This is a genomic window from Luteimonas galliterrae (assembly GCF_023374055.1).
GTDB lineage: Bacteria > Pseudomonadota > Gammaproteobacteria > Xanthomonadales > Xanthomonadaceae > Luteimonas_C > Luteimonas_C galliterrae.
In genome coordinates this window covers 2,097,338-2,155,008 of the sequence record NZ_JAMBEP010000001.1, presented here as the reverse complement: position 1 = coordinate 2,155,008, position 57,671 = coordinate 2,097,338, and the positions used below count along the sequence as shown (strand labels likewise).

The 57,671-nt window shown below is 63.3% G+C and carries 36 protein-coding genes (2 of these 36 running past the window's edge); 33 read left to right on the top strand and 3 right to left on the bottom strand.

Features of this window, described 5'->3' with window-relative positions:
- The 14 genes from M2650_RS09880 to gltS form a co-directional block, all read left to right on the top strand.
- A protein-coding gene (locus tag M2650_RS09880) for a TonB-dependent receptor (protein WP_249473791.1) crosses the window boundary here: on the top strand, positions 1-3,134 show its 3' portion. It extends 91 nt beyond the left edge of the window; the window shows 3,134 of its 3,225 coding nt (coding positions 92-3,225); its start codon lies beyond the left edge, outside the window; it ends in the stop codon at positions 3,132-3,134.
- A 194-nt stretch (positions 3,135-3,328) separates the two neighbouring features.
- Entirely contained in the window at positions 3,329-5,674 is a 2,346-nt protein-coding gene (locus M2650_RS09875; protein ID WP_249473790.1) for a zinc-dependent metalloprotease, read from the top strand.
- 347 nt (positions 5,675-6,021) lie between these two features.
- Complete coding sequence (locus M2650_RS09870) at positions 6,022-6,528, top strand: GNAT family N-acetyltransferase (RefSeq protein ID WP_249473789.1); 507 nt, start codon at positions 6,022-6,024, stop codon at positions 6,526-6,528.
- Positions 6,529-6,761: 233 nt separating this feature from the next.
- The gene (locus tag M2650_RS09865; RefSeq protein WP_249473787.1) at positions 6,762-8,189 is read left to right on the top strand and encodes a M16 family metallopeptidase; all 1,428 of its coding nucleotides are present in this window, start codon (positions 6,762-6,764) and stop codon (positions 8,187-8,189) included.
- Positions 8,186-9,676 (top strand): M16 family metallopeptidase, encoded by a 1,491-nt coding sequence (locus tag M2650_RS09860; protein ID WP_249473785.1) that lies wholly within the window; start codon positions 8,186-8,188, stop codon positions 9,674-9,676. Before M2650_RS09865 ends, M2650_RS09860 begins: the two co-directional genes overlap by 4 nt.
- A 48-nt stretch (positions 9,677-9,724) precedes the next feature.
- Positions 9,725-10,927, top strand: coding sequence for a serine hydrolase domain-containing protein (locus M2650_RS09855; RefSeq protein WP_249473783.1), 1,203 nt, complete (start codon positions 9,725-9,727; stop codon positions 10,925-10,927).
- A 29-nt stretch (positions 10,928-10,956) separates the two neighbouring features.
- Positions 10,957-11,910 carry a D-cysteine desulfhydrase family protein gene (locus M2650_RS09850; protein WP_249473781.1) on the top strand — a complete coding sequence of 318 codons (954 nt, stop codon included), beginning with the start codon at positions 10,957-10,959 and terminating at the stop codon, positions 11,908-11,910.
- 363 nt (positions 11,911-12,273) lie between these two features.
- A complete protein-coding gene (locus M2650_RS09845; RefSeq protein WP_249473780.1) occupies positions 12,274-13,176 on the top strand; it encodes a LysR family transcriptional regulator in 903 nt (300 codons plus the stop codon).
- 335 nt (positions 13,177-13,511) lie between these two features.
- Positions 13,512-15,179, top strand: coding sequence for a gamma-glutamyltransferase (gene ggt, locus M2650_RS09840; protein WP_249473778.1), 1,668 nt, complete (start codon positions 13,512-13,514; stop codon positions 15,177-15,179).
- Positions 15,176-17,128, top strand: a complete 1,953-nt coding sequence (locus M2650_RS09835; RefSeq protein WP_249473776.1) for a CocE/NonD family hydrolase — start codon at positions 15,176-15,178, stop codon at positions 17,126-17,128. Before ggt ends, M2650_RS09835 begins: the two co-directional genes overlap by 4 nt.
- Before the next feature lie 114 nt (positions 17,129-17,242).
- Entirely contained in the window at positions 17,243-20,248 is a 3,006-nt protein-coding gene (locus tag M2650_RS09830) for a TonB-dependent receptor plug domain-containing protein (protein ID WP_249473774.1), read from the top strand.
- A gap of 97 nt (positions 20,249-20,345) precedes the next feature.
- Positions 20,346-21,389, top strand: coding sequence for an N-acetyltransferase DgcN (dgcN, locus tag M2650_RS09825; protein WP_249473771.1), 1,044 nt, complete (start codon positions 20,346-20,348; stop codon positions 21,387-21,389).
- A complete protein-coding gene (gene dgcA / locus M2650_RS09820) occupies positions 21,374-22,372 on the top strand; it encodes an N-acetyl-D-Glu racemase DgcA (protein ID WP_249473769.1) in 999 nt (332 codons plus the stop codon). Before dgcN ends, dgcA begins: the two co-directional genes overlap by 16 nt.
- A 100-nt stretch (positions 22,373-22,472) precedes the next feature.
- Positions 22,473-23,684, top strand: coding sequence for a sodium/glutamate symporter (gltS, locus tag M2650_RS09815; protein ID WP_249473768.1), 1,212 nt, complete (start codon positions 22,473-22,475; stop codon positions 23,682-23,684).
- Between the two features lie 37 nt (positions 23,685-23,721).
- Here gltS and M2650_RS09810 read toward each other — a convergent pair whose 3' ends face one another.
- Positions 23,722-24,123: a nuclear transport factor 2 family protein gene (locus M2650_RS09810; protein WP_249473767.1), complete on the bottom strand. Its 402-nt coding sequence runs from the start codon at positions 24,121-24,123 to the stop codon at positions 23,722-23,724.
- Positions 24,124-24,352: 229 nt separating this feature from the next.
- Here M2650_RS09810 and M2650_RS09805 point away from each other — a divergent pair, with 229 nt between their 5' ends.
- The 10 genes from M2650_RS09805 (at position 24,353) to paoC (ending at position 37,821) form a co-directional block, all read left to right on the top strand.
- Positions 24,353-25,378: a hypothetical protein gene (locus M2650_RS09805; RefSeq protein WP_249473765.1), complete on the top strand. Its 1,026-nt coding sequence runs from the start codon at positions 24,353-24,355 to the stop codon at positions 25,376-25,378.
- A 54-nt stretch (positions 25,379-25,432) separates the two neighbouring features.
- The gene (locus M2650_RS09800) at positions 25,433-26,203 is read left to right on the top strand and encodes a hypothetical protein (RefSeq protein ID WP_249473763.1); all 771 of its coding nucleotides are present in this window, start codon (positions 25,433-25,435) and stop codon (positions 26,201-26,203) included.
- Positions 26,204-26,310: 107 nt separating this feature from the next.
- A complete protein-coding gene (locus M2650_RS09795) occupies positions 26,311-28,767 on the top strand; it encodes a glycosyltransferase family 2 protein (protein ID WP_249473761.1) in 2,457 nt (818 codons plus the stop codon).
- Positions 28,768-29,244, top strand: a complete 477-nt coding sequence (locus tag M2650_RS16610; RefSeq protein WP_425602518.1) for a toxin-activating lysine-acyltransferase — start codon at positions 28,768-28,770, stop codon at positions 29,242-29,244.
- Positions 29,222-30,697, top strand: coding sequence for a protein adenylyltransferase SelO family protein (locus M2650_RS09790; protein ID WP_249473759.1), 1,476 nt, complete (start codon positions 29,222-29,224; stop codon positions 30,695-30,697). Before M2650_RS16610 ends, M2650_RS09790 begins: the two co-directional genes overlap by 23 nt.
- Positions 30,694-31,578 (top strand): beta-barrel domain-containing protein, encoded by an 885-nt coding sequence (locus M2650_RS09785; RefSeq protein ID WP_249473758.1) that lies wholly within the window; start codon positions 30,694-30,696, stop codon positions 31,576-31,578. Before M2650_RS09790 ends, M2650_RS09785 begins: the two co-directional genes overlap by 4 nt.
- On the top strand, positions 31,568-33,736 hold the full coding sequence (locus tag M2650_RS09780; RefSeq protein WP_249473757.1) for a peptidase domain-containing ABC transporter: 2,169 nt from the start codon (positions 31,568-31,570) through the stop codon (positions 33,734-33,736). Before M2650_RS09785 ends, M2650_RS09780 begins: the two co-directional genes overlap by 11 nt.
- Before the next feature lie 286 nt (positions 33,737-34,022).
- A complete protein-coding gene (paoA, locus tag M2650_RS09775) occupies positions 34,023-34,676 on the top strand; it encodes an aldehyde dehydrogenase iron-sulfur subunit PaoA (protein WP_249473756.1) in 654 nt (217 codons plus the stop codon).
- A complete protein-coding gene (locus M2650_RS09770; RefSeq protein WP_249473754.1) occupies positions 34,673-35,629 on the top strand; it encodes an FAD binding domain-containing protein in 957 nt (318 codons plus the stop codon). The genes paoA and M2650_RS09770 overlap by 4 nt, the downstream gene beginning before the upstream one ends.
- Complete coding sequence (gene paoC, locus M2650_RS09765; protein WP_249473753.1) at positions 35,626-37,821, top strand: aldehyde oxidoreductase molybdenum-binding subunit PaoC; 2,196 nt, start codon at positions 35,626-35,628, stop codon at positions 37,819-37,821. Before M2650_RS09770 ends, paoC begins: the two co-directional genes overlap by 4 nt.
- Positions 37,822-37,885: 64 nt before the next feature.
- On the opposite strand, the gene M2650_RS09760 is transcribed toward paoC, so the two are convergent.
- Positions 37,886-39,931 carry a glucosidase family protein gene (locus tag M2650_RS09760; protein WP_249473751.1) on the bottom strand — a complete coding sequence of 682 codons (2,046 nt, stop codon included), beginning with the start codon at positions 39,929-39,931 and terminating at the stop codon, positions 37,886-37,888.
- Between the two features lie 25 nt (positions 39,932-39,956).
- Entirely contained in the window at positions 39,957-42,545 is a 2,589-nt protein-coding gene (locus M2650_RS09755) for a TonB-dependent receptor (RefSeq protein ID WP_249473750.1), read from the bottom strand.
- A 461-nt stretch (positions 42,546-43,006) separates the two neighbouring features.
- On the opposite strand from M2650_RS09755, the gene treF reads away from it, so the two are divergent.
- The 9 genes from treF to M2650_RS09710 all read left to right on the top strand — a co-directional run.
- A complete protein-coding gene (gene treF / locus M2650_RS09750) occupies positions 43,007-44,659 on the top strand; it encodes an alpha,alpha-trehalase TreF (RefSeq protein ID WP_249473748.1) in 1,653 nt (550 codons plus the stop codon).
- Between the two features lie 55 nt (positions 44,660-44,714).
- Positions 44,715-46,142, top strand: a complete 1,428-nt coding sequence (locus M2650_RS09745; RefSeq protein ID WP_249473747.1) for a sugar porter family MFS transporter — start codon at positions 44,715-44,717, stop codon at positions 46,140-46,142.
- A gap of 48 nt (positions 46,143-46,190) precedes the next feature.
- Complete coding sequence (locus tag M2650_RS09740; protein WP_345779849.1) at positions 46,191-47,108, top strand: alpha/beta hydrolase family protein; 918 nt, start codon at positions 46,191-46,193, stop codon at positions 47,106-47,108.
- Between the two features lie 377 nt (positions 47,109-47,485).
- Positions 47,486-49,594, top strand: coding sequence for a YadA family autotransporter adhesin (locus tag M2650_RS09735; protein WP_249473745.1), 2,109 nt, complete (start codon positions 47,486-47,488; stop codon positions 49,592-49,594).
- Between the two features lie 226 nt (positions 49,595-49,820).
- Positions 49,821-51,344, top strand: a complete 1,524-nt coding sequence (locus M2650_RS09730) for an OpgD/OpgG family glucan biosynthesis protein (protein ID WP_249473743.1) — start codon at positions 49,821-49,823, stop codon at positions 51,342-51,344.
- Complete coding sequence (gene mdoH, locus M2650_RS09725) at positions 51,332-53,257, top strand: glucans biosynthesis glucosyltransferase MdoH (RefSeq protein ID WP_249473741.1); 1,926 nt, start codon at positions 51,332-51,334, stop codon at positions 53,255-53,257. Before M2650_RS09730 ends, mdoH begins: the two co-directional genes overlap by 13 nt.
- 997 nt (positions 53,258-54,254) lie before the next feature.
- Positions 54,255-56,594 (top strand): GH92 family glycosyl hydrolase, encoded by a 2,340-nt coding sequence (locus M2650_RS09720; RefSeq protein WP_283254646.1) that lies wholly within the window; start codon positions 54,255-54,257, stop codon positions 56,592-56,594.
- A gap of 230 nt (positions 56,595-56,824) precedes the next feature.
- The gene (locus M2650_RS09715) at positions 56,825-57,496 is read left to right on the top strand and encodes an alpha/beta hydrolase (protein ID WP_249473740.1); all 672 of its coding nucleotides are present in this window, start codon (positions 56,825-56,827) and stop codon (positions 57,494-57,496) included.
- A 3-nt stretch (positions 57,497-57,499) separates the two neighbouring features.
- On the top strand, positions 57,500-57,671 hold the 5' portion of the coding sequence (locus M2650_RS09710) for a sensor histidine kinase (RefSeq protein ID WP_249473739.1). It continues 884 nt past the right edge of the window; only the first 172 of its 1,056 coding nucleotides appear in the window; the start codon lies at positions 57,500-57,502; its stop codon lies beyond the right edge, outside the window.

Sequence of the window (57,671 nt, the reverse complement as noted above, 5' to 3'; positions counted from 1 at the left end):
CGCTGGCAACCGCATTGGTGGGAGTGGGCGCGATCGTAACAACGCCGCCCGCTCTGGCGCAGCAATCGGTTGCGCAGGGCAAACAATATTCAATTCCTGCAGGTAGCCTGCGGGAAGCGCTTGATACCTTGGCCTCGCAAGGTGACCTATCTATCGTCTACCCGCCAGAACTGGTCGCGGGAAAAACCACGCTTGGATTGTCGGGGCATTTCGCATCCATCGAGGCGTTGCGAAGGTTGCTCGAAGGGTCCGGGCTAACGTGGGAATCGATCAACGCATCTACTGTTGTGCTGAAAAAGGCTTCGAATCCATCGCCAAAACGGGCTCCCGCGGCGAAGTCTGCCAGCTCCAGCCAGAAACAGAATCCAGACGAAATGACGACCTTGCCGGAGGTGCTGGTTAGCGGCGAGCGCGGGTTTTCGCTGAACGCGGATATCCCGCGGACGCGCGACGACGTGCTGCCGTATGTGGTGTTCGACAGGGATCGTATCGAGCAGTCCGGAGCAGCAAACCTCGATGATTTCCTCAAGCAACGGCTGACGATGAACGCGCAGCAGGGGTCATTTAGCCAGGGCGTAGATTTTGGCAATCGAAGCCGCGTCAACCTGCGCGGGTTAGGCGCCAACCAGACACTGATACTGATCGATGGTCGCCGGACATCGAACTCGGATCTTGGGGGAACGCTGCTGCAACAGGATCTGAATGGCATACCCCTGGATGCGGTGGAGAGAATCGAGATTCTGCCGGCAACGGCTGGCGGCATCTATGGCGGTGACGCGACAGGAGGCGTGGTAAACGTCATTCTGCGACGTGATTACCAAGGCGTTGAACTGCGGGCGGGTTACGACAGTTCGTTCAGCGCGAGCGATGCAAAGCGGAAGCTAGATCTCCGCGCGGGATTCAATCTGGAGAGCGGCAAGACCAAGGTGTTGATCGCCGGCACGTTATCGGACGCCGAGCCGCTCCTTTTGGAGGACAGGCAGTTCGTCCGGCGATACCGCGATGAAGCGTTCGCCAACAGACCGGATCTATGGCTGCCGCCGACGGCGCCTCCTCTGGGCGCTACGACCAACATCTGCAGCGCCACCGTGTATTTTCCGGGCTATGCAGAATGCAATGCAACGCCTCTCGTCCTTGACGACGGAACGCCGCTGAATTCACCTATTACCCATGTTCCCAGTGGATACCCGGGAACGGGAGCAGGCACCGGCGCATTGGTGGCTAATGCGGGTAGCTACAACTTCGACCTAGCCAACTCCTCGCAAACCGGAGGCGGGAGAACGGCCTTGCTCAATAATCCAACCCTTCAATCGCTCAATCTCACCATCCATCGGGAATTCGGTCCGAAGGTACGAGCCTTTTTTGAGGGCATGGCCTCCAACAACATAGGGCACTTTACTTCGAGCTTCGTCAGCAGCGCGTACTCGCTGGCGGCCGACGCTCCCAATAACCCGTTTCAACAGCCGATCCAGGTCAGCGTGCCTTTGCCCATGCAGGATTCCCAGTGGCGGGTGGAAACCACCGATCGCCGGCTGGTTGCCGGCGTGATCGCGGAGCTGCCGAAGGATTGGCGCGCCGAGATGGATTACATCTGGAGCCGGACGCGCAACACGCAGACGATAAATGGCGCTATTCGTTCTTCCGCACAAGACTTTATTTTTCCAGCGCTGGAGAACGATCCTGCCTTCAATCCCATTCGGGATACCAATCTCTATGCGATCGACCTGTCGCCGTACATGACGACCATGTATGAAGGTCCGTTTGAAACCACCACCAAGGACGTTACGCTTCTGCTAGGCGGTCCCATAGGGTCCCTGCCGGCGGGCAGACCCACCCTCAGTGTCCGACTGGAGCACAGGGACGAGTCGTTCGGCGGCGGCACCAGCAAGGATCTGGCCAACGACTTCGGAATTGAGTATCCGGGTAAGTCCCAGTCGGTGACCAGCATGTACGGCGAGGTCAGGGTGCCATTGGTCTCGGCAAAGAACCGTCTCAAGTTCACCGAAGAATTGGAGCTCCAGTTGTCGGTTCGGCGCGACGACTACACCGTCCATGGGGCGCCCAACTACCGCATCAATTTCCCGGGCATAGAACAACCCGCGCCGGTCGATAACAAGCTGCATTCGATCAATCCGACGGTAGGGTTTCGCTGGCAACCTATCGAGGACGTGGCATTTCGCGCAAGCTACGGCACAGGCTTTCTCCCGCCTAATGTGACTCAGCTGGTGCCGGAAGCGTTTCGTGGGACCATCCCATCGACTTTGCTTGACCCACGTCGCGGCAATCTGCCGATCAACGTGGATATTCAAAATGCCGTCCTGTACGGCGGCAATCCGAACTTGCAGCCCGAAGAGTCGAAGACTCGATCGATGGGCCTCATCCTGACCCCGCGTTTTCTGCCTGCTTTGCGCCTTTCACTGGACTACATCCGCATCCAGAAAGAGGGAAACATCGCAAATCATCCCCAGGACATCCAAGGCCTGGTGAACGACGAGCAGCTCTTTCCAGGGCGGGTCGTGCGCGGTCCGAAACTGCCGGGTGATCCTGAAGGATGGGCGGGGCCGATCACGTTCATCGATCAGACGTTGCTCAACATCGCGCTGGCAGAAGTCGAGGCATACGACATGCAACTCGACTATCGCTATGAGACGGACCGAATGGGGACGTTCGATTTCGCAGCACTGGTGACTTGGCAGCCGCACTTGCAAACTCAAACGAAAGCGGGCCAGCCCATCGTTGACAACGTGGGGTTCCGCGGCGGGGTGCTCGAATACAAGGCCAATGCTGGCCTGGTATGGAATCGCCGAGGATGGACAATGGGGTGGAACAGCCGATATTTCGATTCATACAGGATATACGGACCGACCTCCTCGGCAACCACGATCGCCAACAACATCGCCACGCAAGGCGCCTGGCGTGTACCCAGCCAGATATACCACGACGCGTTCGCTACTTACCGGTTCGGCGGCACCGGTTCTGCCTCATTGGGGGCAAGATTGTTCAATGGCAGCGAGATCACCCTCGGCATTCGGAATGTCTTCAACAAGCAGCCGCCCAGAGATCTGCAGTCCTACAGCACCTATGGCGACCCGAGACTGGCGAGCTACTACTTGAGCTTCAAGCAAAGTTTCTAGCGTGCCAGTCATCAAGCAGCCATCACCATGCCCGACCGGTCCGGCTTCGGGCCAAGGATCGACTCCACCGTAGCGGGCCACATTTTTTGTGGGGAAGACGAATGGGTTTTCGTTCAGCGGCCGCGCACTGGTGCATCGCGGCTCTTGTAGCACTTTATGCTGACGAAGCTTCGAGCTCGCCTGGCGTAGATAAGGTGATCGATCCTAAGGCGTATGAAAAGATTCTCTCGGAGGCCGAGTCTGATGATGGAGTTTTCACCGTACATCGGGTGGCAGACCAGATCTTTTACGAGATTCCAGAGCGGGAGCTAGGCCGTGATTTCCTATGGGTTAGCCGGATCGCGAAGGTTCCCCTGGATGTCGATGATGGATATGGCGGCCGCCTATCAGGCACGAGGGTTGTGCGATGGGAGCGACACGGTAACCGCCTGCTGCTGCGCGAGACAATCCATGGCATAACCGCTGACCCAGCGCTGCCCGTAGCCGATGCCGTCGAGGCGGCAAATTTCTCGCCGATCATCATGTCCTTCAATATAGAAACGATCGGGAAAAAGAATGCGCCGGTCGCGAACGTGACACGACTGTTTGTTACCGAGGTGCCAGAGTTCAGCGTGCGCTCGAAGGTGGGTCGGGCTCAAGACATGGACCCGGAGCGTTCGTTCGTGGAAAGCGTCAAGTCGTTCCCAGAGAATGTCGAGGTTGAGGCGGTCAACACTTATTCGGTCCCGCCGGACCCATCTGTAGCGGTGTCGCCTGCGCCTCCACGGATGCCGCCGATCAGCGGAAGCGTGCTGATGCATCACAGCATGGTGAAGCTGCCGGAAACGCCCATGAAGCCGCGCTTGTTCGACGATCGGGTGGGCTTCGATTCCGTCGGGACGATCGACTACGGCATGGAAGATCACCGCGTTACCAGACGGAAGTTCATAACACGCTTTCGTCTGGAGAAGAAGGATCCCGGTAGCGCGCTGTCCGATCCGGTGAAGCCGATCGTGTACTGGATCGATCGAGCAACGCCCAGAAAATGGGTGCCATACGTGAAGCAGGGCGTGGAAGAATGGCGGCCAGCCTTGGAGGCCGCCGGCTTTACCAACGCCATTTTTGCAGAGGAGGCGCCTAGCGCCGAGGAGAACCCCGATTGGAGTGCGAACGACGCACGACACTCAATGATCCATTGGGCACCGACTTTGGGTGGAGACATACTCGGCTTGCACGTCAATGACCCGCGTACGGGCGAAACCATCTCAGCCGATATCCAAATACACCAGCACGTCCTGGGTTGGCTGCAGAACATGTACTTCGTGCAGGCGGCTCCTCTTGATTCGCGTGCGCGCAAGTTGCCGTTGTCGGACGAGTTGGTAGGCAGCCTGCTCCGTTACATCGTGGCGCACGAGGTCGGCCACTCGCTGGGCTTGGAGCACAACATGAAAGCGAGCGCGTTATATCCGGCCGCCAAGGTGCGCGATCCAAAATGGGTGGCCGCCATGGGCCACGTCGCTAGCGTGATGGACTATTCGCGGATGAACTATGTCGCCCAACCTGAGGATGGCATCCCGGTGGAGGACCTGATTCCCAGGGTCGGTCCGTACGACAGATGGGCAGTGAGGTGGGGCTATGCTGAGATTCCCGATGCTCCGACACCGGATGACGAGAGAGCGACCCTCGATACCTGGGCGCGCGAACAGGACCAGGTACCGTGGTACAGGTTCTCTAACGTCAGCTCCTTTGGAGAGGTGGAAGAGCAAAGCGAAGCGGTCGGCGACGCCGACGCCGTCGAAAGTACCAGGCTGGGCTTGAAAAACCTTGAGCGCGTGGCCGGATACTTGCTTCCAGCGGTGGAAGGACGCGCAGGAGAATCCTACGATGAACTAAAAGGGTTGTATGACACGATGATGGGGCAGTGGAAGGTCGAAATGGGACATGTGGTGAATATCGTCGGCGGGTTCCATTCTCAGCAGAAGCATATAGGGCAGGAGGGCGTTCGATTCACACCGGTGTCGCGCGAGCGGCAGGCCGAAGCCGTAGCGTTTCTGAACGAACATGCGTTCATGGTCCCCGGGTTCGCGATTCGCCCCCAGATCCTTCGTCGAATCGGGCCGGACGACGCGCTAGCGCGCATCCGCTCCCATCAACGCGATGTGCTGAGAATGCTCCTTGACGCATCGAGGTTGAATCGAATGATGGAACAGGAGGCGATGGGCGGCGGCCAAGCCTATCAACTCACTGATTTCCTCGGCGATGTTCGTCGAGGTATCTGGAAAGAGCTGGCGGAGTCCCGGGTGCATATCGATGCTTATCGCCGCAACCTGCAGCGCGCCTACCTGGAGCTGTTGTGCGAGCGGATGAGCTCGTCGGAAGTGGCGGACGACTCGCGTGCGCTCCTGCGCGGTGAACTGGTAGCGCTAGACGTGCAGATCGTGAAAGCCCTCCCCAAATCCGCCGACACGAGAACACGCCTTCACCTGCTCGACATGCGGGTGCAGATAGCTCAGGCCACACACCAGCGCCACGAACGAACACGTCCACGCACCTCGAACTAGCTCGAGCATCGTAATTGGTTGATTTCTCGGATAAGAAATCTTCAACCGTATGTATCCGGTGCCTACGCACTGTCAGCTGTTCGTTCGTGCAGGTAGGGAATCCGCCTTCTAACCCGTTTAGGAAATTACCAGTGGTCGCCCACCCCCGGCGACACTTGGTGAAGCCAAAGGACGTGCCCTCGATGCCCCTCTTCCCCGGCTTGGCCGGGGGATTTTTTTGCCTCGTTCGGTGCGACGCAGGTTCTGCATAGTGCTGGTCGCGGCCGGAGCTTACTGCCGCGGCCGGATCGGCATGCGATAGGGGCGCTTGTCGCGCCGAGCCGTTCGTATCGAGCTGGAGCTGCGCGATGGAAGCCAGGGTGCTTACGGAGTTCGAGGCGGGCGCCTATCGCCTGATGAGGCTGCGGTCGGTGAAAGAACTGCCTAGCCTGGCCAGCCCTGAGATTCTGCGTGAACTGACGGTGTTCGCAGAACGCACGGCGGGTCTGTTATCCACGTACGCTTCGCAAGGCACGCGGGTGTGGGGCGTCTTTGACGATGTCTCGCTGGCGGGCGTGGTTGCGGTCACGCGCCAGTTGGCTCAGGAAAAGCCAAAATGGCTGTCATTGTGGGGCCTCTATGTACGGCCTGGATACCGTGGTACGCCAGCATCGCGAGTCATGATGGAAGCAGTTATCGCGTGGTGCGGCCGGCAGCCAGGTGAGCCGAAATTGTGCACACGGTTTCCACGCGACAATGTCCGCGCGCATCAGTTATTCGATCGCTATGGATTCGTAGAAATTCAGGAGCAGATGAGCCGGGCGCCGACTACCGGCCAGATTCAGACGATGGTGATCATGAGCCGTGGGCTCTGAAGGCACGCCCGCGCGCGGTTTCTAGATCTCCAGGATGAGCTTCTGGTTCTCAGAGCAGGAACGGCACGCTTTGGGGTGGGCCCAGTTGGAAATGAGGTAGGCGAAACGCCCCTCATCCCGTCTTATTGCAGACCACACCCGGGATCAGGCTGCGCCCAGCATCGCGTGCAACCGGGAACCGTTGATGCCCTTGCAAACCTGACGCAAGCGGCGAAGGCTAGCAAGGAGTACCGATGGCAGACGTGTCCCGGAGAGAGAACCAAAGTCAGATGTCGTTTCGGATCAGAGCTGCGTGGCCGCTGATGGTTCTGGCGCTGGTGGGCTCGTCTCCAGGCTGCTCCCCGGCAACAGCAAAAGCCGGCGTATCGCAAGATTTCCATAAGGTGCGCTCCGTCGGAGACATTGAAGAGTACCGCCTGCAAACCAATGGGTTGACGATACTGTTGGCTCGCGATGCGTCCGCTCCCGTAGTCAGCTTCAACATCACCTATCGGGTAGGTTCGCGCAATGAGGTTACCGGTACCACTGGCGCGGCCCATCTGCTTGAACATCTGATGTTCAAGGGCAGCAATCAGCACAACAAACCCGATGGTACAAGCCTAGACCAATATTTGGAGCGCGTCGGTGCAGGCTACAACGCAAGCACCTCGCCGGATCGAACCAATTACTACGCTACTCTCGGGCACGATCATCTGGATGGCTATATAGCCATTGAAGCCGACCGCATGCGCCATCTGTGGTTGCGCGAGGAAGACCGCAGCGCCGAGATGGCCGTGGTGCGCAACGAGTTCGAACGCGGCAAGAACGATCCTGGCACGTTGTTGTGGGAAGAGGTCATGGCCGCTACCTATCAGGCCTCGCCATACCATCATCCGACCATTGGATGGAGGAGCGATATAGAGCAGATACCGATAGAGAAAATCCGCGCCTTCTACGATACCTATTACTGGCCCAACAATGCGACCGTGATCGTGGTCGGCGATTTCGAGACTGAGGACGTGTTGTACACGATCGGAAAGCACTATGGCGCTTACCCAAGATCGCCGCAACCTATCCCGAAGATCTATACCGAGGAGCCGGAACAGAGCGGTGCACGTCGAGTGACCGTCAAGCGACCGGGCCAATTGGGCAGCCTAATGATCGTCCACAAGGTGCCCGATGCCAGGAACGACGACCACGCCGCGTTGACCGTGCTCGACGGCATTCTTGGTGCCGGGAAGAGCGCGCGCTTGTATCGTGCGCTCGTCGATACAGGGCTCGCGCTGAACGTCTGGTCGGACACCTTCGGCCTGCATGACTCATCGGTGCATATCCTCGGTGCCGAATTGGCGCCTGGTGCGACCCACGAACAAGTTGAACGGATACTTTTGGCGGAGGTAGAGAAGATCAAGCGTGACGGCGTAACCGCCGCCGAAGTAGACAGGGTTAAACAGCAGACCTTGGCCAAGGAAGCCTACCGTCGTGACGGTACCGCAGGTGTTGCTGCCGTGCTGAGCGAATACACGGCAGTCGGCGACTGGACGCTTTATCGGCGGTTGCCTTCGCAAATCGCCAAGGTGACGTCCGCCGACGTACAGCGCATGGCGAAGAACTGGCTCGATGAAGACCGGGGCACCACAGGCTGGTATGTGCCGAAGCCGAATAAAGAGATCGGCTCGTGACCACCATCTTCTGCGCGTCTGCTGGCATGGAAGGTTTCTGGCGAAAACGGAGAGGCGGAAGCTATCGGATTCCCATTCCAGCGCAGGTTTTTATGAGATATGAAACCAGCAAGCAGAAAGCCAGCTCGTTTCTGCGCAATACAATCGCCGATCCAGCCGCCAAGGTATTCGTCCTGATTGCGTTGTCCTTCGCCTCGCCGGCGCAGGCGGTTATCGCCGATCAGGTAGAACGCATGTCGGTGGCAGGCGTCGATTTGATCGTTTATCCGACCGCGGTAAAGCAGGTCGTGACCATCCGCGGGGCGCTGCCGGCGGGCGACGCATTCGCGGGGCAAGGGAACTTGGCTGTGCCCACATTGACGGGAATGATGCTGGACCACGGGACGATGAAGCGAGACAAGTACGCCATCGCCGAGCTGTTGGAGGATGTGGGCGCCAGCGTAACGTTCAATGTCGATGGGCAGACGCTCGGGATCCAGGCGAAATCCCTGAAGAAAGATCTACCCGTGGTGATCAGCTTGATCGCTGAACAATTACGCGCTCCGGCATTCAGCCCCGTCGAATTCGAACTAGTCCGCAAGCAGTTCATCGGCGCCATGAAAGGCCAAGTCGAGAATGTCGGCTATCGGACCAGTGAGGCTTTCAGTCGCGCTGTGTTCCCAGTCGGACATCCGAACCGATCGCCGTCGCTCGAAGAATTGATCGCGGCGGCACAAAGCGTGACCATGGCCGAGGTCAAAGCGTTCCACCGCCAGCACTATGGCCCGTTGCACATGACGCTGGTCGTGGTGGGCGATGTCGACGCGATACAGGTCAAACGCGAAGTCGCGCGTGGCTTCAAAGGTTGGCAAGGCGGCGTGGATTATCTGGTGGCGACCGACGCGCCAGCTCCGTTATCGGCAGGCGAGGAGGCGGTCCGCCTGGCCGAGAAGACTAGCGTTTCCATCCTGCTGGGCCAGCCAACGGGTCTGCGCTACCGCGATACCGACGCACTGGCGTTGCGTGTGGGCACGGCGATCCTGGGCAGCGGCTTCACAGGCCGTCTGATGGCCACCATTCGCGATAAGGAGGGAATGACTTACGGCATCAACGCTCGGATGTCCGACGATACCTTCAATGACGGCAGTTGGACAATCTCGGCGACGTTCGCTCCACAGATGCTCGAGGATGGCGTTGAATCGGCGCGCCGGGAGCTGCTGAGATGGTGGTCGGCAGGCGTAACCCAGAAAGAGCTCGACGATCGGAAGCAGAACCTGATCGGATCGTTTCAGGTTGGTTTGGCGACAACCCGAGGCATCGCCGACACGTTGTTGCAGACGGTGCTGCGGGGTTACGACATCGGCTGGTTGGACCGGTATCCGGAGGCAGTCGCAGCCCTGACACGGGAACAAGTAAACGCCGCGATCCGCGAGCACCTGGATCCGCACAAGATGATCCTGGTCAAGGCCGGCACCTTGCCGGAGAAAGCGTTGATGCCCGCGGAATAATGCTCTGCGCATACCGATTGCGATCGAACTGCAATAAGGAGGGTGGCCATGGACAGACCTGTCATACGAATTCTGCTGCGACGTGCACTCCGCCGTGCGACATTCGCGGCACTTATCCTGCTCAGTTTCCCCAGCACGGCGGGCATGGATAAGAAATGGGATATCTATCGCCAGGCCTTTGATGCCTATGTCCAGCAGCAAGGCATCGTCGGCGCTAGCACCATACTCGTACACGATGGCCGCCTTGTTTTTCAATACAATTTCGGCTTGGCCGACCATGAGCGCGGCCAAGCGGTAGATGGCAACACGATCTTCCACTACGGTTCGATCACCAAGACCTTGACCGCGATCACTTTGTTGCAACTGCGCGATCGAGGGAAGTTGTCGCTCGATGATCCTGTTACGCATTACCTGCCGGAAGTGCGTCGGCTGCACAATCCGTATGGCTCGCCGGACGACATCACTCTGCGGATGCTACTGGAGCACTCCTCCGGCCTGCAGAACGCCACTTGGCCGTGGAAACAAGGACAGCCGTGGGAACCGTTCGAGCCGATGGCCTGGGAGCAGCTGGTGGCGATGCTGCCATACCAGCAGCTCGCTTTCGCCCCAGGCTCGCGCTATAGCTACTCAAATCCGGCATGGATCTACTTGGCACGCGTGGTGGAAGTCGTTACCGGCGATCCTTGGCTGAATTATGTCAACAAGAACCTGTTCGCGCCGTTGGGCATGACCCGCAGCTATTTCGGTGTTACGCCGTACTACCTGGCCGATCATCGTTCGAACAACTACACAGCCCTGAGCGCTGCGGCAGGCGGTTCATGGTTGCGTGCCAACGGTCGAGACTTCGATCCAGGCATCACCAATCCCAATAGTGGCTGGAACGCGCCGTTGCGGGATGTAGCGCGGTATATGGCATTCCTTGGTTACGTCGCCAGCGACGATCCGCAGCATCGCCGCTCCTATCGGTCAGTGCTGGCGCACGAAACGCTGCATGAGATGTGGCAACCTCGGCACAGGGTCTCTCAGGCAGAGGATACTGCGGAGTTTATGGGGCTTGGGTTCTTCGTACTGCCTCGTGGCAGGACAGTTTTCGTAGGCCATACCGGCAGCCAGAAAGGCTTTACATCTTTCCTGTTCATCAATCCCGCTACGGGCATCGGGATCGCCGCAGTCTTCAATACTCGTTGCGAGCCATGTGATCCCGAGACGTTCCGCAGGCTATGCGAAACTGCATTGGAGGCCATGCGATGATATCGCAGCCGATCTCTTACCCAGTCCGCGTGAAACTGATCGATGCTCCGACGCCGATCCACAAGATGGACCGACTCAGCCAGCGCTTGGGCGGACCTGAGCTCTACATTAAGCGCGATGACGGCATCGGTGCGGGCCAGGGCGGTAACAAGGCTCGCAAGCTCGAGTTCTTGATTGCAGAGGCGCTAGCGCGCGGCTGCGATCAGCTGGTCACCCTGGGTGGCCCGCAAAGTAACCATTGCCGCCAGACTGCGCTGTACGCGGCGCGGTACGGGTTGCGGTGCAGCCTGGTGCTGCGCGGAGAGCCACCCGCGACCAAGCTGGGGAATCTGCTCATCGACGAATTGCTCGGCGCAGATTTGCACTTCGCAGGTGCGCGCTCGCAGGCCGACGTGGTCGACGATCTGATGCGGGATATGTACGCTAAGGGGAACCGCCCTTACTTCCTCCCGTTGGGAGGGTCGACCGGCCTGGGCGCGCTCGGATACGTGCGTGCCATGGAGGAGACCTTGGCTCAGTTGCGGGAGCAAGAACTTGAGATGGACACCATGGTTCTGGCCAGTAGTAGCGCCGGTACGCAGGCCGGGTTGGCGCTTGGCGCTGCTTTATTCGGGTTTCGCGGCCGCGTACTGGGTATCAGCATAGACGCATCGGTCCAAGACTTGACTACCAAGGTGCGCGAGATCGCACTCGAGGCTGCTAGCTTGCTCGACTACCCGGTCGCTCACGATGCTCTGCGCATCGACATCAACGCGGACTACCTAGGGGGTGGTTACGCCGTTGTGGGGGCATTGGAACGCGATGCGATTCGAACTGTAGCCGGAACCGAAGGCTTGCTGCTTGATCCGGTCTATACCGGCCGTGCGATGGGTGGTCTATTTGATCTGATTGGTAAGCACGCCTTCGACAGGGAGCAACGGATTATGTTCTGGCATACCGGTGGCGCGTCGGCGCTCTCAGCGTTCGTGACAGGGCTCGTATGAATCTCGTCGCATGCTTGCGGCAGGTAATCCGGAATGGACGCGACTGGACATCGAGCATCTCGATCAGCAGCCAGGCATTCCGCTGGAAGATGCATAATCTGGAGCAACTGCGGAAACGAACCCGCGGAAGTTCGCCGAGCAAAGCCGATACATTGGCCACTCGACTGGATTCTGGCTCCGAATCAGACCAAACCCGCGGAAGTGAGGCTGGCCGCGGGTCGCGATTTCGGCGCCGTGACCATAGAATTCCCATGACTCAATGGGGTACATCGGCCTTTCGAAGACTGGTGGGCCCACCAACCATGTCGCACGCCCGATCTGGTGGATTGCGCGTCGTTCCGGGCGAGGAGTTGGAGCGATAGCATGCGTCTGCGCCACGTCGAAATCTTCCATGCGGTGCTGACGACCGGCAGCCTGACCGGCGCGGCGCGGATGCTGAACATCTCGCAGCCGGCCGCCAGCAAGGTGCTGCAGCATGCCGAACAGCAGCTCGGCTTCGCGCTGTTCAGCCGCGTGCGCGGGCGCCTGCAGCCGACTCCGGAGGCGTTGCTGCTGCGCCATCGCGCGGAGAAGATCGTGCAGGACATGCACGACCTGCAGCGCCTGACGGCGAACATCGGTCGGCCGGAGAGCCTGCCGTTGCGCGTCACCTGCACGCCGACGCTGGCGCATAGGCTGGTGCCGAAGGCGGCGACCCTGTTGCGCAAGGATTTTCCGGGGTCGACGGCCGAACTGTTCACCCAGCATTCGGCGCAGATGCGCGAGTCGCTGATGCTGCACGAGGCCGACATCGGCCTGACGCTGCAGGATGCGGGCCATCAGGGCCTGCGCCAGGAGGCGTTGTGCCAGGGCCGCATCATGCTCATCGCGCCGCCCGGCTGGTGGCCGGAGCGGGAATTGTCGCGGCCGGTGCCGATCGCCGCGTTGGCCGGACAACCGATGGTCGGCATCACCGTGCACGACGCGTTGGGCCGCATGCTGCAAAGCCATCTGCAGCAATTGGACCCTGCGCCCAGCGTCTCGGTCTGGGTGCAGACCTACCAGCTGGCGCGTGCGCTGGTGGCGCAAGGCCATGGCCTTGCGCTGGTCGATCCTTTCACGGCATGGCGCGACGATGGCGACAAGGTGCAGATGCGGCCGCTGAAACTGGAGCTGGACGTGACGCTGTATGTCGTCCACCGCATCGACAGTCCGTTGAATGCGGTGCAGAAGCGGTTCATCGCCCATGTGCGGCGGCTAGCGCAGAAAATGCTTTCTCACGCTTGATGCGGTGATAGGCATGCATGAGCTGCATGTCCTGTCGTATTCAATGTACATGGCGGCGATTCGGCGTAAGAGCTTGCGGCTGAAGCCGCTCCTACGAAAAGCAGAGCCATTCCGAAGAGTTTTCGATCGCTGCGATTCCTGCAGCTGCGGTTCGTATATCCATAACCCGGGGTTATGGGTTGCGCGGTTCTTTTCATTGGAGGCCGCCTGCGGCCCGTGCCTATGCTGCGGTCAGACACGACGGGGGAGCGTTGATGTTCGGCCGAAGCGCACGACGTTCGATGGGAACGCAATCTCTTTCTTCGCCGCGGCATTCGCTTCGTGTCTATCGCCCAATGCTCGCGTTGGCGCTGGCGGCACTCAGCCTGTCGGCGCAAGCGCGCGAGAACAAAAAGCTTGACGCGGCCGGCATCGCCAGCGCCAACGCGCTGGCGACCGAAGCCGGCTTCGAGACGTTGGCCCGGGGCGGCAATGCGGTCGATGCGGCCATCTCGGTCGCGACGTCGCTGTCGGTGGTGCAACCGGAAGCGTCCGGCATGGGCGGCGGTTTCCTGGCGCTGATCCGCGACGCCGCCACCGGCAAAACCGTTTTCGTGGACGCGCGCGAAATGGCGCCGAAGGCCGTGCGCGAATCGGATTATCTGAAGGCGGACGGCACGCCAAACCGCGACACGTCGCTCAACGGTCCGCTCGCGGCCGGCATTCCGGGCTTTCCCGCGGGGTTGGCGCATATTTCCAGCAAGTACGGAAAGTTGCCGCTGGCCGAATCGCTGCGCCCGGCGATCAAACTGGCCGAGGAAGGATTCCATCCCACCGCCGCATTGGCCAGCTCGATCGAGCGCAAGGCCGAGATACTGCGCCGCTACCCGGCGTCGACGCGCAAGTTCATGCCGGACGGAAAAGCGCCGCAAACCACGGGCATCTTCCGCGACCCCGATCAGGCGCGGACTTTGCGGGCGATGGCCGAGCGCGGCGCGGACGGTTTCTACAAGGGCGAAGTCGCTCAAGAAATGGTGAAGGCGGTAAAAGCCGCCGGCGGTACCTGGACGCTCGAAGACCTGGCCGCGTACCGGGCCAAGGAACGCGCGCCGATCGAACTGGCTTACGGCGGCTACACGGTGATCACGGCGCCGCCGCCGTCGTCCGGCGGCGTGGCCATCGCCGAGATGCTGAACATCCTGGCGCCGATCGACCTGAAGAGACTCGGCGAAACCGAGCGCACCCATTACCTGATCGAGGCGATGCGTCGCGCCTTCCGCGACCACAACGAATATCTCGGCGATCCGGATTTCGTCGACATGCCGCTGGACATGCTGTTGTCGCGGCATTACGCCGACGGGCTGCGGCAAAGCATCCTGCGCGACCGCGCAACCAAGTCCGAATGGCTGCCGGCGGCGCATGCGCCCGAGCCGGGCATGCACACCACGCATTTTTCCATCATCGACAAGGACGGCAACCTGGTGTCGATGACGGCCACGGTCAACACGACCCTGGGCTCGGGCTTCGTGGCCGGTGCCTCCGGCATCCTGCTCAACAACGAGATGGACGACTTCGCCCTCGTGTCGGGCAAGCCCAATGCCTTCGGGCTGATCGGCGGCTCCGCCAACGCACCGGTGGGCGGCAAGCGGATGCTGTCGTCGATGACGCCCAGCTTCGTTATCGGCAAAGATCGCCTCGCGGTCATCGGCTCGCCCGGCGGCTCGACCATCATCACTCAGGTGTTCGAAGGCATCTTGGCTTTCATCGGGGGCAAGAGCGCCAGCGAGATCACCGCGCAAAAGCGCATCCACCATCAGTACCTGCCGGACCGCGTCGACTACGAACCGGGCAGCCTGTCCGACGAGGCGATGACCAAACTGCGTGCGATGGGCCATACGCTCAACGAACGCAGTCCGTGGGGCAACATGAATGTGGTGACCTGGGACAAGGCCGACCATCGCCTGTCCGCGGCCAGCGATCCGCGCAACAGCGCCGGCCTGGGCAAGGTCGAAGCGGCCAAATGACGGTGAAGATCGCCCGGAAGAGCCACGCCTTGAGACGCGGCATCGCCGCGGCGATCGGTGGTCTGCTGACCGTGGCGACGTCCAGCTCGGCGCAGGTCACGCCCAACACGCCCGATATCCCGGCGCATTTCGCCTTTCCCGCCTCGATGTTCGACTACACGGTGCGCGAGGAAATGATCCCGATGCGCGACGGCGCGCGGCTGTATACCGTCATCGTCGCGCCGAAGGGCGCCAAGCATGCGCCGATCGTGCTCACGCGCACGCCCTACAGCGCGCGCCAGTTGGCGTTGGGCAAGCGGGCGCGCCTGATGCGCGACACGCTGCCGCTGGGCGACGACGTGTTCGTGGAATCCGGTTACATCCGCGTTTACCAGGACGTGCGCGGCAAGTATGGCTCGGAAGGCGACTACTTCATGGCGCCGCCGCTGCGCGGCACCATCAACGACGCGCAAGTCGACGATTCGACCGATGCCTGGGACACGATCGACTGGTTGGTGAAGCACGTGCCCGAGTCGAACGGCCGGGTCGGCATGGTCGGCCATTCGTACGACGGCTTCACCGTGGCGATGGCGCTGATCGATCCGCATCCCGCGTTGAAAGTCGCCGCGCCCGAGAACCCGCAGATCGACGGCTGGATGGGCGACGACTGGTTCCACCACGGCGCGTTCCGCAACGTCAATCTCGGCTACTTCACCGGCCAGACGTCGACCAAGGGCAAGGGCCCGTCGATTCCCAAGCCGGCCTACGACGATTACACCACTTATCTTCAGGCGGGATCGGCCGGCGACTACGCCCGCGCCGCCGGCCTGGAGCAGTTGCCGTTCTGGCAGAAGATCGTCGCGCATCCAACCTACGACGCGTTCTGGAGCGAACAGGCGGTCGACCGCATCCTTGCCTCGCGGCCTTTGAAGGTGCCGACGATGTGGGTGCACGGCCTGTGGGACCACGTCGACATGTGGGGTGCGCCGCACGCCTACGCGGCGGTCGAATCCAAGGACCGCCGCAACGACATGAACTACCTCGTCATGGGGCCTTGGTATCACGGCCAGCAGAGCCTCAACGGCTCGTCGCTGGGCGTGTTTCGATGGAGCGGCGACACGTCGCGGCAATTCCGCGAAGAAATGCTCAAGCCATTTTTCGATAGCCATCTCGTCGAAGGCGCGCCGAAGGCTGCGCTCGCGCCGGTGAACGTGTACAACGCCGGCAGCAACCGCTGGGAACGGGCGCAGCGCTGGCCGCTGGCGTGCGACGCGGGCTGCGCGACTAAACCCACGACGGTCTACCTGCGCGCCGGCGGTCGCCTGGATTTCGCGCCGCCGGCAGTGGGCGAGGCCGAATCCGACGGCTACGTCTCCGATCCGATGCGTCCGGTGCCGAACCTGCCGCGGCCGAATGGCGTCGCCGATGCCGATGCGCGCAGCGCCTGGGCGGTCGCCGACCAGCGTTTCGTCGACGGCCGGCCCGACGTGCTCAGCTTCGTGTCCGAACCGCTGAACGAGGCCGTGCAGGTGTCCGGTGCGCCGACCGTGGACTTGTACGCCTCCACCAGCGGCAGCGACAGCGATTGGGTGGTGAAGATCATCGACGTGTATCCGTACACGTACCCGGCCGACCCGCCAATGGGCGGTTATCAGTTCCCGCTGTCGATGGACATCTTCCGCGGCCGCTACCGCGCCGACTTCGCGCGGCCCGCACGCATCGAACCGGATAAGCCGCTGCGCTACACGTTTGCGTTGCCGAACATCCATCACCTGTTCCGGCCCGGTCACCGGATCATGGTGCAAATCCAGTCCAGCTGGTTCCCGCTCTACGACCGCAACCCGCAAACCTACGTCGACAGCATTTTCTTCGCCGAGCCGGGGGATTACCGGCAGGCATCGCAAAAGATTTGGCATACGCCTTCGCAACCGAGCTCGATCGGCTTGCCGATCGTTCCCCGGCGGCATTAGCAACGACCGATCCGCGCGTCCGGCGCTGCCGTGCTTGGCAGATTCGGGCGAAACGCAAGAACGCCGACCGCTACGGTCGGATGCCAATCGCTTTGGACGGGAGAGCGCAAGCTAATGAGAACCGCAGCAATCAGGGCCGCTGTCCTGGCCGCATCGATCCTCGCAGCCATGTCGTCGACCGTGTCGGCGCAATCCACCACGGGCAGCATCTTCGGCCAGGCGCCGAAAGTCGACCAGGGCACGGTCGTCATCGAAAGCCAGACTGGCTTGCGCAGGGAACTTCCCGTCGCGGGCGGACGTTATCAGTCGCCGCAATTGCCGGTCGGTGTGTACAAGGTGACGCTGATCAGCGACGGCAAGACGGTGGAGCAGAAGGATGCCGTGACGGTGCTGGTGGGTTCGAACATCGAGGTGTCGTTCGCGGGCGCTAACAACGCGAATGGCGCGATCACCAGCCTCGACAGCGTCCAGGTGTTGGCCAGTGCGATCCCGCCCATCGACGTGTCCAGCGTCGACTCGCGCACGGTGATCACCCGCGAACAACTGGCCAGGCTGCCGTTGGGCCGCGATTCGGAGTCCATCGCGCTGCTCTCCCCGGGCGTGGTCGACAACAGCGGCGGCTTCCGCAGCGCGACCGGCCAGTCGCTGGTCAGCTTCGGTGGTTCGTCGGCCAGCGAGAACGCGTATTACATCAACGGTTTCAACACCACCGATCCGCTGAAAGGCCTGGGCGGCCTGACCATGCCCTATGGCGCCATCGAGCAGCAGGAAACCTATACCGGCGGCTATAGCGCGCAGTACGGTCGTTCCGACGGTGGCGTGATCAATGCGATCGGCCGGCGCGGCAGCAACGAGTGGCAATTCGGCGGGCATATGATCTGGGAGCCGGCGTCGCTGCGCGAGAGCCGGGACGATGTCCGCTACGAGAACGCACTGCCGCAGTCGCCGGTGGCGGGCGACATGTACTGGCCCAAGAGCCGCGATACGCGCTGGTCCAGCACTGCCTCGGCCTACGCCGGCGGCCCGGTCCTCAAGGACAAGCTGTTCTTCTTCGCGGGGGTGGAATACGAACGCGCCGAAGGCGACACCGTCGGCAACGTGACTTCCGCCTACCCCTATCTCGACTACCAGCACAGAAAGCCGCGCTGGTACGCCAAGATCGACTGGAACATCAACGACAACAACTTCCTCGAACTCACCGGAGCCTCATCCAAAGTCAAGACCCAGGGCGACGTCTACGACTACGACTTCAACGCGCTGTCCAGGCTTGGCTTCGTCAGCGGCGCCGACACCACCGAGGACGGCGGCGATCTGTACGTGGCCAAGTACACCAGCTACCTCACCGAGAACCTCACCGTCAGCGCGCTGTACGGCGAGATGAAAACGCGCGCCTACGCCAGCCCGGCCGGTTACGATCCCGACCTGGTCTATGTCGACGGCATCAGCGACCAGAACCCCGCGCTCAACGGCGGCACGCCGATCGGCAATGCGCAGATCGTGTCTTCGATCACCGATCCGCGCCGCGGCAACAAGACGTCCAATTTCCGCTTCGACCTGAGTTACGTGCTGGGCGACCATACGATCTCGGTCGGCATCGACAACCAGAAAGCGCAGGCCGTCGCGCAGGGATCGATCCCCACCGGCCCGGGCTATATCTGGCGCTACGGCGAGTCCGATCCGAACGTGCCGATCTCCACCGGCCTCGGCGTGCCGGCCACGGGCGGCTTCCCCAACGGCGAGGACGGCTATTACGTGGTCAAGGCGATCGACAACAGCCTGGCGACCATCCACTCCACGCAGCGGGCGCAGTATATCGAGGACCGCTGGCAGGTCACCGACAACCTGTTGCTGTCGCTGGGCCTGCGCAACGACCAGTTCACCAACTACAACAGCGACGGCGACGCCTACATCCGCCAGACCAAGCCGCAATGGGCGCCGCGCCTGGGCTTCAGCTGGAACGTGAACGGCGATTCGACGTTCAAGGTCTACGGCAATATGGGCCGCTATTACCTCGGCCTGCCGCTGAATCCGTCGATCAATTCCGCCGGCGCGGTCATTCAGACACGCCAGTACTTCACCTACGGCGGCATCGACGCCAACGGCGTGCCGACCGACTTGACGCCGATTTCCGGCGTGGTCGCGCCGAACAACTACTTCGGCCAGCTGCCCGATCCCAAGACGGTGACCGCACGCGACCTGAAGGCCGAATACCAGGACGAATTCATCGTGGGCTTCACCCGCGAGTTCCGGAACGACTGGGTGTACGGGGTCAAGCTCACCAACCGCATCCTGCGCAACGCCATCGACGATTTCTGCGACATCGAGCAGGTCGCCGACAAGGCGGCCAGCCTGGGCTACGACATCGAGAGCACCAACAGCTGCTACCTGATCAACCCGGGCAGGACCAACGTCTTCGTGCTGCGCGATACCAGCGGGAACTACGTCGACGTTCCGCTGACACACGAGGAGTTCGGCTGGGAACGCCTCAAGCGCAAATACTACGGCGCGGAGTTCATGCTCGAGCATCCGTTCAAAGACGACTGGTACGGCATGGTGTCGTACGTGTTCTCGAAGAACTACGGCAACACCGAGGGCCAGCTGCGCTCGGACATCGGCCAGACGTTCACGTCCACTACGCAGGACTGGGACTACGCCGAGATCATGGAAAACACCAACGGCCTGCTGAACAACGACCACAAGCACCAGTTCAAGGTCTTCGGCTATTACCAGCTGGCGCCCGAATGGACGGTGTCGGGCAACCTGCGTCTGATTTCCGGCGCACCGAAAGTCTGTCTCAGCTACTACGGCGAGAACCACACCGATCCGGCGGCCTACGGCGGCATCTACCACTTCTGCAACGGCCAGCCTTCGTCGCCCGGATCCGAGGGCAGGCTGCCGTGGATCCGACAGTTCGATCTTGGCGCGAGCTACCGGCCTGCGTTCGCCGACGGCAAGCTCGCCTTCAGCGTGAATGTCTTCAACGTGTTCAATGCGAAGGCCGAGACCAACATCTACGTCCGCAGCGAGTCTGCGCCGAACGTGCCCCATCCGCGTTACGGCCAGGCGTTGTCGACGCAGGAACCAAGGTACGTGCGCTTCAGCGTTTCCTACGATTATTGATCCGCGCTCGCCGACGTCGCGCGGAGCGACGGCGTCGGCGAGCGCTCTCCCTCTCATTTGGTCGGCGGCAAGGGTCGCCGTCTGGAGCAAAGATTCCATGTTGAACCCTGGCGACGCGGCACGGACCGCGCACTGGCGCCCGCCTTATCTGCTGTATCTGGGCAATGCCGTCGACGATCTGGCGATCAAGACGGCGCGCGGCCTGGCGCACTGGCGCCCGGAATGGTGCGTCGGCCAATACCGGGGGCCGGATTGCGTGCCCACGCTCGGCCTTCGCGACATGGATTGGAAGCAGGCCAAGGCCGAGGGCGCGGACACGATGGTGATCGGCACCGCCAATGCCGGCGGCGTGATGGGCCCGCAGATCGTCGCCGATGCCATCGCGGCGCTCGACGCCGGGCTCAACGTCGTCGCCGGCCTGCACCAGAAACTTCGCGACAATCCGGACATCGTCGCGGCCGCGCATCGCAACGGCCGTGCGTTGTTCGACGCGCGCACGCCGATGGGCGACATCCCGGTCGGCAACGGCCGCCGCCGCGCGGGCCGGCGGCTGCTCACCGTCGGCACGGATTGCTCGGTCGGCAAGATGTACACCACGCTGGCGATAGAGCGTAGCCTGCGCGAGCGCGGCCGCAAGGCGGATTTCCGCGCGACCGGGCAAACCGGCATCTTCATCGCCGGCGCCGGCATTCCCATCGACGCGGTAGTGGCCGATTTCATTTCCGGGGCCGCCGAAACGATTTCGCCGGCGCGCCTGGACGGCGGCTGGGATCTCATCGAAGGGCAGGGCTCGCTGTTCCATCCGTCCTATGCCGGCGTGTCGCTGGGATTGCTGCACGGCGCGCAGGCCGACGCGCTGGTGCTGTGCCACGAGCCGGGCAGGCGGCATATGCGCGGGCTGCCCGGCTACGCGCTGCCCGAGCTCGCGCGTTGCCTGGAAGCCAATCTGGAAGCCGCGCGCCTGACCAATCCCGACGTGCAGGCGGTCGGCGTCGCGCTCAACACGTCGGGATTGCCGGCGGACCAGGCGCAGGCGACTTGCCGCGAAGTCGCCAACTTGCTTGGACTTCCTTGCCAGGATCCCGTCACCATGGGTGTCGAAGCCATCGTGGACAATCTGCTCTCATGCTTCGCGAACTGACCATCAAGCATTGCAGCTTCCCGTTGGTCGCACCGTTCCGCATCGCGCGCGGCGTCAAGCACGCCGCCGAGGTGGTGCTGATCGAACTGGAGCAAGGCGGCGCGACCGGACGCGGCGAATCGGTGCCCTACGCGCGTTACGGGGAGTCGGTGGATTCGGTGATGGCGCAGCTGGAAAGCGTGCGCGCCGAAGTGGCCGCCGGCATGGGGCGCGAGGAACTGCAGGCGCGGCTCCCGGCCGGCGCGGCGCGCAATGCGCTGGACTCGGCGTTGTGGGACCTGGAAGCGCGGTTGACCTCGGTGCCGGTGTGGGCCGGGTTGGCGCGGCCGTCGCCGCTGCCGCTGACCAGCGCGATCACCATCGGCATCGACACGCCGCAGCGCATGGGCGAAGAGGCCGCGCGCCTGGCCGGCGCCGGGCCGGCCAACGTGCTGATCAAGATCAAGCTCGACGCGCACGAACCTGCGGCGCGGATCCGCGAGGTGCGGCGCGCCGCGCCGGACGCGCGCCTGATCGTGGATCCGAACGAGAGCTGGAGCATCGATCTGCTGCGCGACCTGCAGCCGGAACTGGAAAGCGCCGGCGTGGAGCTGGTGGAACAGCCGCTGCCCGCGGACGCGGACGATGCGCTGCTGGATTTCGTTCCGCGCGTCCCGGTGTGCGCCGACGAGTCGTGCCACGTGGCGGCCGACCTGCCGCGCCTGCAGGGGCGTTACCAAGCGGTCAACATCAAGCTCGACAAGACCGGTGGACTGACGGAGGCCTGGCGCCTGTTGCGCTCGGCGCGCGCCGAGGGTTTCCGGATCATGGTCGGCTGCATGGTGTGCTCCTCGGTCGGCATTGCGCCGGCGCTGGAGCTGGCGCGCGAGGCGGAATTCGTCGACCTCGACGGTCCGCTGTGGCTCAAGGACGACTACGCCGATGGCGTGCGCCTCCGGCATGGCCTGCTGGTACCGCCGCAGCCAGGCTTTTGGGGAGCATGATCGACCGGCCGCAGCGCGGCGTCTCGCGCCATGCGCATGGCGCCGACGCCGGTACCGCCGCGACGTACGCCGGAACGCGTTCCATTGAAGGAGAAACGGCGTGCTGACGCTCGATCCCGTGCAGACCCTGGCCGGCGGCGGCGTGTGCCTGATCGCCGGCTACGTCATCCGGCGCCACGTGCCGTTGCTGGCGAGATTCAACATCCCGGCGCCGGTGATCGGCGGCTTGCTGGTGGCGCTGGCGGTGCTGGCGTGCCGTTACTGGGATTTCACGCCCGTACGCTTCGATACCGCGCTGAAAGAACCGTTGATGATCGCGTTCTTCACCAGCATCGGCTTCAACGCCAGCGTGGCGCTGCTCAAGATCGGTGGCCGCCAGGTCGTGTGGTTGCTGGGCCTGGCCACGGTCGCGCTGATCGTGCAGAACCTGGTCGGCATGGCGTTGGCCAAAGCGTTCGGACTGCATCCGCTGTTCGGCGTGCTGGCCGGTTCGACGACGCTGGCCGGCGGTCCCGCGACCGGGCTGGCCTTCGCGCCGCTGTTCGAACAGGCCGGCGTGCACGGCGCGGAAAGCATCGCGCTGGCCACCGCGATGGCCGGCATCGTCTGCGGTTCGATCCTCGGCGCGCCGCTGGCGACGATGCTGATGGAGCGCTTCGACCTGCAGCCGCGTCCCTCCACGCAAGCGGTCGGCATCACGGTGGCGATCGTGCAGGAAGAAGAGGGCGGTTCGGCGGATGGCGAAGGCCATCGCATCCATGCCGGCCTCAAGGGCTTCGTGCTGATCCTGGTAGCCATGGGCATCGGTTCCTGGGTGAGCGTGGGTCTGGTCGGACTCGGCGTGACCCTGCCCAGCTACATCGGCGCGATGCTGGTGGGCGCGGCGATCCGCAACGTCGACGACGCTACCGGCTGGCTTCGCTTGCCGCTGGTCCGCATGGACGTCATCGGCGGCATTTGCCTGTCGTTGTTCCTAGCCGTGGCGCTGATGGACCTGCGCCTGTGGGAACTGGCCGGGCTCGCTGCGCCGTTGTTGGTGAACCTGATCGTGCAGGCGTTGCTGGTGGCGCTGTTCTGCCTGTGGCCGCTGCTGCGGTTGATGGGGCGCGACTACGACGCCGCGGTCATGGCCGGAGGTTTCACCGGATTCATGCTCGGCACCACGGCCAATGCGATGGCGGTGATGGGTTCGATGACCGAACGCTACGGTCCTGCGCCGCGGGCGTTCCTGGTCGCGCCGCTGGTCGGGGCCTTCTTCATCGATTTCGTCAATGCCGTCGTCATCACGGCGTTCGTCAACGGCTGGACGTGATGCGGTACGTGGGTGGGAATAGTCGGAGAAAAAATCCTCAAAAAAGGCGTCGCAGCCAGGACCTGAAGGGCAGCGATTCGCTTTCGTCCTCGCCCCAGCGGAGCCGCCACCGGATCGTCGCTCTCTCGTCGGCGACTTCGACCGCTTCGATGTCGAACCGGATGTCCGGATTGGCCGCAATCCGTCCCCATAGCGCCAGACAAGCTTCGCGGCCGACATGGCGCGAACCGTTAGGAGCGGGGGTGGTGTTTTCGATGACGCAGTCCTCGGCGACCAATTCCGAGAGCAGGGTTGGATCGTGCTGCTCGAAAGCCTCGTTGTACCGACGGATGACCTCGACCGTGGTCTGGCGCGTTTGGCCCAGATCCGACACCGCCGGCGTCTTCGCGTATCCCAGCGCCTCCGCGATCCTGCTGTCGCGGACCTTGAGCAGGGTCACGCCCCGCAACGAGTTTTCCGCACCCGCGCCGAAGCGGTAGCGCCAGTCATTCCGCCGAGCATTGGGCGGCCTTGACGCTAGATTGGACGCATGCGGAACTGTGAAGGTAGGGGGCTGGCTGAGGCGCCAACACCTAGAGGAGTGTGGTGCTGGTCACGGAACGGATCCGGTTGGACTTGCTGAAAATAGTTGATACCGGCATCCCGGATGGTCGACGACGACATGGCACTTGACACTGCGCCTGCATCCGATTATTCACGACATGTCGCTGACGACCGTTGAGAAGGTCGTTTGCAGATTGAGAACGGAATCTGGCAGGTCGATAACGGATATGAACTCTAAAAGCATATACGGCCTGCTCATTGCCATTGCCATCGGTGCCGCGATCCTGCTACTGGGGCGTACGCCGCGCACGGTTGGCCCTGCCGCGGCAAAACAGCCGGCCGTCCAAGCTCAGGCGAAGCCCGTCGAATCGGCACCACCCGTGGCGTCGGCGGCCCCGGTTCAGATGACCACGGCAGTCGCGTTCGCAGGATTTCCGGCCTCGGTCGCCCAAGACCCTGCCCGTCGCTACACTTTCGCTAAGGATTGCGCGAAGTTCCGCCATTTCGATGCATTCTATCGTGAGCAATCGGCGGATCCGAGTTGGCCGTTGAACAGTCCTAAGGCGCTCGCGGCGGCAGACCCTGAGCTACGTTCTAAGTTGCTGGAAACCTCGCGCTTCTTGGACCAGCATCGACAATCTTGCAAGCTGTGGCTTGAGGCCACGCCGCAGGACTTGGCGAATGCGCAAATCTATGAAGCGTCCTTGCAAGCCGCGCTCCGGGGGGACCAGAATGCGGCCGCCTGTTTTGTGATGGCCGCATGGCAGAAGCCCAACGAGCAAAGTCCCTATCATGCTGGGCTGGTCAAGGCCTACGCTGCTCACGCGCGGCGTTTCGTCCAAGATGGTTTGAAGATAGGGAGCTGGCCTATTGTGCTGGCGGCGTTCCAAGCCACCGAGGAACAGCATGGATTGCAAACAACTGCAGGATTTTCCGCGCAAGACACCTATTTGCTCGCCAGGCTAGCCCAACAGGGCTCGCCCGATGCCTTAGGCGAATCGCAGTACGGTTATCAGGCCGCCAACGCAGCACGCAATCTGACCGCCGCAGATCTGATTGCGTTGGACAAACGGGCCTCGGACCTGTTCGTGAACCAGTTCGAGAGAAAGAAGGTGTCTGTGCAATCGGTAACGGACATGTGTGTCAACTGAGAGCATCAATAAAGGATTCTCGTATTCGACGTTCGTATTCAAGGAGAGCAGGCAATGCGCGTACTGAGCGAAGAAGAAATGGATGAGGTTTTCGGCGGACAATCCACCGCGACCGTGACGCCCACCCTTCCGGCAGTGACGGTAACGGCGACACGGCTGACATCAAACGGCGGTGGTTTCTGGATCGGTGGTGGCAGCGGGTTCGGTCAATATGACGAGAACTCAGGCAGTTCCGGGTCCTGTTATTACTGCTCGGATGGCAGTTGGTGCCCCCCAGGTAGTCAGGTCCCGCAACCAGCATTGCCGCCTGCATCTGTCCCGTCGCCTGACAAGCTGAAGTGCATCATGGATGCGGTAGCAGTCACCGGCAACGATCTACGCACGGATTACCGCTTCGCGGTGGTGAACAGCTACGGCTACTACAATTTCAGCACTAAAAATTTGCATATGAGCTCCACCCAGATTACGCCCCCTTCCGGTTATGTGTGGATCAATGGACTAACGGTGCCGACTAACGTCACCAGCATGAATCCTTACCACGGAACCTCCACCGTTTACGCCGGTGGCATGGACGGATCCGGTGGCCAGAACGCGAACTATGGGTCGTACTACAACGCCACCGGTCAACTGGTCAGCAACTATGCGCTAGGCATGCTAAGCGGTATCGAAGAGGCGCTTCTGACCAGCGCGCATGAGGCGCGCCACCAGTACACCGTCTTGAACCCAGCGCTGCTTGGTACCAGGGACGCGGAGGCCGACGCCAGAACCTATGCGATCAAGGCGTTGGAAAAGTACCGGACTGGCGCCGGCCATAACTGCAACTGACAATTTGGAGGCGGCGTGGGTGTAACGTCCATGCCGTCGGGCGATGACGATGAAGAAGCGGCGCGGTGGGTAGATTCGCGGCGGATTATGGCGTGCCAGCATCGGGTATGAGATCGCAAGGCTCAGCGTCATTCGTCAAAGCGATCGAACAAGCGTTCGCCACACGAACAGACCCTCTAGACTTAGTGTGCGAGGAGGGTGGCACGCCGGACCAGTTGAGATTCGTCGCCGATGTGACGCAATACTGTCGCCGCACTTTGTTCGTTGCGCAATCGAAGATCGCCCAATCAGTCGCGCCCGACATTGAGGAGGCTTGGCGCGCTGCGGGCCCATATCTGGCCAATTCGTTTGGTTGCTTCGAGATGGCGGGACTGTCTCACTTTCTACGCAGTGGACAGGTCGCCGGAGAAATGCCACTACGCGCCGCACGCCGGTTGTTGGATGCGGCCTTGCTGCACCGCTTGGCGGCGTTCGGTGGGTCGCATACCGTCGCAACGATACGCGCGGCGGCGATCAGGGATTTGATCGCCATCTCGTCGGTGGCGCAAACCGCATGGCTGGAGCAAGTGGTGCCGTTTGAAATGGCATTAGATCAAGATCCGGCCAAGGTGTATCCCCGCATGGATGCAGAGAGCAAGGAGGCCTACCGCGGCTGCGTCGAAAAGCTGGCGGCTCAATTGAGTGTGATGGAGGGCGAAGTCGTCGCCTGCGCGCTGCGCTTGGCACAGCGGGCCGATCGCAGCCCCTTCGACCATGTGGGCTATTATCTATTCGCCGACGGCGCAAAGATACTCCGGATGGCATTCGGGCGAACGAACACAGTAAACGCGAATTGGCGGGACTGGACTGCTATCGCCGGCTACGAGGTGTTGCAGGCCTGCCTGACCTGCTTCGCAGTCGCGGTTATCGCGCTGGGTGTCCGCGCAACAGCCGATGAAGTTGCGATTACTTACCTCTGCCTGGTCGGCGTGATATGCGCCGACAGCCTGAAGACAAGCGTGGAGTTGCTGCTGGGCCGCATATCATCAGCCCGCCCGAGCTTGGCCATCGATTTCGTGGGCGATGGACTTCCGGAAAGCGACGCTGTCCTGATCGCCGTCCCCATGCACTTGGTGGACGTCGTGCAATGGAATCGCGCATTGGAAACGGCGCGCTGGAACTTGGCACAAGCCAATGACACGAACGTAGCGTTAGTGTTCCTCACCGATTTTCCGGACTCCACGCGGCCGGGTGACACGCTGACCGAGCGTGACTTGTTGGTGCATGCATTAGCTAGCATTCGAGACTTCTCGTTGTCGCTCGCCGGGCGTCCGGTTCCGGTGCATCTATTGCATCGAGATCGCGAGTTCGTCACGGCCGAAAGCTGTTGGATGGGCAAGGAAAGGAAGCGAGGCAAGTTGGAACTACTGAATCGTCTAATAGTGCATGGCGAGAATGGTTTCAGCGGCGGCGCATCTGACGGCGCACACTCGATCTGCCGATCGGCCAAGTACATACTGTGCCTGGATGAGGATGCACGTCTGACCCGGAACGCATTGCAACGCATGGCGGGCTTCCTAGCCCACCCCTTAAACTGGCCTAGAGTGGAGGATGGGAGGATATGCGGCGGCTATGGTTTGGCCGTGCCTCGTACCATGACTGACGAAGCAAGTCTGTCCACTTGGCGCTGGCCCAGATTCAGCGTCGGTCCGAGCGTCAGCGCGCGAGGCAAGTATGGCGCAAGTAGGAATTTCATGTACGACTGGTTCGCTCAAGCGCCTTTTAGCGGCAAGGGCATGTATGTGCCGGCGAGCTTCGAAACCTTATGCGCGGGCCGCATTCCCAATGGCATCGTGTTGAGCCACGACACAATAGAGGCCGCATGGTTGCGTCCGGGATACGTGGACAAGGCGCTGGTAACGGATGCCTATCCGGCATCTTTTCGCTCCTTCATCGAGCGCCAAGACAGATGGATACGCGGCGATCTACAGAACGCCGCGATACTGCTGCGCCGACTATTCACGCCGAGCGTGCGACCGCCGATCCTGACTTACTTCACCGTCATTAACCAGTTGCATGCATGGGTGAGCAATGCCGCGGTATTCGCCGTGTTCGCGCTGATGATCGCATTCGATTTACTGAGCACGTGGTACGTCGCAGCGTTCCTGGCCATGATGCTCGGCGGCTACCAACGGCTGCTCTTGAATGCGTATCGCGACAAGGCATTGCCGGGTGCCAGAAAGATGCGCATCTACGTGCCCTATTTCTTCAGAATACATTTTGCGCAATTGCTACGCCTAGGAATCGCGCCGATCTACGCACTGCTGCTGGTGCGCGCTGCGTTGCTAACGGGCTGGCGGTTAGCTACGCGGCGGAAGTTGTTGCAATGGCGATCGGCGGCTATGGCCGACGCCGATCGCGGTCACAACGGTCTACTCGTAGCATTAGCCGGGCCGGCGTCGGTGCTGGCGGCTGCGGTGTTGCTGGTCAAGCTGCACGATGGCGCCGAGCACGCCGCTATAGGGGTGCTTGCGCTTTGGACGCTCTGCGCTTGGTCGAACAAGATTCTGACGCGGAGCGCTTGAATGGCGTCTATCGAAACTTATCGCCATGCAGCGGAGGAGTACGTCTCCTATGCGACATATATTGGGTACGCCTGCCATCTTGCGGCGAGGACTAGGTCTTATGCGAGGGCGCCGCTCGCCGTGTTTCCGTTATGGATAGAACCTGCAGTCTGGTTGAGCCAGATACAGTTCCTATTCGATCGAAGAGGGCAGCCAGTGTCCTACTTCACCTACGCCTTCCTTACCGAAGCGGTTGAGCACCGGTTGCTGCACGATCCGCGCGTTATCTTGCACATTAGCGAGTGGAAGGAGGGGGATCGGATCTGGGTGTTGGACATGGTAGCAATGCCAGGATATCTGCGTAGCACCTTGTCCCTAGCCGCGTCGGTGTTTCCGGACGCCGACCGGATATGCTATCTGCGCCGGCTGCCCGACGGGCAGATAAAGAAGACAGTACGACTGGCAAGGACGGCGAATGGTTTCCGGCTCAATCGATAGCCCGCTTGCATTCATGCTGGGCGCAAGCGAGGTTTTAGCCAGTTGTCCAGGCGGTGGCGAGTTCCGCGCCAGGTCGCGCGACGATGCGCGCGTGGCGTGGATAAACCAGCAATGGTTCTTCGAGCGCGGCTGGGATGTGAGTTCACCACTCGGACGTGAGAGCGCGAACCGCTGGATACTGCAACGGTTTGCGCAGGAGTTGGACATCGTAGCAGGTGCCCCGGTACCTGCTACGGCTCGGGACAAACGCCGATACGTAGTCGACGGCTACGGCACCACTAGCCTTGCTCGATACGGCGGCAGTGGGCGCGCCGGCATCGTCGGCGACTTCCAAGTGAAGGGCATCGGTCGTACGCCATTTGCGGCGAGCAATGCGGATTGGCATCACTCTCACGGCTGCCTATGGCTGGAGGAGGGGCTGCGAGAAGCTGTTTTTTCAGAGGTGTGTCGAAGCGAGGCGCCTTGCGGTGCAGTGCCAGTCGTCGCGGTCATGTCGCTGGCGGAAACCATCACCGAGCCCGATGGTGGACGTAGGCAGCGTGCGCTTCTGGTTCGTCCGTTCCATATTCGGCCGGCTCATCTGCAGCGCGCGCTTTTGATAGAACGGCCGGACCAGGAAGGGTCGATGATGCCGCATTTGCAGGATGTGGATAGGGTTCGCTGGCACATCGAACGGATACAACGTCAGACTGGCGGCGCATGGAAGTCATTCAAGTTCATGACCGCCGCGTATGGGCGGCAAGCGGCCTATTCACATGCCTGCGGCTGGTTCAACGGCGGCTTGACCTCCTCTAACCTTACCTTGCAAGGACAGTTCATTGATTTTGGTTCGGCAAGATTCGTGCAGGATGGGCGAGCCATCACCTACGAAGCGTTTGGGCAGCGTTTCGGCGACGAATTGGAGACCGCTTCAGCCGTGCTCGATTCGATCTACTTTTACCAGCGCAAGTATGCGGGTCTACCGGACTCGGCGATCGATGCCGAAGTCGACCTGATGTCCGCATATCGGGGGGAACTGGCGTGCTGCGCTGCGCGTCTGTTCGGGACCAAGCTGGCGCATGTGGCCGCTGCACGGATTGCTGCCTGTATGGAAGAAGCTTTGGCGGACATAAAGCCGATGACAGATGGCGGCGCGGCGGTCCTGAGAGAAGAACAAGCGATGGCAATTTGTGCGCAGTGGTTGGCACGCGAAAGTGGTAGCAATCCCGGAGCGGCGCTCGACCGTTGGCGAGGGATCCGTTTTCGCGAAGGAGCCAGTCGGGAAGCAGTGCAGGCGGAGATCGAGTGCCTGCTGACCGACGACGTGGAACGCTGGCAAGCGCAGATCGACGGCCTTATCGCCCGCCACACTCGCTTGCCTGCCCAGGCGCGGCGCGAGGCGTCTACGTCCACCGTCGGTGGAACGCAGATCGAGAGGATCCAAGTTAAGGCGGAGCAGCGGGTGCAGAAATGACGGAAGGTCTTTTTCGCAAAGAATTTTTAGACGCGAAAGCCAGGGCGGATTTCGGCGAAGTGTCGCTGCCGCCGCAGCGAGCGGTTCGCGTCGCTGCGGCCTCCTCGTTGGTGGTCATCGCGTTGCTCGTCTGGGTGCTCGCATGGCTGCCATACACACGCGTTGAGACTGGTGTGGGCTTCGTCGTCTCCGACGCGGACGCATTCGCGGTCACCTCCGCTTTCAAGCAGAGGATCCGGGTCGATAGCGTGCTGGTCAGGAGCGGGGAAGCGGTGGTGCCAGGCAAGCCGATGCTGGTAGTCGGCGTGGAGGCCGAGAAGGCCGATCTGAACAACGAATCCCTCTCCAACAGCCTAGCGCTAATCACCGACATGGCGGGCCTCACCGGCGATGCCTCCAAGCGTCCGATAGCCACGTTGGTGAGTACGCAGCGCGGCTATGTGGACAAGTTTCTGGTACTGCCCGGTGATTACGTCGCGCCTGGGCAACCCATCCTCGTGCTACGCCGAGACAAAGGTAGGATCGTCTTCAGGGTATTGGCGGACAGCCGCTCGATTGGATTCCTACAGGAGGGTCGCAAGGTCTTCATTCGCGTCGAAGCCTATCCATTTCAACGATTTGGCACGGTGCGCGGCCACATTATCGGCATATCCGAATCATCCCTTTCTCCATACCAAGCGGCAACGATGTTCGGTATCCAGCCGCCTAGCCAAAGCCGATTCTTAGTCGATGTCGCCGTGGATGATCCCAGCGCTATCGGTGGAACGCAGGCGTTGAAGCCAGGGATGAGTGCATTCATCGACTTCCCTCTGGAGGAGATGAGTGTCTTAAGATGGATTTTCGCTTCGATGCTGCGCACCGGAGGTCGCGATGGACGCTGAACGCCTTGAACGGGAGCCTGTACAGCTTCGATTCGGCTGGTGGTCACAGACAGCTGTGATCCGGCAAGGGCAACAATCCGAGTGCGGGCTGGCGTGCCTCACCATGCTGCTCAATTTTCATGGAAATTCCATCTCTCTCGCCGAACTGCGTCAGAGGCTTTCGTTCTCGGGGAGAGGATTGACGCTCTCCCAGCTTTCAAGCGCGGCAGACCAGATGGGCTTGCAGACGCGTGCCCTACGGATAGAGCCAGAAGACCTGCGCAATCTCCGGTTGCCAGCAGTGGTGCATGTGGAAGGTAATCATTTCGTAGTTATCACTCGGGTCGGACGACGCACAGTGACCGTGTTGGACCCGGCATCGGGCAAGCGTGAAATCGCCTGGAAGCGATTTGGGGAGATGTTTACTGGCATCGCCCTGGAAGCGTTCCCTTCGCCCCGCTTTTCGCCGGTGGGTGGGAAGCGGCCACCCACTTCGCTCACTCTGTTCGGTAGGGTGGTCGGCATCCGCAGCAGCCTGTTCTGGATATTTGCTTTGGCGTTGGCGCTGGAAGTCACAGTCGTATTGGTGCCATTGTTCGTGCAGACGACGGTGGACGTGGTTGTCGCCAACCACGATGAGCGGCTGCTGGCGATGATCGCGATCGCCTATCTTGCCTTAGTCGTCGCTCAGACTTTGATATCGGCCTTCAGGACATGGGCAATCATGATCGCTGGCGCCTCGCTGAGCATCGGATGGAACTCCAACGTGTTCCGTCACTTGTTGCATCTTCCGGAACAATATTTCCACAACCGCCATCTGGGCGACATCGCTTCCCGATTCGCTGGCATTGATTCGATCCAACGTACGCTGTCGGTAGGCGCCGTGGAGGCGGCGCTAGATGGGATGATGGCGATGGTCACCATTGCCATCCTGTTTGTATACAACACGCAACTCGCTCTCGTCGTTCTGATCGGCCTGATATTGTACCTATGCATCCGCTTGCTCGCGCTGAGGATGCTGATGGAATCCAACATCGACGTAATCACTGCGTCGGCTAGGCAGGAGACTACCTTCATCGAATCAGCCCGCTCGGCGACTCTGATCAAGCTCAATGGATTGCTGTCCGTGCAGGCGGGCCGCTACATCGATCGCATCAACGATACGCAAAAGAAAAGCGTGAAGCTGCAGTCCCTGATGATGGTATTCACGGGGGCAGGCACCATCTTGTTCGGCGCGATCAAGATAGCTACGCTCTACTTCGGCGCGAAAGCAACCATCGCCGGCGTATTCAGCGCAGGCATGCTGGTGGCCTTTCTGGCCTACGTCGACCAGTTCACCGGCAGGTCGTCGAAGCTAGTGGACTTCTTCGTGAATCTGAAGCTGCTGCGGATCCAAATCGACCGCGTCTTCGACATCACTCAATCAGCACCAGAGAAGCACTTGCTGAGCCAGTTCAACGGCGATCCGGGTTCCAGCGAACTGGAATGCAAAGGACTGGCTTTCCGTTACGGTGGCAACGACGATTGGGTAATTCGCGGTGCGAATCTTAAAGTCGAAGAAGGTGAGTTCGTCGGAATCATGGGCCCATCGGGCAGCGGCAAGTCCACATTAGTGAAGATACTATGTGGCTTGCTGGATGCCGAAACAGGCACGGTCAACATCGGCGGCATGGACGTTCGCACGCTGGGAAAGCGTCGCCTTCGCGAGATTGTGGCTACTGTTATGCAAGAAGACACGCTCTTGAACGGCACCATCGAACAGAACATCTGCGGCTTTTCTAGCGAATATTCACGCGATGCAATTGTCCGATCAGCGACCATCGCCGGTGTTCATGATGCCATCATGGCTATGCCCATGCGCTATGAGACGATGATCGGTGATCTAGGTGCGCTCATCTCCGGCGGACAGAAGCAGCGGATCTGCCTAGCGCGAGCCTTGTTCAGGCAGCCCAGAATCCTGCTGTTGGACGAAGCCACCAGTAGCCTGGACGTCGAGACCGAGGCGAATGTGGCCGACGGTATATCCGAATTGAGCGTGACGCGGATCGTAGTGTCACATCGTCCAGAGACGCTGGCGCGCGCTGATCGTATCTACGTTTTTGACAGGGGCTTGTTGCACTTAGTGCATGATAAGAAAGATGGGCGTTCTACCAGTGTGGTGGATACCTCTTTGCTATAACTTTCTGTCATTGTCCTTTCACAGTTAGATGCGATGTCCGCTCCTGGCCGGATGCTGCGCCGATTCGAGTGGACGCCAGCGAGCCGGCCAGCGGGTTGCTTCCTATGGGCGGCCCACTTATCGTTCCTTCCACGGCTGCGGTTCACGCCGATGTAGCGCAAAACCTGTTACGTATCGTTTTCCCGGGCGTTTCGAGCCGGGCAGCGCGGCGAGCGGACGACGATGCCCGCGGCAGGCGATCGAGCCGCGTTCCTCATGCATACCAGCAACCGAAAGGAAGCCAGACATGCAAGGTTCAGACGATGGAATAAAACTGACCCGGCGCGAAGTGTTGGTCGCGGGCGCGACGGCGGTTGCCGCCGGTGGCGTTCCCGGCGCTTTCGCGCTGGCGGCCGACGCGACGGCGCCGGCGGCGGCCAGGGCGCCGGTGATGTCCAAGGTATCGTTCACCGTCAACGGAAAAGCGCACGCGCTCGAAGTCGATACCCGGACGACCCTGCTCGATGCGTTGCGCGAACACTTGCGCCTGACCGGCACCAAAAAAGGCTGCGACCACGGCCAGTGCGGCGCCTGCACGGTGATCGCCGGCGGTCGCCGCATCAACGCCTGCCTGAGCCTGGCGGTGATGCACGAAGGCGACACGATCACCACCATCGAAGGGCTCGGCACGCCCGACAAGTTGCATCCGATGCAGCGTGCCTTCGTCAAGCACGACGGCTACCAGTGCGGTTACTGCACGCCGGGGCAGATCTGCTCGGCGGTGGCGGTGCTGGATGAGATCAAGGCCGGCGTGCCGAGCCACGTCAGCGCCGATCTGGCCGCCCGGCCGCGGGCCACCGCGGACGAATTGCGCGAGCGCATGAGCGGCAACATCTGCCGCTGCGGCGCCTATTCCAATATCGTCGATGCGATCAGCGAAGTCGCCGGGAGGCGCGCATGAGGGCCTTCAGCTACGAGCGCGCCGCATCGCCGGCCGCGGCCGCCGCGGCCGCCGCGCGCACGCCGGGCGCCCGCTTCATCGCCGGCGGCACCAACCTGCTCGACCTGATGAAGCTCGAGATCGAAACGCCGGCCCATCTGATCGACGTCAACGGCCTGCCGCTCGACCGGATCGAGGAAACCGACACGGGCGGATTGCGGATCGGCGCGCTGGTGCGCAACACCGACCTGGCCGCCGATCGGCGCGTGCGCCGCGACTACGCGGTGCTGTCGCGCGCGTTGCTGGCCGGCGCATCGGGCCAGCTGCGCAACAAGGCCACCACCGCCGGCAACCTGCTGCAGCGCACGCGCTGCCCGTATTTCTACGACACCGCCCAACCTTGCAACAAGCGCCTGCCGGGCAGCGGCTGCGCGGCGATCGGCGGCTTCAGCCGGCAGCACGCGATCGTCGGCGCCAGCCAGGCCTGCATCGCCACGCATCCCAGCGACATGGCGGTGGCGATGCGCGCGCTCGACGCCGCCGTGGAGACGGTGAAGCCCGACGGCAGCGTGCGCAGCATCCCGATCGCCGATTTCCACCGCTTGCCCGGCGATACGCCGCAAGTGGAAACCGCATTGACGGCCGGCGAGTTGATCACTGCGGTGACCTTGCCAAAGCCGCTCGGCGGCAAGCACTTCTATCGCAAAGTGCGCGATCGCGCGTCCTATGCTTTCGCCCTGGTCTCGGTCGCGGCGGTCGTGCAGCGCGACGGCAGCGGGCGCATCGCGCTGGGCGGCGTGGCGCACAAGCCGTGGCGCGACGAAGCCGCCGAGTCCGAGCTGCCGCGCGGTGCGAAGGCCGCCACCGCACGCCTGTTGGCGGACGCGAAGACGACCGAACACAACGCCTTCAAGGTACCGCTGGTCGAACGCACCATCGCCGCGGTGCTGGTGGAAGCAGGAGCCAAGGCATGAAATTCGATACGCCCGCCACCACCAATCCGATCGACCGGCTCAAGGTCGTCGGCAAGCCGACCGATCGCATCGACGGGCCGCTCAAGACCACGGGTACCGCGCCCTACGCCTATGAGCGCCATGACGTGGCGCCGAACCAGGCCTACGGTTACGTCGTCGGCGCGACCATCGCCAAAGGCCGCATCGTGTCCATCGACACCGGCGCCGCGCAGAAGGCGCCCGGCGTGCTCGCGGTGGTCACCGCACGCAACGCCGGCAAGCTGAGCAAGGGCAGGTTCAATACCGCGCACCTGCTCGGCGGGCCGGAGATCCAGCACTACCACCAGGCGATCGCCCTGGTCGTCGCCGAGACTTTCGAACAGGCGCGCGCCGCCGCGCAGCTGGTGCGCGTCGACTACAGCCGCGCGAAGGGCCAATACGACCTCGCACGGGCCAAGGACGCGGCGGTCGTGCCCAAGAACGATCCGGACACCGGCGCGGGCGATTTCGACACCGGTTTCGCGAACGCGCCGGTGCAGCTGGACGTCACCTACACCACACCCGACCAATCGCACGCGATGATGGAACCGCACGCGTCGATCGCGGCTTGGAACGGCGACGAACTGACGTTGTGGACCGCCAACCAGATGATCAACTGGGGCAAGCAGGACATGGCGCGGACCTTGGGCATCCCGGCGGAGAAGGTGCGCCTGGATTCCCCTTACATCGGCGGCGGTTTCGGCGGGAAACTCTTCCTGCGCGCTGATGCGCTGCTCGCCGCGCTCGGCGCGAAAGCCGCCAAGCGTCCGGTGAAGGTGGCGCTGCCGCGGCCGCTGATGTTCAACAACACCACCCATCGGCCCGCCACGATCCAGCGCATCCGCATCGGTTGCGACAAGAACGGCAAGATCGATGCCATCGCGCACGAAAGCTGGTCCGGCGACCTGCCGGGCGGCGACCCCGAAGTGGCGACCCAGCAAACGCGCTGGCTCTACGCTGGGGCGAACCGCAAGTGCGCGCTGCGGCTGGCGGCGCTGGATCTGCCGGAAGGCAATGCGATGCGCGCACCCGGCGAGGCGCCGGGCATGATGGCGCTGGAAGCGGCGGTGGACGAGATGGCCGAAAAACTCGGCATGGATCCGGTCGCTTTCCGCATCCTCAACGATACCCAGGTGGATCCGGAAAAACCGGAGCGGCCGTTCTCCAAGCGCAACCTGGTGGAGTGCCTGCGCACCGGCGCCGACAAGTTCGGTTGGAACAAGCGCCGCGCGAAGCCGGCCCAGGTCCGCGACGGCCGCTGGCTGGTCGGCATGGGTGTGGCGGCCGCCTACCGCAACAATTTGGTGATGAAGTCCGGGGCGCGCGTGCGCCTGGACGATCGCGGTACGGTCACGGTCGAAACCGATATGACCGACATCGGCACTGGCACTTACACCATCATCGCCCAGACCGCGGCGGAGATGATGGGCGTGCCGCTGGAGCGGGTGGTGGTGAAACTGGGCGATTCCAGCTTCCCGGTATCGGCCGGGTCGGGCGGCCAATGGGGCGCGAACAGCTCGACGGCGGGCGTCTATGCGGCCTGCATGAAACTGCGCGAGGCGGTGGCGCAGAAGTTGGGCGTCGATGCGGCCACGGCCGAATTCGTCGACGGCGAGGTGCGCGTCGATGGACGAAGACTGACCCTGGCCGAGGCCGCGAAGGAAGGCGAACTTGTCGCCGAGGACAGCATCGAGTTCGGCGACTTGTCCAAGAAGTTCCAGCAAGCCACCTTCGGCGCGCATTTCGTGGAAGTGGGCGTGGACGCCTACACCGCCGAGATCCGGATCCGGCGCATGCTCGCGGTCTGCGCCGCGGGCCGCATCCTCAACCCGAAATCGGCGCGCAGCCAGGTGATCGGCGCGATGACCATGGGCGCGGGCGCTGCGCTGATGGAGGAGTTGGCCGTCGACCGGCGCCTGGGTTTCTTCGTCAACCACGACCTGGCCGGCTACGAAGTGCCGGTACACGCCGACATACCGCATCAGGAAGTGGTCTTCCTGGACGAGACCGATCCGATCTCCTCGCCGATGAAGGCCAAGGGCGTCGGCGAACTGGGCATCTGCGGCGTCGGCGGAGCGGTGGCGAACGCGATCTACAACGCCACCGGGATACGCGTGCGCGAGTATCCGATTACGTTGGACAAGCTGATCGCGAAGATGCCGGCCGTGGGATGACGTCGGCCGAAAGGCCGCGATGGCATGTTTTCGAGGCGGAAGCCGTCGGATCCGGATCCGGTTGTCATGGCGGCGGAATGGCCAGGTACACCGTGCTCCACAGCTGCGCGGCATTGGATTCGTCGGCGTCGCCGGCGTTCTGGCCGAAGGGTTCTGCACGGTAGCGGCCGTCGGCGTAGGACCACGACCATAGCTCGGACGCGCGCATCGCGCGGCTAGCGTCGATCGCGCGCCATAGCCGGCGTTGCCCGTCGCGCAACAGCGCCCGGACATCGGCGGGCAGGTCGTCGCGCTGCAATTGGCGCGCGAGTCCGGCGGCCAGCAGGGCCTGCTGCCAAGACCAGACCACCGTACCGTGATAAGCGTTGCGGCCGAACGCTTCTGCGATGCCGCGGTCGGCGTACGCGGGGTTGGCGACCAACAGGCCGGCGTCGGTCAGCAGGCCCGCGGGGAAGGGCCGCAACATGGTTTCGGCCATGTCGCGCACCTCTTGCGCACCGGGTTTCAGGAACAGCAACGCGAACCCGCCGTCGGAATGCAGGACCGGGATCGGCCGGCCTGTCGCGTCCAAGGCCAGCGCGTCGAAGCGCAACGCTTCCTGCGGCACGCTGGCCAGCGCCGGCGCCGGATCGATGCCTTCGGCCTTTGCGTAACGCGAAATGCCGTCCTTGGCCTTAGCAACGGGGATTGTCTGGCGAAACAGCGTCGGCGCGTGCGCGCGCCATCGTGCGGCCCGTTCGCCGGCGGCCGAGAACGCGCGCAGTTGCTGCGGCGTCGCATAACGCTGCAGCGACCCCGCCTGTTGGAAACGCGCGATGGCGTCCAACGCCGCCGGCACGAACACCGCGTTGACATCGTAGGCATAGCGGCCGCCCGCCAATCCCTCGCGGCTGTCGCGCCACTGCCCGGCATCGCGGCCGGGTTTGAGCGCGATCAGGTTCGCGGCGACCGACTCCCGCGCGAAAGCTGCGGCGGAATCGAGCACGAAGGCGAAGTTGCGCGCCAGCGCGGCGCCCAGCGGCTCGCCGGCCGAGGTCTTGCGGGCGAGGAACGCAGCGGCGCGGCCGCGGCTGCGTGGATCGTCGAGCAGATAGGCAGCGGCCACCGGCGCCAGCATCCTGTCGTCGTCGACCATGTTGTAGTCGTAGATCGGCGCGTCGTCGTAAGCGGACCCGGGACCGTTCTCCTTGCGATGGCGCAGCAGCGCGAACTCGCCGATGTCTTCTTCGTGCGCGACTTCGCCCTGCGGGTTCAGCCGCTCCAATACCGAAGCCAAGCCGTCCTCGATCGCTTCCGGCCGCAACGCGGGCATCAGCAGGCGCAGCGACATCAACGTGTCCCGTCCGAAATAGGTGTCGAAGCGCCACGAGCCGGCCAGGAACTTTTCCTCGTAGCTCAGGAATTGCAGCACCTCGCGGACGTGCGCATCGTCGCCGGCCGATCGGTCGAACAAGGCGCGGGCGTCGAGCGGCGTGAGCGGCTTTTCGCCGGTGAGCGCGACGATGCGCAACTGCATCGGCTCGCCCTTGCGCGCCGGCTCGAGCGCCAGCGGCGCGCCGCCGCCGCCGCCGCTCACGCGTCCGTTTCGGAGTTCGATCGAGATTTCGTAACCGGGCGCGCCGTCGATGCGCGGCCGCGACCAGACGACGGTTCGTCCCGCCGACGTTTTCGCGGCGGTGGCGACTGCTGCCGGATATGCGATCCCAAGCTGGAAATCGCGCAGCACGCGCACGCTGCCGAGTACGGCATCGCGAATCACCAGGCGCGGCGCATCGACGCTCGCCTCGGCCACGATCCCATGCAAGGGCCGGCCGCGTTCGTCGTCTCGGGCCAGCCCTTCCACCGTGTCCAAGGTCCAGCGCACGGGCGCGTCGGTCTCCTCGAACCAGACGCCGACGCCGCTATTGCCGGCCGGGAACGCCACCAGCACGCGCGGCTTGCGTCCCGAATTCAACAACAGATGCGCCGCGGCCGGGCCGTGCCGGTAGAAGGCGTTGAGCGTCTCCCCTTCCGTCACGCGGAACCGCAGCGGCGCGTCCGCGGCGAACGCGGCGAGCGACAGCGTTCCGGCCAGCAACGCCGGCAGCGCCGACTTCATCGCGGCCCGCATCGGCCCGTCCCGTCGGCGCCATGCATCACCAGAGGTACTTCGCCTGCAAGTTGATCTCGCGGCCCTCGAGCGGACGCGCCAGCAGCACGCCGCCCGCACTGGAGGCGGTGCCGAAGATGCGCGAATTGCTCTCGGTCAAACCCAGCTCGTTGGTTACGTTGGTGCCGCGGAGGTTGAACTGCCAATGCACGCCGACGTTGGCGGTCACGCCGAAATCCAGGGTGTGGTACGAGCCCAGCTGCTGCAAGCCGGACTGGTCCTGGGTGTGGTTGCCGACGGAGGTGTAGGTGACGTAGGGCCTGATGTCGCCCCAGCCGAAGACGAACTTGTAGCTAGGCGTGAACATGTAGCGCAGCTTGGGCTGGCGCTGCAATTGCTGCCCTTCGATCGGCTGGCAGGCATTGTTGCCGTTGATGTCGACGTACGGGAAGCAGGCGTCGAAGTCGGTGTATTCGCCGTCCAGGTAATTGGCCACCAGCTCGAAGCGCAGGTTCTCGACCGGCGTCAACGCGCCGATGAAATTGACGCCCCAGGAGTCGGAACCGTAGATCAGAGGCGTGCCCACCGGCGTGCCGGCGCCATCGGTCGGCTGGAAGGGCAGGCCGGTGAACTTGCGGCGATAGGCGCTGATGTCCGCGTACAGCAAGTCGGACTGGTACTTGAAGCCTATTTCGTAGTTGCGGACCCTGTGCATCGGCGGCGTGTTCGCGGTGGTGCTGCCGCGGATGCCGTTGTCGAAATCGAGGAAGTGGCCGCCGGTGTTGACGCGTCCGTACGCCGACATGCGGTCGGTGAACGAATAGTTGGCGCCCGCGGTCCAGGACGGGTGGGTCTTTTTGTATCCGGTCTTGGCGAAAGTGCCGTCGCAGACGGGCACATGATTGTCGTACTCGGTCAGCGGGTTCCCGTCCAAGTCGACGAAATCGGTGACGCCGTCGCCGTCGGCGTCCACATTGTTTTGGAAGTTGCACACGTTATTGGTCGCATCCATGTTCTCGATGCGTCCGGACAGATCCAGAAGCCACTTGCCGATGCGCCATGAATCGGACAGGTAGAACGCCGTGTTGGTGGCGCTGCCGTGCTGGGCGATGTTGAAGGTGCCGTAGTCGAGCAGGCCCTGGCTGTCGGTGGCCTGATGGACATTGCCGTCGGTGCCCACGTAGCTGACCGTGATCGGCCGCGCGTTCGGCGTATTGGTCATCATCATCTGATTGCCCAGCGCCCACTTGTCGTTCATGGTGTAGTGGTTGACGTAGACGCCGATGGTGAGGGTATTGCCCTCGAACAGTTCCTTGCTGAGGCGGAAGTCGTTGTTGATGCTCTTCAGGCGCTTGTGGATGTGCCACCAGCCCTGATGGATCACGCTCTGGTCGAGCGGCACCGCGCCGCCGCCGACGAAATTGGCCGTGGCCGAGCCGGCCGGCAGTTCCAGGCCGCCCGCCAGGTCCGGCGTGTAGAGCATGTCGTTGAGCGAGGCCGGATTGTTGCCGGAGAACAAGGCGTTGGTGTCGGCATCGCCCTCGTCGTACAGGAACTTGTCGCTGATCGACCAGCCGTTGTCGAATTCGTAGTCGAAGTTGCCGCCGATGAAGACGAACTTCGCGCCGCGGCCGTCGGCCAGATCCGCGTCGATGCCGCCGCCGGGGTAGCCGGGCAGGCGCACGTGCTGGATCGCCTTGCTGTTGTACGTGGAGGTGAGCGGATCGAACCCCGGATAAGCGCTGAAGTCGTCTTCGCCGCGCTGGATCACCGGGATCGGCGTGATGAACTGGTTTTTGTCGTTGAGGTAGCGCGCATACAGGGTCAGGTTGCCCCGGTCGAAGTCGTGCGACAGGGTGGCGGTCAGCTGGCCGCCCTCGTCGGCCTTGAATTCCGGATCGCGCACGCCGTCCGAGCTGCGCCAGAAGCCGCCGATGCTGCCGTACCAGTCTTCGGCGATCTTGAAGCCGGAGAACGCGTCCAGCCGCCACAGACCTTCGTCGCCCCAGGTCACGCCGACGCTGCCGGTGGGAATCTCGCTGCCGGTCTTGAGCAGGAAATTGGCGGTGGCGCCCATCTGCCCGTCCGCGAACACGACCGAGGGACCGCCTTGCAGGATCTCGACGGATTCGATGGTGTCGTCGAGCCGGATCAGGGTGGTGGTTTCGAAGAACGACAGCGTCGGCATGCCGTACACCGGCGAGCCCATCAGCAGCGTGGAGAAATAGGGGGCATCGCCGCCGCCGGGAAAGCCGGCGATCTCGATGTTGGCGCCGGTCTGGCCGCCGGTGGATTCCGGCCAGAGTCCCGGCGATATCTTGAGCAGATCCGCGGTGCTCTTGGGATTGGCCTGTTTGATCTCCTCCGCGTTGGCGGTGACGATGTTGTAACTGGCTTCAAGCTTCTTCACGCCTCCCGACGCGCTGCCGGTCACGACCACGGTGTCGAGCGTGGTGGCCTTCTCCGCGGCAGGCTGCGGAGTTTGTGCCGGCGCTTGCGCTTGCGCCTGCTGCGGCGTCGGCTCCTGCGTCGGCGCGGCATCCGGCGGCGTTTGCGTCTGCGCTTGCGCGCACAAAGGCAGCAACGCCGCCGCGATGGCGGCCGACAGCGCATAACGACGGTTGAAACGACTCATGGTGCTCCCTCCACGGACCAAGGAATGCCGCAGGAACGGCGCAATGCGGCGATCCCGGCCGCGCGAGCGGCGACGGCGACAGAAGAAAGAGATAGGAAGGCCGCGATCCGTGCGAGTAAATGCAACGATCGGGATGCAGCCATCTTCAAGGATCTCCACGCTCGCAGGCGAGCCGCATCGACCCAAGGCCGTGCGGACGGTTGTCCCCTGTGTCGCGAACGGCCATGCCGCAGCGATACCCGATCTTCGCTGCGCTAATGTGCAAAAAAAGTGATCGCCCGCGCATGTAACGCATGTAAATGCGCATCCGCAATATCCCTGAATACGTATTCAGCGCCCGGGAGCGCCGCATTGCGTTGCAACATGATCGGAATGCGATGCTTCTGCGCGCAAGATGCGTGAACGGCGAGCGCGCGACTCGCTTATGCTTACGGCATCGTCATCGCCGCCGGGAGAAACCGATGCGCATGCCGCATACGAACAAGGCCGTCTGGATATTGCTGTGCTGGCTGTCGCTGTTATGCGCGCCGGCGTTCGCCCAGACCTGCGTTCCGGGCTATCCGCAGCTCTACGGCCGCTTGTTCGAAGACGCGCAGAAAGCGCTGCCGGACGGCAAATGGCTGATGGATTCGCGGCCCACCCAGCCGCCGGCCGGCATCGTCGCCGAATACGAGAACCTGCGCGCGCAGCCCGGTTTCGATCTGAAGAAATTCCTCGCCGAACAGTTCGTACAGCCGCCGGAGAACGATCACGATTACCGCACCAACCCCGACCACGACGTGCGCCAGCACATCGACGCGCTGTGGACCGTGCTCGAGCGCAAGCCGGGCACCAGCGACGGCCGCACCTCGCTGCTGCCGCTGCCGTACCGCTACATCGTGCCCGGCGGGCGCTTCAACGAGATCTACTACTGGGATTCCTATTTCACGATGCTGGGCCTGGAGGAAAGCGGCCGCCACGACCTGGCCGTGGATATGGTCAGGAACTTCGCCTGGCTGATCGACCACTACGGCCACATCCCGAACGGCAACCGCACCTACTACCTGGGCCGCTCGCAGCCGCCGTTCTTCGCGGCCATGGTGAACTTGCTGGCCGAGCGCGACGGCAAGAAGACGCTGACGGCGTATTTGCCGCAACTGGAGAAGGAATACGCTTTCTGGATGGAGGGCAGCGAAGGCTTGGCGCGCGGACAGGCGCATCGCCGGGTCGTCCGCCTGGCCGATGGCGCGCTGCTCAACCGCTATTGGGACGATTGCGACACGCCGCGCGAAGAAAGCTACGGCAACGATGTGGCCACCGCGGCCGCATCCGGCCGTCCGCTCGCCGAGGTCTACCGCAACCTGCGCGCCGGCGCCGAAAGCGGCTGGGATTTCAGTTCGCGCTGGCTGGCCGACGGCAAGACGTTGGCGACGATCCGTGTCGTCGACATCGCGCCGCCCGACTTGAACAGCCTGCTGTACAACCTGGAAACCACACTCGCCGAGGCGTACGCCGCCTCGCGCCAGACGGACAAGGCCGCACAGATGCGCAAGCGCGCCGACGAACGCAAGGCCGCGATCCTGCGCCATTTGTGGAATCCGGAACTGGGCGTGTTCTCGGACTATCTGTGGAAAGAGGACAAGCGGACCGACCACGTCACCGCGGCCACGCTGTACCCGCTGTTCTTCGGCATCGCCGAGCAGCGCCAGGCCGACCAGGTCGCAGAACGCGTCCGCGCGTCGCTGCTGCAGCCGCACGGCCTGTCGACCACGACCATCGACACCGGCCAGCAATGGGACGCGCCCAACGGCTGGGCGCCGCTGCAGTGGATCGCGATCCAAGGCCTCAACGCCTACGGGCAAAAGGACTTGGCGACGACCATCGCCGAGCGCTGGATGCGCCTGAACATCGCCCTGTACAAGAAGACCGGCAAGCTGGTGGAGAAGTACGACGTCACCGGCGCGGCCGTCGGCGGCGGCGGCGAGTATCCGCTGCAGGACGGCTTCGGCTGGACCAACGGCGTGCTGCGCAAGCTGATCGTGCTGTATCCGGCCGCCGCGAAGCCCGATCCTGCGCAGGCTCGCGCGGACGCGCCGGCCAGCGAGCCGCTGGCTGCGCAGGCCTCATCTCCGTAATACTCCGCTTCGAACGTCCGTTAGCCCACCCTCCACATCGCCGAGGTGTCCCACGATGAGCGCATCCATTCCGCAACCGGTCGTCGCCAGTGGGGAGAATACCCGCCTGATCGTCCTGATCAGCTGCGTGGCCACCATCGGCGGATTCCTGTTCGGATTCGACAGCGGCGTGATCAACGGCACCGTCGACGGGCTCAAGCAGACCTTCCAATCCAGCTCGGCGGGCACCGGATTCGAAGTGGCTTCGATGCTGCTGGGCTGCGCGTTCGGCGCGTTCTTCGCCGGGCGCCTGGCCGATCGTTGGGGCCGGCGCACGGTGCTGATCATCTCGGCGGTGTTGTTCCTGTCGTCGGCGATCGGCGCGGGCATGGCGGACACCTCGCTGGCGTTCATCGTCGCGCGCGTGCTGGGCGGCTTCGCGGTGGGCGCGGCCAGCGTGATGTCGCCGGCCTACATCGCCGAAGTGGCTTCGGCGCGCTATCGCGGCCGGCTCGCGACGGTGCAGCAGATCGCGATCATCAGCGGCTTGTTCTGCGCCTTCCTCAGCAACTACCTGCTCGCCAAAGCGGCGGGCGCTTCCACCGAGTCGTTATGGTTGGGACACGCGGCCTGGCGCTGGATGTTCTGGATGCAGGCGATTCCGTCGGCGTTGTTCCTGTCGCTGCTGCTGTTCATTCCCGAGAGTCCGCGCTACCTGGTGGTGAAGGGCCGCAAGGAAGATGCGCTGAAAGTGCTGACCCGGCTTTATGGCGCGCAGGAAGCAGGCACCAAGCTGGCCGAGATCGACGCCACACTGTCGCGCGACCATCACCGCCCGCGTCTGTCGGACCTAATCAGCAAGGCCACCGGCAAGCTGCGGCCGATCGTCTGGGTCGGCATCGGCCTGGCCACCTTCCAGCAGTTGGTCGGCATCAACGTGGTGTTCTACTACGGCGCGGTGCTGTGGCAGGCGGTGGGCTTTTCCGAGAACGATGCGCTGCTGATCAACGTGCTGTCCGGCGCGCTCAGCATCGGCGCTTGTCTGGTGACGGTGATGCTGATCGACAAGATCGGCCGCAAGCCGCTGCTGTGGATCGGCTCGGCGGGCATGGCGGTGTCGCTCGCGCTGGTCACACTGGCTTTCGCCAGCGGTTCCCTGGATGCCAGCGGCAAGTTGTCGCTGTCCGATTCGATGGGCACGCTGGCCTTGGTCGCGGCCAACGTCTACGTGATCTTCTTCAACGGTTCCTGGGGACCGGTGATGTGGGTGATGCTGGGCGAGATGTTCCCCAACCAGATCCGCGGTTCGGCGTTGGCGGTGGCCGGCGCGGCCCAGTGGGGCTCGAACTTCGGGATTACCGTGACCTTCCCGATCCTGCTGGCCGGCATCGGCCTGGCCGCGACCTACGGGTTGTATACCATCGCCGCCGTGATTTCGGTGTTCTTCGTGCTTAGGTACGTGCACGAGACCAAGGGCAAGGAACTGGAGCAGATGGAAGGCTGAGCGGGGCTTGCGGCAGCTGTCTTCGGGAGCCGAGTTTGGACCGGTAGCATGAATCATCGGAGACCTTCGAGTACTGCTGCGGCCATCGGCGGGCTACTGCTGTTCCTCTGTCTCGTCATGCGCGCCGAATCCAGATCGTCGGTCGCATCTGAAGACGTCGTGTTCGGGAATGCCGGCGTTGCCTTGTCCGGAACCCTGTACTTGCCTGAAGGGAATGTTCCCGCAGCGGCGGTGGTTCTCGTCCATGGGTCCGCAAGGCCGGATAGCTTGCGGATGACGGCCTTGGCCCAGTTGCTGGCGAGCGACGGATTCGCTGTGCTGACATACGACAAGCGCGGGATCGGCGAGTCGGGCGGCGTTTTTCAGGACCGGGACGATGCGGCCGCCTTCACCCTGCTGGCGGAGGACGCTGCGGCGGGCCTTCGTGTCATCGGGGAACATCCCCGGTTGAAAGGAGTCCCGACCGGATTGATAGGCATAAGCCAGGGCGGTTGGGTCGCTCCGATCGCGGCGAGCAAATCGCCGGACACCGCGTTCATGGTCTTGTGGAGCGGACCGGTTTGCACCTTGAGCGAAGAGCTGAACTTCAGTGCATTCGCGAAGAAGATTCGGAACTTCTCCATGTATGCCTCCGCTGCCGACATAAGGAGGCGCATGAGGTCGGTGCCGCATCGCACGGACGACTTCGACCCGCGCATCGTTCTATCGAGCCTTTCGCTTCCTTCGCTCTGGGTATTCGGCGGCCGCGACAACAGCATACCGGTCGAACTGTCGGTCTCGCGTTTGGAAAGACTGATCAAAGACGGCCGCTCAAACTTTGAATATCGGGTCTTTCCCGAAGGCGGCCACGGCCTCGACTATCCCGGCAGTGCTCCGGAGGCATACCACTTCATGGTCGCTTGGATCAGAAGCGTTGCAGCGACAGCTGCCCGGCGAGTAGGGAACGGTGGCGAGAAGAGCACCTGAGCGAAGGAATAGGCGATGTAGGCGACCCCTTTGGGTGCAGCGTCGCCGGATTTCGCGCAACTCGAAGCCGATTTCGAATTCCAGCACAGGCAAGGGCAACAATAGGCTTGGCCATCCGGGGGCATCGGATCGTCGCCTCTCATGCGCAAGCCGGTGATCAAACGCCAGCGATTCGGCGCTTCCGCCCGCATACGGCGACCGGAGCCGTAGCGAATCGATGCCTTCTAGGCCGTCCGGCCACCGACCACCGACATGATTTTCGCCCTGCCTAGGGCGGGTTCGCGGCACTGCCGTTTCCCCATATCGGCGAAACGTGACGTCGAACACACTGCGCGCCCTTCTTTCGTGCGTGCGCGCACCTCCCACGAGGCGTTCTTATGAAACCGATCCATCACCGGCGAGCCGCCAACGGCCGCTCCTGTCTTCATGTCCTTGCTGCGGCGGTCGCATTGGCCGTCAGCGGCACGGCGACCGCCGGCGATAAGTGCGTGCTGGAGCACAGCGGCCCCGGCCTGCCTACTAATGGCGTTGTGGATGCCAACAGCAACGCATTGGCGTGCGGCAGCGCGGTGGCCGGCGGCGCCAATAGCGTTGCGCTCGGAAACAGCCAGGCGCAGGGCGACAGCGGCGTCGCCATCGGTTCATCGGCGGGCTCATTCGTGGATGGCGGCATCGCTATCGGCGGCGGGGCGGAATCGGGTCAGTTGGGTAATCCGGGCGGCAATAGCAACATGATCGCCATCGGGAACAGCGCGGGCGCCTTCGCCAGCGGCGCTATCGCGATGGGCACCAACAGCCAGGGTGATGGCCTCGGATCGATCGCTTTGGGTAGCGGTTCCACTGCGTCGAACGAATCCGCGATCAGTATAGGCACCGCGACGAACTCGGGCGGCGAATTCTCGGTGGCGATCGGCGACAGCGCCACGGTCGGCGTTGGCAGCGACAACGCCATCGCATTGGGCAGCGGCGCGGGCGTCGTTGCAGCCGACGATGGCATCGCCATCGGCAATGATGCGAGCGTCACCGGCGGCCGCAGCATCTCGATCGGCGCCGGCGCGAATACGCCCAGCAACGACAGCGTTGCGATCGGCGCCGATGCGAATGCCGAAGGCAATCAAGGCACTTCTCTGGGAACGAGCGCCTTCTCGGTGGATGACGGCACCGCCGTCGGATTCGAAAGCAGCGCCAGCGGAATAGGGAGCGTCGCCAATGGCGCATTCAGCGAAGCCGCCAGCAGCGGTAGCGTCGCCATCGGCGGCGGGTTGGACCGTAACCAGGACGGCACGATCAGCGACAACGAACGCACGAGGGCCAGCGGGGCGTTCGCTACCGCGGTGGGCAGCGGTGCGCAATCGTTGGGCGCCAATAGCGTGGCTAACGGATGGCTCGCTACGGCCGACGCCGACCGCAGCACCGCGCTCGGCAGCAACAGCGACGCCCGAAGCGAAGCCGCGACTGCGGTCGGCGCATTCGCTCGAGCGACCGGCGCGGGCGGTACCGCGGTCGGCGGCGCATTCGATCTGGATGGCGACGGCGCCATCGACAGGAACGAGCTGACCACCGCCTCGGGCCGCTTCGCCACCGCGGTCGGGAGCGGCGCGCAGGCCTTGGGCAGCAACGCCACCGCGAACGGCTGGCTGGCGAACGCGGCCGCCGACAACACGACTTCGTTCGGCGGCAACAGCGACGCCACCCAGCAAGGCGCCACCGCGATGGGCGCCTTCTCGCAGGCGACCGGCGAAGGCAGCACGGCCATCGGCGGCCGCACCGTTTTCGGCAACGGATTGACGGCGGATACCGTGGCTTCCGGCAAGTTCGGCACGGCTTTCGGCGCGGGCGCGCAAGCGACCGGTTCGGTCAACGCCACCGCGAACGGTTGGTTGGCCAATGCCAGCCAGGACCACACCACCAGCATCGGCGCCAACAGCGCCGCCGGCGCGATCGGCGCCACCGCCATCGGCCGCGCCGCCAAGGCGAATGCGGAGAACAGCGTCGCGTTGGGCAGCGGCTCGATCGCAGATCGCGCGAACACCGTATCGGTGGGTGCGGCGGGGGCCGAGCGCCAAATCGCCAACGTCGCCGATGGCGCGCAGGCGACCGACGCGGCCAACGTCCGTCAAATGCAAACGGGCGACGCTCAGACCTTGAGCCAAGCCAAGGCTTACACCGATCAGCGCGTCCTGGAGCTCGTCGGTGCGGATATCGGCAACCTGCGTCGCGAAATCGATGACCGGTTCCGCCATCAGGACCGCCGCAACGATCGCGTAGGCGCGATGGGCACAGCGATGGTGCAAATGACCGCTAACGCCGCCAACGGCAATGGCGCTCGCGGCCGTTTGGCCATCGGCGCCGGCTCGATGGGCGGCGAGCAGGCGCTATCCATCGGCTACGGCAAACGCCTCGGCGCACGCGCGTCGTTCACCCTCGGCGGAGCGTTCAGCGGCGACGATTCATCGGCCGGCGTCGGTTTCGGCGTGGATCTGTAACGAACAAAGGTGGGCGCATCCCACCTTTGTCCGGCTAGGCCGGTGCCGCACGGGCGGCTTCGCAGCACGTTCCACCCGAACTTGGTGGACGCTTCCGTGCCACCGGCCTGGGAAGCACCATTCGAGATGTCAATACGCATCCTCGTCCACGCTCACGCCGGATTTACATTCCAGTGCGTGCGCAGCTCGTATAGTTCACGGCTGCGTAGCGTGGCGAGGAGTTCGGGTGCGTCGTCGAAAAGTCCTTTTGGCGGGATTGTCGTTGCCGCTGTTGGCATTGGCCGGCGGCATGAAAACGTTTGCGGCGAACGCAAGCGCTGATGTTTCGCCCTTCGGCGACGACACCGTGGCCGGCTTGGCACGCGGTCTGGCGGCCAAGCCCTACCAGCCGCCGTCGACCGATCTGCCGGCCGCGCTGGCCAAGATCGGCTACGACCAGTACCGCGACTACCGCTATCGGGCGGACCGCGCGTTGTGGCGGGATACGGGCGTGCCGTTCCAGGCGCAGTTTTTCCACCGCGGCTTCCTGCACAAGGATCGCGTCGACATCTACGAAGTCGTCGACGGCCAGGCGGCGCCGGTGGTGTACGCGCCGGACATGTTCACCTACGGCCGCTCGCCGGCGCCGAACGTGCGTGATCTGGGCTTCGCCGGTTTCCGTCTGCATGGCCCGATCAACCGGCCCGACTACTTCGACGAGATCGCCGCCTTCCTCGGCGCCAGCTATTTCCGCGCGGTCGCCAAGGGCCAGAGCTATGGGCTGTCCGCGCGCGGGTTGGCCTTGAAGACCGGCGATCCGGAACCCGAAGAGTTTCCCGTGTTCAAGGCGTTCTGGCTGGAACGGCCCGCCAAAGGCGCCGACGCGGCCGTCGTGCACGCGCTGCTCGACGGTCCGAGCGCGGCCGCGGCGTTCCGCTTCAGCATCAAGCCCGGCGTGGAGACGGTGTTCGACGTCGACATGCGCTTGTATCCGCGCGTCGAACTGGCGCGTGCGGGCATCGCGCCGCTGACCAGCATGTTCGACTTCGACGCCAGCGACCGGCTCGGCGTCGACGACTACCGTCCGGCCGTGCACGACTCCGATGGCCTGGCGCTGCTCAACGGCCGCAACGAACAAGTGTGGCGCCCGCTGCAGAATCCGAAGGCGGTGCAGATGAGCGCCTTCCAGGACGACAACCCGCGCGGTTTCGGACTGATGCAACGCAAGCGCGCGTTCTCCGATTACCTGGATCTGGAAGCCGGCTACCAGAAACGTCCCAGCCTGTGGGTGGAACCGATCGGCGACTGGGGCGAAGGCGCGGTGACGCTGGTCGAGATTCCGACCGTCGACGAATACCACGACAACATCGTCGCGTTCTGGCGGCCCAAGCAAGCGTTCGCCGCCGGCCGCGAGTACCGTTTCCGCTATCGCTTGCACTGGTGCGTGGACCACGCCTGGCAACGCGACCTTGCCGTGGTCGGCAGCACGCGCATCGGCAAGGCGCCCAAGGCCGGCAGCCGCCTGGTGGTGATCGAGCTCTACGGCGGACGACTGGACTCGCTGCCGGCGGACGCGAAGGTGAAAGTCGATGCGCTGGCGTCGAAAGGCGCGCTGCGCAACGCAGTGGCCTACCGTAACGCCGAAACCGGACATTGGCGGATGAGTTTCGAAGTGGACGCGGGCGGACAGGCCGATGCCGAACTGCGCGCGCGTCTGGTGGATGCGAAAGGCGCGCTCTCCGAAACCTGGCTATACCGATGGAATCCGTGATCGCCGCGCCGCCTCCGCCCGCGCCGCCCGCGCCGGCGCCGCTGCTGCCCGCGGAAACGCCGATGGCGATGCCGATCCAGTCCCTGCGCGAAGGCAGCACGCCGCGCGGCAGGCTGCCTTCGGCGCCGAGCGGCATGGCCTGGCGCCGCGCCTGCGTGATCGGCGGCTCTGCGGTGTTGACGCTGGTGGCGGCATACCAGATCTGGTGGCTGCTGCGCGGCGGCGGCATCGACCTGCTGGAAGCGCTGCTGCTGTTGCTGTTCGTCGCGCTGTTCGCGTGGATCGCGCAGGCCTTCGTCAGCGCCGTCGCCGGCTTCCTGCGCCTGCTGTCGCGACCGCACGCGCGGCTGGGCTTGTCGCCGCACGATCCGCTGCCGCCGTTGTCCACCCGCACCGCGTTGTTGATGCCGACCTACAACGAGGATCCCGAACGCCTGTTCGCCGGGCTGCAGGCGATCTACGAATCGGTCGCCGCCACCGGCCAGGCCGACCGCTTCGATTTCTTCGTGCTCAGCGATACCACGCGTCCGGCCGTGCAGGCCGCCGAGGAAGCGGCTTTCGCGGCGCTGCGCGAACGCCTCGGCGATACGCGACGTCTGTTCTATCGCCGCCGCACCGACAACGCCGAGCGCAAGGCCGGTAACATCGCCGAGTGGGTGCGCCGCTTCGGCGGCGCCTATCCGCAGATGCTGATCCTGGACGCCGACAGCCTGATGACCGGCGACACCATCGTGCGCCTGGCCGGGACCATGGAGCGCTATCCCGACATCGCGCTGATCCAGACCTTCCCGGTGGTGGTCAACGGCAATACCCTGTTCGCGCGCATGCAGCAGTTCTCCGGCCGCGTCTACGGGCCGATCGTCGCGCACGGCATCGCCTGGTGGCACGGGCCCGAGAGCAATTACTGGGGCCACAACGCGATCATCCGCACCGCCGCCTTCGCCGCGCACGCCGGGTTGCCGGAACTGCGCGGGCACAAGCCTTTCGGCGGCACCGTGCTTAGCCACGATTTCGTCGAGGCCGCGTTGCTGCGACGCGGCGGCTGGGCGCTGTACATGGTGCCCGGCCTGCCGGGCAGTTACGAGGAAGGGCCGCCGTCGCTGACCGACATGCTGGTGCGCGACCGCCGCTGGTGCCAGGGCAATCTGCAGCACGCGGCGGTGCTGCCGGCCAAGGGCCTGCACTGGGTCAGCCGCTGGCACCTGTTGATCGGCATCGGCCAGTACTTCACCGCGCCGATGTGGGCGATGCTGATGCTGGTCGGGTTGGCGATACCGCTGTACCACGCGGGTTTGTCGTGGGGCAATATCAGTCTGTCCGGGTTTTCGCCGACCGCGTTCTGGCGCGCGCAGGATCCGGAGCGCTTCGTCTGGGTGTTCGTGTTCACGATGACGATCCTGCTGGCGCCCAAGGTATTGGGCTATGTCGCGATGCTGTTCGACCGCAATCTGCGCCGCGGCTGCGGCGGCGCGCTGCGTTCGTTCGCCAGCATGCTGTTGGAGACGCTGTTGGCCGCGCTGATGGCGCCGATCACGATGTACGTGCAGTCGCGCGGCGTGGCCGAGGTATTGGCGGGCAGGGATTCCGGTTGGGAGACGCAACGCCGCGACGATGGCACTCTGCCGCTGTCCGGATTGTTGCGCAGCTACGGCGGGATGACGCTGTTCGGTCTGTTGATGGGCGGCATCGCCTATGCGATTTCGCCGGCGCTGGCGGCATGGATGTCGCCGGTGATCCTGGGCCTGGTGCTGTCGATCCCGATCGTGGCGTTGACCTCGGCGCGCGCTCCCGGCCGGTGGCTGCGGCGGATCGGGATTTTTCGCATCCCGGAAGAAGCGACGCCGCCCACAGTGCTCGCGCGCGCTTCTTCTCTGCGTGCGAACTTGCATGCGCAAGGTACGGACAAACCTTGAGCCTTCCGCGACGATCAGGATCGCGCCTCCAGCGATAACGCCCCTGGCTCTGCAGAGCGGAGCTCGCTCCGCTGCTCTTCGCTCTTAGGCCGTTTGTTCTTAGGCTGTTTGTTCTTAGGCTGTTTGTTCTTAGGCCGTTTGCTCTTAAGCCGTTTGCTTTTATGCCGTTCGCTCTTATGCCGTCATCCCAGCGAACGCTGGGACCCATCTTGCTCTTGCCCTCAGCCGTCATCCCGGCGAAGGCCGGGATCCAGGCCCGCGTCCTGGCGGCCTGCGCTGCGACTCGCGCCATGGACAAAGGCTTCCGCGCTGCGCGCGGGTCACTTTCTTTGCTGGCCCAAAGAAAGTAACCCAAGAAAGGGCCTGAACTGCGGTGCGATGCGTCGCGCCTGAAAGTCCGCCAGCGGACCTGCTTTCGTCGTGGGTGACCTTCTTACGCAGGTACTAGATTTTGATTTGTAGCCTATGGGTGACGTGGCTTTTGCGGGTTTGCGCTAAGGAGTCGTTCTGGTCGATCGCCTCGCATCTGAATGTCGAAGCGACGGAGGAATCCCGAGCGCTGGCGAGCGGTGGCCAAGAACACGAGGTAACCCCATCGCCGGGATCCCTTCCAAAGGCCCTTTTTCTTTGGTTACTGTTCTTTTTGGGCCCCACAAAAAGAAAGTCACTCGGCCGCAGTTTTAGCGGACGAAACCCCGGCCTGAAAGGCCGGCATGTCCGACAAACCCCCAAGCAAAGGCAGCGGAGCAAGCTCCGCTCTACATAGCCAAAGCAAATCTCCCCCGGCCCCTCTTTTTCAAAGAGGGGAGACAAGCCAAGGCGCTGGATACCGGCCTTCGCCGGGATGAGGCCTGAAGCAAAGAGCAGCGGGGCAACCCCCGCTATGCAAAACACAAGCGATGGTCGGGTCATGTCCACCGGCAGCGTTCGTGATAATTTACGGCGTTTAGAACGGTCTAAATCGCGGGGGCAGGGCATGGGCGGAAGGCTTCGGACGATGCGTGTGCGGTCGTGGGCGGCAGCGCTGACTTGCTGCGCATGGGCGATGACTGGCGCGGCGTTGGCGCAGGGCGCCGCGAAAGGAGCGGCCGCCTACGATGCGGTCGATCCCTTCATCGGCACCGGCGGCGAAGGCCATACCTTTCCAGGTGCGGTGGTGCCGTTCGGGATGATCCAGCTAAGCCCCGATACGCAGATCAAGCCGCGCAAGGACGCCTACGACTGGGCCGCGGGTTACCGGTACGACGACAACACCATCATCGGTTTCTCGCACACGCATTTCTCCGGCACCGGCCACTCCGACCTGGGCGACGTGCTGCTGATGCCGATCGCCGGCGAAACCAAGCTCGAGCGCGGCGATACCGCCAAACCGGGCAGCGGCTACCACTCGCGTTTCAAGCACGACGGCGAAATCGCCCAGCCCGGCTACTACGCCGTGACGCTGGACGACTACGGCATCCGCGCCGAACTCACGGCCGGCGAGCGCGTCGGCGTGCACCGCTATGCGTTCCCGAAAGGAAAGCCCGCGCATGTGCTGGTCGACTTGCGCACCAGCCTGTACGACTACCCGGGCAAGACGCTGTGGTCGCGGTTGCGCGTGCGCGCCGACGGCACCGTCACCGGATTCCGCGAAACGCGCGGCTGGGCACCCGGGCGGCAGCTGTATTTCGCGATGCGGTTTTCCAAGCCGTTGAGCGGGCACGCGTTGCACGACACCGAGCAGAACGTCGTCTACAAGGGCTTTCCTCCGCCGGGCGAGAAAGACCCGGCGCGGCGCGCGCAAATCGAAGGCCGCGAACTGGTCGGCGTGTTCGATTTCGCCCAGGCGCAGGGAACGCAACTGGTGGTGAAGGTGTCGATCTCGCCGGTCAGCGAGGACAATGCCGTCGCCAATCTCGAAGCCGAAATGCCGGGCTGGGATTTCGATGCGGTGCGCGCCAAGGCGAAAGCGGCGTGGACGCAGGCCTTGTCCGCGGTGGACGTCGACGCGCCCGAGCCGATGCGCAAGAGCTTCTATACCGCGATGTACCACACGCTCATGGGCCCGAGCCTGTTCATGGACAGCGACGGCCGCTACCGCGGACCGGACAATGCGGTGCATCAGGCGAAGGGTTTCCGCAATCACTCCACGTTCTCGTTGTGGGATACGTATCGCGCGCTGCATCCGCTGTTGACCCTGATCCAGCCGCCGGAGCGCACCAACGATTTCGTGAATTCGTTGCTAGCCGCGCGCCGCGAAAGCCCTTACGGCGTGCTGCCGGTGTGGGCGTTCCACGGCCTGGAGACGTGGTGCATGATCGGTTACCACGCGGTGCCGGTGATCGCCGACGCCTACATGAAGGGCATCCGCGGCTACGACGCGGACGAGGCGCTCGCGGCGATGGTCGCCAGCGCCAGCTACGGTCCTTACGACGGCATCGCCCAGTACATGGAACTGGGTTACGTGCCGATCGACGAGGAGGGCGAGGCCGCTTCCAAAACGCTGGAATACGCCTTCGACGACTGGACCATCGCGCGCATGGCCGATGCGATGGGGCGCAAGGACGTCGCTGCGCAGTTCGGCAAGCGCGCCGGCAACTGGCGGCATGCGTTCGACGCCAAGACCGGTTTCATGCGCGCGCGCAAACGCGACGGCAGCTTCCGCGAGCCTTTCGATCCTACCGCCAGCGGCTACGGCAGCGACTACACCGAAGGCAACGCCTGGCAGTATTCGTGGTACGTGCCGCAGGACGTCGCCGGCCTCGGTCGCGCGCTGGGTGGCGAGCAGAAGCTGGTCGACAAGCTCGACCAGGTGTTCGACGCCAAGGTCGATCCGAAGGTCTTCGAGCACATGGAAGACATCACCGGCCTGATCGGCTGGTATGCGCACGGCAACGAGCCCAGCCATCACGTGGCTTATCTCTATGCCTACGCCGGCCAACCCTGGCGCACGCAGGAACGGCTGAAGCAGATCATGGACAGCCAGTACGCGCCGCGGCCCGACGGCCTGGCCGGCAACGACGATCTGGGGCAGATGTCGGCGTGGTTCGTGTTCACCGCGCTGGGCTTCTATCCGGTGGCGCCGGGCAGCAACCAGTACGTGATCGGCCGTCCGTTCCTGCCTCGCGCCGTCCTGAACCTGCCCAACGGCAAGCGCTTTACCGTGATCGCCGAAGGCCTGGACGATGCGCATACCTACATCGGCAATGCGACGCTCAATGGCAAGCCGTTGCCGCGCGCCTACATCGAACACGGCGAGATCATGGCCGGCGGCGAATTGAAGTTCACGATGCAGGCGCAGCCGAATAAGGAATGGGCGACGGCGCAGCGGCCGTATTCGATGTCCGCCGAACGCTAGTGCTTAAGCCCTCTCCCGCCTGCGGGAGAGGGTTGGGTGAGGGCGCGCGAAGTTGCAGGGGCGACGCAGGCTCGATTCGGGTCGTCGGCTGCGAAAAGCCTTTACCGCTCCATCTCGGTTTGACGCGATCTGAGCGCCCGCGCGCCCTCACCCCGGCCCTCTCCCGCGTTGCGGGAGAGGGTGCACCGCATCGCTTTTCGTGCACAATCGCCCGAACTGGGGAGGTTCGGATGTCCTTGCTGGAAACCGTCGAACAAGAAACCGGCCCGTCGCCGCAATGGACCGTGCTCTGGTTGCACGGCCTGGGCGCCGACGGCCACGACTTCGCGCCGATCGTCCCCGAACTGGTGCGGCGCGACTGGCCGCCGTTGCGTTTCGTATTCCCGCATGCGCCGCAGCGAGCGGTCACCATCAACGGCGGCATGCGCATGCGCGCCTGGTACGACATCGTCGATTTCGATCTGGCCAACCGCGCCGACGAAGCCGGCGTCCTCGAATCGGTGGCGCAGGTAGAAGCGCTGATCGCACGCGAACACGGACGCGGCATTGCCGACGAACGCATCGTACTGGCCGGTTTCTCGCAAGGCGGCGCGATCGCGCTGGCCGCTGGCCTGCGCAGGCACAGGCCGCTGGCGGGCCTGGTCGGCCTGTCGACGTATCTTCCGGCCGCCAACAAAGCCGCAGAATTCCTGGCCGAAGGCGCCATTGCGCAGCCGTTGTTCATGGCGCATGGAACGCAGGATCCGGTGGTGCCCTTCGCGGCCGGAGAACACAGCGCAGCCTTGTTGAAGATGCTGGGTTTCGCGGTCGATTGGCGCGGCTATCCGATGGCGCATCAGGTATGCGCCGAAGAAATACGCGACCTGGGCGACTGGCTGTCGCGGCGTTTCGCGTCGCCCTGAGCCGTGAACGAACCGCGCAACGCAGAACTGTGGTTTCCCGACCTGTGCCGGCTGCATCGCGTCGCCGCGTTGCTGGGCCTGGCCGAACTGGCGGTGGTGGTGGTGGTGCTGGCGCCGGACGGCGTACGCGGCTGGGATCTTGCAGGATTCATGCGCGCCAGCGGTTTCGCGCTGT

Bases quoted from the DNA above. Each gene is read 5' to 3' on its own strand.
- M2650_RS09870 (WP_249473789.1), top strand. From the start codon at position 6,022: ATGGAAGCCAGGGTGCTTACGGAGTTCGAGGCGGGCGCCTATCGCCTG.
- M2650_RS09865 (WP_249473787.1), top strand. From the start codon at position 6,762: ATGGCAGACGTGTCCCGGAGAGAGAACCAAAGTCAGATGTCGTTTCGG.
- M2650_RS09855 (WP_249473783.1), top strand. From the start codon at position 9,725: ATGGACAGACCTGTCATACGAATTCTGCTGCGACGTGCACTCCGCCGT.
- M2650_RS09845 (WP_249473780.1), top strand. From the start codon at position 12,274: ATGCGTCTGCGCCACGTCGAAATCTTCCATGCGGTGCTGACGACCGGC.
- ggt (WP_249473778.1), top strand. From the start codon at position 13,512: ATGCTCGCGTTGGCGCTGGCGGCACTCAGCCTGTCGGCGCAAGCGCGC.
- M2650_RS09835 (WP_249473776.1), top strand. From the start codon at position 15,176: ATGACGGTGAAGATCGCCCGGAAGAGCCACGCCTTGAGACGCGGCATC.
- M2650_RS09830 (WP_249473774.1), top strand. From the start codon at position 17,243: ATGAGAACCGCAGCAATCAGGGCCGCTGTCCTGGCCGCATCGATCCTC.
- dgcN (WP_249473771.1), top strand. From the start codon at position 20,346: ATGTTGAACCCTGGCGACGCGGCACGGACCGCGCACTGGCGCCCGCCT.
- dgcA (WP_249473769.1), top strand. From the start codon at position 21,374: ATGCTTCGCGAACTGACCATCAAGCATTGCAGCTTCCCGTTGGTCGCA.
- M2650_RS09800 (WP_249473763.1), top strand. From the start codon at position 25,433: ATGCGCGTACTGAGCGAAGAAGAAATGGATGAGGTTTTCGGCGGACAA.
- M2650_RS09795 (WP_249473761.1), top strand. From the start codon at position 26,311: ATGAGATCGCAAGGCTCAGCGTCATTCGTCAAAGCGATCGAACAAGCG.
- M2650_RS16610 (WP_425602518.1), top strand. From the start codon at position 28,768: ATGGCGTCTATCGAAACTTATCGCCATGCAGCGGAGGAGTACGTCTCC.
- M2650_RS09790 (WP_249473759.1), top strand. From the start codon at position 29,222: ATGGTTTCCGGCTCAATCGATAGCCCGCTTGCATTCATGCTGGGCGCA.
- M2650_RS09785 (WP_249473758.1), top strand. From the start codon at position 30,694: ATGACGGAAGGTCTTTTTCGCAAAGAATTTTTAGACGCGAAAGCCAGG.
- M2650_RS09780 (WP_249473757.1), top strand. From the start codon at position 31,568: ATGGACGCTGAACGCCTTGAACGGGAGCCTGTACAGCTTCGATTCGGC.
- paoA (WP_249473756.1), top strand. From the start codon at position 34,023: ATGCAAGGTTCAGACGATGGAATAAAACTGACCCGGCGCGAAGTGTTG.
- M2650_RS09770 (WP_249473754.1), top strand. From the start codon at position 34,673: ATGAGGGCCTTCAGCTACGAGCGCGCCGCATCGCCGGCCGCGGCCGCC.
- paoC (WP_249473753.1), top strand. From the start codon at position 35,626: ATGAAATTCGATACGCCCGCCACCACCAATCCGATCGACCGGCTCAAG.
- M2650_RS09760 (WP_249473751.1), bottom strand. From the start codon at position 39,931: ATGCGGGCCGCGATGAAGTCGGCGCTGCCGGCGTTGCTGGCCGGAACG.
- M2650_RS09755 (WP_249473750.1), bottom strand. From the start codon at position 42,545: ATGAGTCGTTTCAACCGTCGTTATGCGCTGTCGGCCGCCATCGCGGCG.
- treF (WP_249473748.1), top strand. From the start codon at position 43,007: ATGCGCATGCCGCATACGAACAAGGCCGTCTGGATATTGCTGTGCTGG.
- M2650_RS09745 (WP_249473747.1), top strand. From the start codon at position 44,715: ATGAGCGCATCCATTCCGCAACCGGTCGTCGCCAGTGGGGAGAATACC.
- M2650_RS09740 (WP_345779849.1), top strand. From the start codon at position 46,191: ATGAATCATCGGAGACCTTCGAGTACTGCTGCGGCCATCGGCGGGCTA.
- M2650_RS09735 (WP_249473745.1), top strand. From the start codon at position 47,486: ATGAAACCGATCCATCACCGGCGAGCCGCCAACGGCCGCTCCTGTCTT.
- mdoH (WP_249473741.1), top strand. From the start codon at position 51,332: ATGGAATCCGTGATCGCCGCGCCGCCTCCGCCCGCGCCGCCCGCGCCG.
- M2650_RS09720 (WP_283254646.1), top strand. From the start codon at position 54,255: ATGCGTGTGCGGTCGTGGGCGGCAGCGCTGACTTGCTGCGCATGGGCG.
- M2650_RS09715 (WP_249473740.1), top strand. From the start codon at position 56,825: ATGTCCTTGCTGGAAACCGTCGAACAAGAAACCGGCCCGTCGCCGCAA.